At 67.1% G+C, this 57671-nt stretch carries 45 protein-coding genes (2 of these 45 cut by a window edge); 25 read left to right on the top strand and 20 right to left on the bottom strand.

The window, feature by feature from the left end:
• The 8 genes from ilvG to leuB form a co-directional block, all read left to right on the top strand.
• A protein-coding gene (gene ilvG, locus AC07UW_RS06620) for an acetolactate synthase 2 catalytic subunit (protein ID WP_495211683.1) crosses the window boundary here: on the top strand, positions 1-1525 show its 3' portion. It extends 212 nt beyond the left edge of the window; only the last 1525 of its 1737 coding nucleotides appear in the window; its start codon lies off the left edge, out of view; the stop codon is at positions 1523-1525.
• Positions 1509-1760 (top strand): ACT domain-containing protein, encoded by a 252-nt coding sequence (locus AC07UW_RS06615; protein WP_093817954.1) that lies wholly within the window; start codon positions 1509-1511, stop codon positions 1758-1760. The genes ilvG and AC07UW_RS06615 overlap by 17 nt, the downstream gene beginning before the upstream one ends.
• A 96-nt stretch (positions 1761-1856) precedes the next feature.
• Positions 1857-2948, top strand: coding sequence for a threonine dehydratase (locus AC07UW_RS06610; RefSeq protein WP_495211682.1), 1092 nt, complete (start codon positions 1857-1859; stop codon positions 2946-2948).
• On the top strand, positions 2945-4531 hold the full coding sequence (locus tag AC07UW_RS06605) for a 2-isopropylmalate synthase (RefSeq protein WP_495211681.1): 1587 nt from the start codon (positions 2945-2947) through the stop codon (positions 4529-4531). Before AC07UW_RS06610 ends, AC07UW_RS06605 begins: the two co-directional genes overlap by 4 nt.
• A 10-nt stretch (positions 4532-4541) precedes the next feature.
• A complete protein-coding gene (locus AC07UW_RS06600; protein WP_495211680.1) occupies positions 4542-5321 on the top strand; it encodes a class I SAM-dependent methyltransferase in 780 nt (259 codons plus the stop codon).
• Positions 5322-5380: 59 nt separating this feature from the next.
• On the top strand, positions 5381-6799 hold the full coding sequence (leuC, locus tag AC07UW_RS06595) for a 3-isopropylmalate dehydratase large subunit (protein WP_279208690.1): 1419 nt from the start codon (positions 5381-5383) through the stop codon (positions 6797-6799).
• The gene (leuD, locus tag AC07UW_RS06590; protein ID WP_279208691.1) at positions 6799-7377 is read left to right on the top strand and encodes a 3-isopropylmalate dehydratase small subunit; all 579 of its coding nucleotides are present in this window, start codon (positions 6799-6801) and stop codon (positions 7375-7377) included. The genes leuC and leuD overlap by 1 nt, the downstream gene beginning before the upstream one ends.
• Complete coding sequence (gene leuB, locus AC07UW_RS06585; RefSeq protein ID WP_495211679.1) at positions 7367-8428, top strand: 3-isopropylmalate dehydrogenase; 1062 nt, start codon at positions 7367-7369, stop codon at positions 8426-8428. Before leuD ends, leuB begins: the two co-directional genes overlap by 11 nt.
• Positions 8429-8490: 62 nt before the next feature.
• On the opposite strand, the gene AC07UW_RS06580 is transcribed toward leuB, so the two are convergent.
• Positions 8491-9564, bottom strand: a complete 1074-nt coding sequence (locus AC07UW_RS06580; protein WP_495211678.1) for a hypothetical protein — start codon at positions 9562-9564, stop codon at positions 8491-8493.
• A gap of 116 nt (positions 9565-9680) precedes the next feature.
• A complete protein-coding gene (locus AC07UW_RS06575; RefSeq protein WP_312787190.1) occupies positions 9681-10454 on the bottom strand; it encodes an SDR family oxidoreductase in 774 nt (257 codons plus the stop codon).
• Positions 10455-10570: 116 nt separating this feature from the next.
• Between AC07UW_RS06575 and AC07UW_RS06570 the strand changes: the two genes are divergently transcribed.
• On the top strand, positions 10571-11479 hold the full coding sequence (locus tag AC07UW_RS06570) for a LysR family transcriptional regulator (RefSeq protein ID WP_025874141.1): 909 nt from the start codon (positions 10571-10573) through the stop codon (positions 11477-11479).
• 568 nt (positions 11480-12047) lie between these two features.
• On the opposite strand, the gene AC07UW_RS06565 is transcribed toward AC07UW_RS06570, so the two are convergent.
• Positions 12048-15209 carry an efflux RND transporter permease subunit gene (locus AC07UW_RS06565; protein WP_495211677.1) on the bottom strand — a complete coding sequence of 1054 codons (3162 nt, stop codon included), beginning with the start codon at positions 15207-15209 and terminating at the stop codon, positions 12048-12050.
• Positions 15210-15212: 3 nt separating this feature from the next.
• Positions 15213-16349 carry an efflux RND transporter periplasmic adaptor subunit gene (locus AC07UW_RS06560; protein ID WP_495211676.1) on the bottom strand — a complete coding sequence of 379 codons (1137 nt, stop codon included), beginning with the start codon at positions 16347-16349 and terminating at the stop codon, positions 15213-15215.
• 123 nt (positions 16350-16472) lie between these two features.
• On the opposite strand from AC07UW_RS06560, the gene AC07UW_RS06555 reads away from it, so the two are divergent.
• The 3 genes from AC07UW_RS06555 (at position 16473) to AC07UW_RS06545 (ending at position 19312) form a co-directional block, all read left to right on the top strand.
• Positions 16473-17153 (top strand): TetR/AcrR family transcriptional regulator, encoded by a 681-nt coding sequence (locus AC07UW_RS06555; RefSeq protein ID WP_032975445.1) that lies wholly within the window; start codon positions 16473-16475, stop codon positions 17151-17153.
• 136 nt (positions 17154-17289) lie between these two features.
• Positions 17290-17937, top strand: coding sequence for a protein-L-isoaspartate O-methyltransferase family protein (locus AC07UW_RS06550; protein WP_032975442.1), 648 nt, complete (start codon positions 17290-17292; stop codon positions 17935-17937).
• Positions 17938-17953: 16 nt separating this feature from the next.
• Entirely contained in the window at positions 17954-19312 is a 1359-nt protein-coding gene (locus AC07UW_RS06545) for a TolC family outer membrane protein (RefSeq protein ID WP_025874136.1), read from the top strand.
• Positions 19313-19393: 81 nt separating this feature from the next.
• On the opposite strand, the gene AC07UW_RS06540 is transcribed toward AC07UW_RS06545, so the two are convergent.
• Both AC07UW_RS06540 and waaA read right to left on the bottom strand, forming a co-directional pair.
• Positions 19394-20716 (bottom strand): amino acid transporter, encoded by a 1323-nt coding sequence (locus AC07UW_RS06540; protein ID WP_495211675.1) that lies wholly within the window; start codon positions 20714-20716, stop codon positions 19394-19396.
• Positions 20717-20941: 225 nt separating this feature from the next.
• Positions 20942-22240 (bottom strand): lipid IV(A) 3-deoxy-D-manno-octulosonic acid transferase, encoded by a 1299-nt coding sequence (gene waaA, locus AC07UW_RS06535; protein WP_495211674.1) that lies wholly within the window; start codon positions 22238-22240, stop codon positions 20942-20944.
• A gap of 60 nt (positions 22241-22300) precedes the next feature.
• On the opposite strand from waaA, the gene AC07UW_RS06530 reads away from it, so the two are divergent.
• Positions 22301-23218, top strand: a complete 918-nt coding sequence (locus AC07UW_RS06530; RefSeq protein WP_089236760.1) for an LpxL/LpxP family Kdo(2)-lipid IV(A) lauroyl/palmitoleoyl acyltransferase — start codon at positions 22301-22303, stop codon at positions 23216-23218.
• A 164-nt stretch (positions 23219-23382) separates the two neighbouring features.
• On the opposite strand, the gene AC07UW_RS06525 is transcribed toward AC07UW_RS06530, so the two are convergent.
• From AC07UW_RS06525 to AC07UW_RS06510, 4 genes are all read right to left on the bottom strand, one after another.
• A complete protein-coding gene (locus tag AC07UW_RS06525) occupies positions 23383-23832 on the bottom strand; it encodes an REP-associated tyrosine transposase (protein WP_312111507.1) in 450 nt (149 codons plus the stop codon).
• A 319-nt stretch (positions 23833-24151) separates the two neighbouring features.
• Entirely contained in the window at positions 24152-25483 is a 1332-nt protein-coding gene (locus AC07UW_RS06520) for an O-antigen ligase family protein (protein WP_336032023.1), read from the bottom strand.
• Positions 25464-26579, bottom strand: coding sequence for a glycosyltransferase (locus tag AC07UW_RS06515; RefSeq protein ID WP_495211673.1), 1116 nt, complete (start codon positions 26577-26579; stop codon positions 25464-25466). Before AC07UW_RS06515 ends, AC07UW_RS06520 begins: the two co-directional genes overlap by 20 nt.
• A 15-nt stretch (positions 26580-26594) precedes the next feature.
• Positions 26595-26792 (bottom strand): zinc-finger domain-containing protein, encoded by a 198-nt coding sequence (locus tag AC07UW_RS06510; RefSeq protein WP_025874129.1) that lies wholly within the window; start codon positions 26790-26792, stop codon positions 26595-26597.
• A gap of 437 nt (positions 26793-27229) precedes the next feature.
• Here AC07UW_RS06510 and AC07UW_RS06505 point away from each other — a divergent pair, with 437 nt between their 5' ends.
• Both AC07UW_RS06505 and AC07UW_RS06500 read left to right on the top strand, forming a co-directional pair.
• Entirely contained in the window at positions 27230-30574 is a 3345-nt protein-coding gene (locus AC07UW_RS06505) for a GH92 family glycosyl hydrolase (protein WP_495211672.1), read from the top strand.
• Complete coding sequence (locus AC07UW_RS06500; protein ID WP_223496494.1) at positions 30571-31326, top strand: basic secretory family protein; 756 nt, start codon at positions 30571-30573, stop codon at positions 31324-31326. The genes AC07UW_RS06505 and AC07UW_RS06500 overlap by 4 nt, the downstream gene beginning before the upstream one ends.
• Positions 31327-31730: 404 nt before the next feature.
• Here the strand turns inward: AC07UW_RS06500 and AC07UW_RS06495 are convergent, their stop codons facing one another.
• A complete protein-coding gene (locus tag AC07UW_RS06495; RefSeq protein ID WP_025874126.1) occupies positions 31731-34022 on the bottom strand; it encodes an NADP-dependent malic enzyme in 2292 nt (763 codons plus the stop codon).
• Between the two features lie 229 nt (positions 34023-34251).
• Complete coding sequence (locus AC07UW_RS06490; RefSeq protein ID WP_495211671.1) at positions 34252-35607, bottom strand: dicarboxylate/amino acid:cation symporter; 1356 nt, start codon at positions 35605-35607, stop codon at positions 34252-34254.
• Between the two features lie 331 nt (positions 35608-35938).
• Here AC07UW_RS06490 and AC07UW_RS06485 point away from each other — a divergent pair, with 331 nt between their 5' ends.
• Complete coding sequence (locus AC07UW_RS06485; protein WP_033831977.1) at positions 35939-37108, top strand: OprO/OprP family phosphate-selective porin; 1170 nt, start codon at positions 35939-35941, stop codon at positions 37106-37108.
• Between the two features lie 68 nt (positions 37109-37176).
• Entirely contained in the window at positions 37177-39828 is a 2652-nt protein-coding gene (locus tag AC07UW_RS06480; RefSeq protein ID WP_495211670.1) for a hybrid sensor histidine kinase/response regulator, read from the top strand.
• Positions 39829-40040: 212 nt separating this feature from the next.
• Here AC07UW_RS06480 and AC07UW_RS06475 read toward each other — a convergent pair whose 3' ends face one another.
• From AC07UW_RS06475 to AC07UW_RS06460, 4 genes are all read right to left on the bottom strand, one after another.
• Positions 40041-40697 (bottom strand): response regulator, encoded by a 657-nt coding sequence (locus tag AC07UW_RS06475; protein ID WP_033831979.1) that lies wholly within the window; start codon positions 40695-40697, stop codon positions 40041-40043.
• 72 nt (positions 40698-40769) lie between these two features.
• On the bottom strand, positions 40770-41825 hold the full coding sequence (locus AC07UW_RS06470; protein ID WP_313250389.1) for an ABC transporter substrate-binding protein: 1056 nt from the start codon (positions 41823-41825) through the stop codon (positions 40770-40772).
• Positions 41822-43213, bottom strand: coding sequence for a sensor histidine kinase N-terminal domain-containing protein (locus AC07UW_RS06465; protein WP_495211748.1), 1392 nt, complete (start codon positions 43211-43213; stop codon positions 41822-41824). Before AC07UW_RS06465 ends, AC07UW_RS06470 begins: the two co-directional genes overlap by 4 nt.
• On the bottom strand, positions 43206-43895 hold the full coding sequence (locus tag AC07UW_RS06460) for a response regulator transcription factor (protein WP_025874118.1): 690 nt from the start codon (positions 43893-43895) through the stop codon (positions 43206-43208). The genes AC07UW_RS06465 and AC07UW_RS06460 overlap by 8 nt, the downstream gene beginning before the upstream one ends.
• A gap of 232 nt (positions 43896-44127) precedes the next feature.
• Between AC07UW_RS06460 and AC07UW_RS06455 the strand changes: the two genes are divergently transcribed.
• From AC07UW_RS06455 to AC07UW_RS06440, 4 genes are all read left to right on the top strand, one after another.
• Positions 44128-45264, top strand: a complete 1137-nt coding sequence (locus AC07UW_RS06455; protein WP_025874117.1) for an OprO/OprP family phosphate-selective porin — start codon at positions 44128-44130, stop codon at positions 45262-45264.
• A 78-nt stretch (positions 45265-45342) separates the two neighbouring features.
• Positions 45343-46671 carry a CitMHS family transporter gene (locus tag AC07UW_RS06450; RefSeq protein ID WP_025874116.1) on the top strand — a complete coding sequence of 443 codons (1329 nt, stop codon included), beginning with the start codon at positions 45343-45345 and terminating at the stop codon, positions 46669-46671.
• A 25-nt stretch (positions 46672-46696) separates the two neighbouring features.
• Positions 46697-47437, top strand: coding sequence for an acetoacetyl-CoA reductase (gene phbB, locus AC07UW_RS06445; protein WP_312108013.1), 741 nt, complete (start codon positions 46697-46699; stop codon positions 47435-47437).
• Between the two features lie 176 nt (positions 47438-47613).
• The gene (locus AC07UW_RS06440) at positions 47614-49902 is read left to right on the top strand and encodes a TonB-dependent receptor (protein WP_495211669.1); all 2289 of its coding nucleotides are present in this window, start codon (positions 47614-47616) and stop codon (positions 49900-49902) included.
• 312 nt (positions 49903-50214) lie between these two features.
• Here the strand turns inward: AC07UW_RS06440 and AC07UW_RS06435 are convergent, their stop codons facing one another.
• Positions 50215-51468 (bottom strand): flavohemoglobin expression-modulating QEGLA motif protein, encoded by a 1254-nt coding sequence (locus AC07UW_RS06435; RefSeq protein WP_495211668.1) that lies wholly within the window; start codon positions 51466-51468, stop codon positions 50215-50217.
• Between the two features lie 156 nt (positions 51469-51624).
• Positions 51625-52734 carry a ribosome small subunit-dependent GTPase A gene (gene rsgA, locus AC07UW_RS06430; RefSeq protein ID WP_495211667.1) on the bottom strand — a complete coding sequence of 370 codons (1110 nt, stop codon included), beginning with the start codon at positions 52732-52734 and terminating at the stop codon, positions 51625-51627.
• A 112-nt stretch (positions 52735-52846) separates the two neighbouring features.
• On the opposite strand from rsgA, the gene AC07UW_RS06425 reads away from it, so the two are divergent.
• Genes AC07UW_RS06425 through AC07UW_RS06415 form a run of 3 tightly spaced genes read left to right on the top strand, consistent with a single transcriptional unit; the run spans position 52847 to position 55478 of the window.
• Positions 52847-54121: a pyridoxal phosphate-dependent aminotransferase gene (locus tag AC07UW_RS06425; protein WP_025874111.1), complete on the top strand. Its 1275-nt coding sequence runs from the start codon at positions 52847-52849 to the stop codon at positions 54119-54121.
• A 3-nt stretch (positions 54122-54124) separates the two neighbouring features.
• Positions 54125-54742 carry an SGNH/GDSL hydrolase family protein gene (locus tag AC07UW_RS06420; protein ID WP_495211666.1) on the top strand — a complete coding sequence of 206 codons (618 nt, stop codon included), beginning with the start codon at positions 54125-54127 and terminating at the stop codon, positions 54740-54742.
• Between the two features lie 4 nt (positions 54743-54746).
• Positions 54747-55478: a methyltransferase domain-containing protein gene (locus AC07UW_RS06415; protein ID WP_088100925.1), complete on the top strand. Its 732-nt coding sequence runs from the start codon at positions 54747-54749 to the stop codon at positions 55476-55478.
• Positions 55479-55643: 165 nt separating this feature from the next.
• On the opposite strand, the gene AC07UW_RS06410 is transcribed toward AC07UW_RS06415, so the two are convergent.
• On the bottom strand, positions 55644-56423 hold the full coding sequence (locus AC07UW_RS06410) for a polysaccharide deacetylase family protein (RefSeq protein ID WP_495211665.1): 780 nt from the start codon (positions 56421-56423) through the stop codon (positions 55644-55646).
• A gap of 60 nt (positions 56424-56483) precedes the next feature.
• Here AC07UW_RS06410 and grxD point away from each other — a divergent pair, with 60 nt between their 5' ends.
• Positions 56484-57410 carry a Grx4 family monothiol glutaredoxin gene (gene grxD / locus AC07UW_RS06405; RefSeq protein WP_025874107.1) on the top strand — a complete coding sequence of 309 codons (927 nt, stop codon included), beginning with the start codon at positions 56484-56486 and terminating at the stop codon, positions 57408-57410.
• Positions 57411-57502: 92 nt separating this feature from the next.
• On the opposite strand, the gene AC07UW_RS06400 is transcribed toward grxD, so the two are convergent.
• Positions 57503-57671: the end of a DUF924 family protein gene (locus AC07UW_RS06400; protein WP_495211664.1), read on the bottom strand. It continues 371 nt past the right edge of the window; 169 of the gene's 540 nt are visible here — the last part of the coding sequence; its start codon lies beyond the right edge, outside the window; its stop codon occupies positions 57503-57505.

The following is a 57671-nucleotide window of genomic DNA, read 5'->3' as shown; positions in this document are numbered from 1 at the left end:
CGGCCAGGTCGGCGTCTGCGTGGCGACCTCCGGGCCGGGCGCGTCGAACCTGGTCACCGGCATCGCCGATGCGATGCTCGATTCGGTGCCGATGGTCTGCATCACCGGCCAGGTCGCCACGCCGCTGCTGGGCACCGATGCGTTCCAGGAACTGGACGTGTTCGGCCTGACGATGCCGATCGTCAAGCACAGCTGGCTGGTGCGCAGCGTCGATGACCTGCCGCGCGTGGTGGCCGATGCTTTCCGCATCGCCCGCGAAGGCCGTCCCGGCCCGGTGCTGATCGATCTGCCCAAGGACGTGCAGCTGGCCGATGCCAGCCACCTGCCGGCGCATGTGCCGGCCCATGTGGAACCGCCGCCGGCCCCCGCCGACGCGGCCATCGCCGAGGCCATCGCGGCTCTGGCGGCGGCCGAGAAGCCGGTGGTCTACGCCGGTGGTGGCATCGCCCTGGGCGATGCCGTGCAGGACCTGCGGGAATTCGTCGAAGCCAGCGCCATCCCCACCGTGATGACCCTGCGTGGGCTGGGTGCGCTGCCTCCCCAGCACCCGCAGTCGCTGGGCATGCTGGGCATGCACGGCACCCGCGCGGCGAACATGGCCGTGCAGGAAAGCGATCTGCTGCTGGTGCTGGGTGCGCGCTTCGATGATCGGGCGACCGGCAAGCTGGCCGAGTTCGCACCGTTTGCCCGCGTGGTGCACATCGATGCCGATGCGTACGAGATCTCCAAGCTGCGCAGCGCCGATGTCGCCGTGCCCGGCAACGTCGGCCACGCCATCCGCGCCCTGCGTGCGGCCTTCCCCTCCCCCAAGGCCCACCAGGACGCATGGCGCAAGCGCTGTGCACAGCATCGCGATCGCTTCGCCGCACGCTACGACGCACCCGGCCAGCACATCTACGCGCCGGCGCTGCTGAAGCGCCTGAGCGAGCTGGCGCCGGCCGATACGGTGGTGGCCTGCGACGTCGGCCAGCACCAGATGTGGGTTGCGCAGCACTGCCGCTTCACTCATCCGCGCAACCACCTGACCAGCGGTGCGCTGGGCACGATGGGCTTCGGCCTGCCGGCGGCGATGGGCGCGCAGTTCGCCTGCCCCGAGCGCACCGTGGTGCTGGTCTCCGGCGATGGCAGCTTCATGATGAACGTGCAGGAGCTGGCGACCATCGCACGCTGCCGCCTGCCGGTGAAGATCATCCTGCTGGACAACAGTTCGCTGGGCATGGTGCGGCAGTGGCAGGAACTGTTCTTTGCCGAGCGTTACAGCGAAATCGATCTGTCCGACAACCCGGACTTCGTCGCACTGGCCAAGGTGTTCGGCATCGCGGCCACGCGCATCGATGCACGTGATGACGTCGAAGGCGGCCTGGCCGCCCTGCTGGCCGAACCCGGCCCGGCCCTGCTGCACGTGGCCATCGATGCACGCGCGAACGTGTGGCCGCTGGTGCCGCCCAATACCGCCAACAGCACCATGCTGGAAAGCAACCCTGCACATGCACGCCAGGAGATCCCCAATGCAATACCGGCTTGACCTGGTGCTGCAACCGGCCGAGGGCGCGCTGCTGCGCGTGATCGGCATGGCCGAACGCCGTGGTTTCGCACCGCGCGCGATCACCGGTGCGCCGGTGGCCACCGATGATGGCCGTTGGCACCTGCAACTGGTGGTGGACAGCCAGCGCCCACCGGAAACGCTGTGCCGGCAGATGGAGAAGATCTACGACTGCGTTTCGGTGCAGATGACCGCACTGGAAGGAGCATCCGCATGAACGCCCGTACCGTATGCAACACGGTGCCGGTACGGAGGCGTCTTCTTCGCCGCCCGTGCCCGCATGCGGTGTTCCGCAACACGCCGCTGGTGGCCCATGCCGGCTACTGATGCCAGCAAGGAAAGCGATGTCGGCGACGTAACCGTTGCCGACGTACTGGCCGCGCAGGCCCGCCTGCGCCGCTTCCTGCCGCCCACGCCGCTGCATCATGCCGAGCGCTTCGGCACCTGGCTGAAGTTGGAGAACCTGCAGCGTACCGGTTCGTACAAGGTACGCGGCGCCCTGAATGCCCTGCTGGCCGCCCGCGAACGTGGCGATACCCGGCCGGTGATCTGTGCCTCCGCCGGCAATCACGCCCAGGGCGTGGCCTGGGCTGCTTATCGCCTGGATGTTCCGGCCATCGCCGTGATGCCGCATGGCGCACCGGCCACCAAGATCGCTGGCGTCGCCCACTGGGGCGCAACGGTGCGCCAGCATGGCAACAGTTATGACGAGGCCTATGCGTTCGCCGTCGAACTGGCGCAGCGTCATGGCTATCGCTTCCTGTCCGCGTTCGACGATGCCGATGTCATCGCCGGCCAGGGCACTGTCGGCATCGAGCTGGCCGCGCATGCGCCCGACGTGGTGATCGTACCGATCGGCGGTGGCGGCCTGGCATCCGGCGTCGCTTTGGCGCTGAAGTCACAGGGCGTGCGCATCGTCGGCGCGCAGGTCGAGGGGGTCGATTCGATGGCCCGCGCGATCCGCGGCGACGTGCGCGAGATCAATCCCGTGCCGTCGCTGGCCGATGGCGTGCGGGTGAAGATCCCCGGTTTCCTGACCCGTCGCCTGTGTACCTCGCTGCTGGACGACGTGGTGATCGTGCGCGAAGCCGAGCTGCGCGAGACCCTGGTGCGGCTGGCACTGGAAGAACACATCATCGCCGAAGGCGCCGGTGCGCTGGCACTGGCCGCCGGCCGTCGCGTCACCGGGCGCCGCAAGTGCGCGGTCGTCTCCGGCGGCAACATCGACGCCGGCGTGCTCGCCGGCCTGCTCACCGACATCCGCCCACGCCCGCCACGCAAGCCGCGCCGGCGCCGGGCAGAAACCCCGCGCTCGCCCGGCAAGGCGACCGCCACCGCTTTTCCCACGCCTTCCCCTTCCCCCCTGCAAGCCGTCGCACCCGCTGTCGAGGAGATTTCCCTGTGACCACCATCGAACGAATTACCACCCCGCGCATCCGCATCTTCGACACCACCCTGCGTGACGGCGAGCAGTCCCCCGGCTGCAGCATGAGCCCGCCGCAGAAGCTGGTGATGGCGCGTGCGCTGGACGAACTGGGCGTGGACATCATCGAGACCGGCTTCCCGGCCAGCTCGCAGTCCGACCGCGAAGCGATGGCCCTGATCGGCCGCGAACTGCGCCGCCCGAGCCTGAGCCTGGCGGTGCTGTCGCGCTGCCTGCAGGCCGACATCGAAACCTCGGCGCGTGCGCTGGAAGCCGCTGCCAACCCGCGCCTGCATGTATTCCTGTCGACCAGCCCGCTGCACCGTGAGCACAAGCTGCGGATGACCCGCGAGCAGGTACTGGAATCGGTACGCAGGCACGTAGCGCTGGCCCGCTCCTACATCGATGACGTGGAGTTCTCCGCCGAGGATGCCACCCGCACCGAACTGGACTACCTGATCGAGGTCTCGCGCGTGGCGATCGCTGCCGGCGCCACCACCATCAACCTGCCCGACACCGTCGGCTTCACCACGCCGGAAGAGATCCGCACGATGTTCCAGCAGGTCATCGCTGGCGTCGCCGATGTGCCGAACGCAGCCAACGTGATCTTCAGCGCCCACTGCCACAACGATCTGGGCCTGGCCGTGGCCAACTCGCTGGCCGCCATCGAAGGCGGCGCGCGCCAGGTCGAATGCACCGTCAACGGCATCGGTGAGCGCGCCGGCAACTGCTCGCTGGAAGAGATCGCGATGGTGCTGAAGGTGCGCCAGGCTTTCTACGAGCAGGACACCGCCATCGACACCCCGCGCATCGTCGGCACCTCGCAGCTGCTGCAGCGCCTGGTCGGCATGCCGGTACAGCGCAACAAGGCCATCGTGGGTGCCAATGCCTTCGCCCATGAGTCGGGCATCCATCAGCACGGCATGCTGCGCCACCGCGGCACCTACGAAATCATGCGTCCGGAAGACGTGGGCTGGGAAGATTCGCAGATGGTGCTTGGCCGCCACAGTGGCCGCGCTGCCGTCGAAGCGCGCCTGCGCGCACTGGGCTTCTGGCTGGAAGAAGACGAGCTGAAGCTGGTGTTCGAGCAGTTCAAGGGACTGTGCGAGCAGCAGCGTGTTGTCACCGATGCCGACCTGCAGACGCTGATGCAGGGCGGCTCCAATGCCCAGGGCTACCGTCTGGCCTCGATGACCATCAGCGATGTCGGCAGCCGCGCCAATGCGCTGGTGGAACTGTCCGACCCGGACGGCAACCGCGTGGCCGAGACTGCACAGGGCGACGGCCCTGTCGATGCGCTGTTCGGCGCGTTGTCGGCCGCCACGGGCGTGCAGCTGATGCTGGACAGCTACCACGTGCACAGCGTCGGTATCGGCGCCGACGCGCGTGGCGAAGCCAACCTGAGCGTGCGCCACGAGGGCGTGGAGTACGACGGCACCGGTACCAGCAAGGACATCATCGAAGCGTCCGCGCTGGCCTGGCTGGACGTGGCCAACCGCCTGCTGCGCCAGCGCCAGGCCAACGCCGGCATCAGTCCTGAATCACCTGCCACCGCCACCGCCTGAGGAATGTGAGATGAGCGCCTTCGACACCGCAACCACCGCCAGCAGCGCTGGCCAGCAGTGGAATGCCCAGGACTATGCGATCGATGCCGGCTTCGTGCCGACCCTCGGTGGCGCCGTTGCGCGCCTGCTCGATGCGCGCGCCGGTGAGCGCATTCTCGACCTGGGTTGTGGCGATGGCGTGCTCACCACCGAACTGGCCCTCAGCGGCGCACATATGCAGGGCGTCGATGCCTCGCCGGAAATGGTGATCGCCGCGCGTGCGCGGGGCGTCGATGCGAAGGTGATGGACGGCCACGCCCTGGCCTTCGACCGTGCGTTCGATGCAGTGTTCAGCAACGCAGCCCTGCATTGGATGCCCGACCCGGATCGCGTGCTGGAGGGCGTGCGCCGCGCCCTGCGCCCCGGCGGGCGCTTCGTCGCCGAGTTCGGCGGCCATGGCAACGTGGCCACGATCATTGCTGCCGTGCAGGCCGCGCGCGTCGCCCATGGCCATGGTGCCAGCGCATTCCACTGGTACTTCCCCACCGCCGATGCCTACGCAGACCGCCTGCGCCAGCATGGCTTCCAGGTGCAGCTGATCGAATGCCTGCCGCGACCGACCGCGCTGCCGACCGGCGTTGCCGGCTGGCTGCGGGTATTCGCCGCTCCACTGCTGGACGACCTGCCGGCCGAGGCGCGCGCCACGGTGCGCGATGCCGCCACTGCCCTGCTGGCCGACCTGCCGCGCAATGCCGGCGGCCAGCCGCTGGCCGACTACGTGCGCCTGCGCGTGCTCGCGCGGCGCCGCTGACCTGCTCCTGTTACTTTCTCTTCGATGCCCGTTACTCCGTACTCCTGCCAGGCAAACGCATGACTTCCGCACCCCGCACCCTGTACGACAAACTGTGGGACGCCCACGTGGTGGTTCCAGAAACCGACAGCGCGCCCGCCGTGCTGTATATCGACCTGCACCTGATCCATGAAGTGACCTCGCCGCAGGCTTTCACCGAGCTGCGCGAGCGTGGCCTGAAGCCGCGCCGTCCGGATCGGACCAAGGCCACGATGGACCATTCCACGCCGACCCTGCCGGCCGCTGCCGACGGCACGCTGCCCTACGCCAGTGCCGCCTCCGAAGCACAGGTCGCGATGCTGGCGCGCAACTGCGCCGAGCACGGCATCGAACTGTTCGACATGGCCTCGGACAACCGCGGCATCGTCCACGTGATCGCACCGGAACAGGGCTTCACCCAGCCGGGCATGACCATCGTCTGCGGCGACAGCCACACCTCCACCCACGGCGCATTCGGGTCGCTGGCCTTCGGCATCGGCACCAGCGAAGTCGGCCATGTACTGGCCACGCAGTGCCTGCTGCAGCGCAAGGCGAAGACGCTGGCGATCACCGTCGATGGCAAGGTCGCGCCGGGTATCGGCGCCAAGGACGTGGTCCTGCACATCATCGGCGTGATCGGCGTCAATGGTGGCACCGGGCACGTGATCGAGTTCCGCGGCAGCACCATCGAAGCGATGGACATGGAACAGCGCATGACCCTGTGCAACATGTCGATCGAAGCCGGTGCACGCGCCGGCATGGTCGCGCCCGACCAGGTGACGTTCGACTTCGTCGCCAATACGCCGCGTGGCCCCAAGGGCGCCGACTTCGACGCTGCCGTTGCCCGCTGGACGCAGCTGCGCAGCGATGAAGGCGCGCGCTTCGACAGCGAGGTGCACATCGATGCCGCCGATATCCGCCCGACCCTGACCTGGGGCACCCACCCCGGCACCGCCATCGCGGTGGATGCGCCGATCCCAGCGGCCAACGATGCCGCCGCGCAGAAGGGCCTGGATTACATGCACTTCCAGGCGGGACAGACGCTGGCCGGCACGCCGGTGGACGTGGTGTTCGTCGGCTCCTGCACCAATGGCCGGCTGAGCGACATGCGCGAAGTGGCACAGGTGCTGCGCGGCCGTCGCGTCGCCGAGCGCGTGCGCATGCTGGTGGTGCCTGGTTCTGAGATCGTCAAGCGCCAGGCCGAGGCCGAAGGCATCCATGAGATCGTGCGCGCGGCCGGTGCCGAATGGCGCGAGCCGGGCTGTTCGATGTGCATCGCCATGAATGGCGACCTGGTCGCCCCCGGCCAACTGGCGGTCAGCACCAGCAACCGCAACTTCGAAGGCCGCCAGGGCCCGGGCTCGCGCACGCTACTGGCCTCGCCGATGAGTGCTGCCTGGGCCGCGGTGCAGGGCCACGTCGCCGATGCCCGTGAGCTGTTCGCCCAGGAGGTGGCCTGATGAGCGGCTTCCGCACCCTGAGCTCGGCCAGCGTGGTGCTGCGCCAGACCAACATCGACACCGACCAGATCATTCCGGCGCGGTTCCTGTCCACCACCGAACGTGCTGGCCTGGGCCGCAATGCGTTCAACGATTGGCGCTGGCAGGCCGATGGCTCGCCCGTGGCGGACTTCGCCTTCAACCAACCGCACAACGCCGGTCGCAGCATCCTGCTGGCCGGGCGCAATTTCGGCTGCGGCTCATCGCGCGAACATGCGCCGTGGGCACTGACCGATCTCGGCCTGCGTGCCATCGTCAGCAGCGAGATCGCCGACATCTTCCGCGGCAATTCGCTGAAGAACGGCCTGCTGCCGATCGTGCTGGACGAGGCCGACGTGCAGCTGCTGATGCAGCGCCCTGACGATGAGCTGACCATCGACGTTGCGGCGCGCGAGCTGCGCACGCCCGATGGCCGCATCTACTCCTTCCCGTTGGACGGCTTCTCGCAGACCTGCCTGCTGGAAGGCGTCGATCAACTGGGTTATCTGTTGGGCCGTGTCCCTGAAATCGAACGTTACGAGAGTGAGCATGCACGCTGAAATTGTTGTCCTGCCCGGTGATGGCATCGGCCCGGAAGTGGCCGCCGCCGCGGTCGCCGTTCTGAACGCCGTCGCCAAGCGCTTCAATCACACCTTCACCTTCAGCGAGCACGACATCGGTGGCATCGCCATCAACCGCCATGGCGAGCCGCTGCCGGCATCGACCCTGGCCGCCTGCCAGGCCGCCAACGCTGTGCTGCTGGGAGCCGTGGGCGGGCCGAAGTGGTCCGACCCGAACGCCAAGGTGCGCCCGGAACAGGGCCTGCTGGCGATCCGCAAGGCGCTGGGCCTGTATGCCAACCTGCGCCCGGTGCGCACCCATGAAGCCGCACTGCACGCCTCGCCGATCAAGGCCGAGCTGCTGCAGGGCGTGGACTTCGTGGTGGTGCGCGAGCTGACCGGGGGCATCTACTTCGGCGACAAGACCCGCGATGCCGACAGCGCCAGCGATCTGTGCCGCTATACCGTGACCGAGATCGAGCGTGTGCTGCGCAGTGCCTTCCGGCTGGCGCAGCAGCGTCGCGGCAAGGTCACGTCGGTGGACAAGGCCAACGTGCTGGAAACCTCGCGCCTGTGGCGTGACGTGGCCGCGCGCGTCGGTCGCGAGGAATTCCCGGACGTGGCGCTGGAACACCAGCTGGTCGATTCCATGGCGATGCATCTGCTGGCCAAGCCGCGCGAGTACGACGTGATCGTGACCGAGAACATGTTCGGCGACATCCTCACCGATGAGGCCTCGATGCTGGCCGGTTCGCTGGGCCTGCTGCCATCGGCATCACTGGGCGAGCCGGGTGCGGTGGGCATCTACGAGCCGATCCACGGCTCGGCACCGGACATCGCCGGCAAGGGCATCGCCAACCCGTACGCGACGATCTTCAGCGCGGCGATGCTGCTGCGCCATTCGCTGGGGCTGGAAGACGAAGCAGCAGCGGTGGAGGCGGCGGTGCACGCGGTGCTGGACGATGGCGTTTTCACCGCGGACCTGGCCGCCAAGGGCCACGCGGTGAGCACGGCGACGGCCACCGACGCGGTGCTGGCCAAACTGGGATGAGTGATCGGGGTACCGGACGGCGTCCGGTACCCGTTCTCTCTGCGCATCCCGCACTGACTCACTCAGTGCGGGATGTTCGCGCTCTGCGGATCGCTCGCGGCCGCGCGCATCTGCGAGCTGCTGCATCCGGTCAGGATAGTGCCGTCGTCAGCTCTGGCCACCACGCGTTCATGGATTCGGATGCTGCCTGAAGGCAAGCCGCTGCGCGACGCTTCGCGTTGCCAGACCTGCACGCCGGCCTGCTGGTGAGCAGTTGTCAGACCGGCATCGAGCAACACGCTTGCGACGTTGATTCTGCCAAGGTCTGCAGCGAACAGGCCGGCCGGTGCGGCCAGCACCTTGTCGGTGGCGATGCCCTGGATCTGCAGCGGCGTCTGCAGTTCGATCTGGAAGACGGGAAGCACCGTGCCGTTGATCGCATGCGTGGGTGCCGACACTGCGTGCACCTCTGCCGGCCATTCGCCCTGCGGCTGTTCCATCACCTGCTGCAGCAAGCGCCCGACGCGGCGCAGGGCCGCATCGTCGGCACGGCACTCGATGGCCGCTGTGAGGTCATCGGCATCTGCACGCTGCTGCCGATCCAGTGGCAACGTTCCCTGCGTGCTGGCAGCTGGGGCAGTACATCCCAACCGATAGCCGTCGCCATCGCTGCTCACCATGATCGACGGGGCCGACGTGTTGCCATCAACCGATCGTGCGGACCACACCCGGAAGGGTTCACGCAGCGTGCTCGACTGCAGCTGAAGGCCGTGGCGTGCAACGATACGATCACGCGCTGCAGCGTCGATGGCAATGAACAACCCCTGCGCGTCTGCGAAAACGCGCTGGGTCCGGACGCCTTGCGCGGTCAACGGCACCGGCATATCGATGACCGTCACCGAAGCAGCGTCGGCGTCTCCGGCCTGCTCGAAATGCCAATCACGCAGATGCAACGGGCGAACGGCCGGATCGCCGTAGCGTGCCGCACGCAGGGTGCTGGCGACGGTCTGCCGGGTATCTGCACTGGCACGGCATTCGAGCACGGCAAGCAGGTTCTGCTGGAAGCGCAGGGCCTCGGTCTGCGCTGGCTCTGCATCGGCATGACCGCAGCAGGCAACCAGCATCAGCACGCAAGCGCGGATCGTGCGAGGGAACATGCAGGCTCTCCGGCCCCGGGACAGCCCGCTATTGTGCCCGTGAACGCCCTGATTGGAAGCCAGCAGCATCCACGCATGGCGTGGATCTACTGCGCGAACTCAAGCCTCGCGTGTCTCTACTTGGTGGTGTAGCCGCCGTTGACCAGGATGGTCTGCCCGGTCATCCACCAACCGTCGGTCACCAGGAAGCGGATCCACGGCACGATGTCGGCGATGTCGGTCAGGCCGGTACGGGTGAACGCCGACAGCGCCGCGGCGGTCTTGTGATACGCCTGCGCATCGGCACTCTCGGCCGGATAGAAGAACGGCGTATCCATCGGCCCGGGGCCGATCGCGGTCACCGAGATCCCACGCTCGCCAAACTCCTTCGATGCTGCACGGGTGAAGTGTTCCACCGGCGCCTTGGTGCCCGCGTAGCTGGAATAGAACGGCGTGAACGCGCCCAGCAGCGACGTGACCAGCGTGCAGATGCGGCCGCCGTCGTTGACATGGCGTCCGGCCTCCTTGAGAAAGAAGAACGCAGTCTTCGCGTTGACCGCGCTCATCTGGTCGTACTCCGCTTCGCTGATCTCCAGCATCGGCTTCTTCAGCACTTTGCCGACGGTGTTGATGGCGATGTCCGGGCGACCGACAGCGGCAACCGCGTCGGCGAACAGGCGCTCCATCGCAGCGGCCGAGGTCAGATCGGCCTGCAGGGCCACGGCCTTGCTGCCAGCGGCCTGCACCGCAGCGACGGTGGCTTCCGCATCGGCCTGGGTAGCAGCGCTGTTGTAGTGGATGACGATGGCCTTGGCGCCCTGCTCGGCGAAGTCGCGGGCGATCAGCCCGCCGAGGTTCTTGGCACCGCCGGCGATCAGCACGGTCTTGCCCTGGATACGGTGGTCGGTCATGGCATCGGTCTCGGGAAGAGGCTGCCGGGCTGGCAACCCTGTGCCGACGACGATATCGTGCAGAAATTGCGGATAAAGACCGCAACATTGACTTAACTTTCCAAAGCGGGCGAACAATGGACCGGATCGAGCGTTTCCGCATCTTTGCCCGGGTGGTGGAGTGCACCAGCTTCACCCGCGCCGCCGACCAGCTCGGCCTGCCCCGCTCCACCGTCTCGGCGGCCGTGGCGGAACTCGAGCAGCGCCTGGGCACGCGCCTGCTGCAGCGCTCCACCCGCAGGGTCTCCACCACCCACGACGGCGACACGTTCTATGTTCGCTGCCTGCGCCTGATTGCCGAGGTGGAAGACGCCGAGTCGCTGTTCCGCCAGGACGACGCACAGCCGAGTGGCCTGTTGAAGATCGATGTACCCAGCCGGATCGGCCGCCGCATCATCGCCCCGGCCCTGCCGGACTTCTTCGCACGGCACCCCCAGGTCGAGCTGGACCTGGGCATGACCGATCGCGCGGTGAATCTGATCGAGGACGGTTGCGATGCGGTGCTGAGGGTGGGCCAGCTGGGTGACTCCAGCCTGGTGGCCCGCACGCTGGGCCAGCTGGACTTCGTCAACGTTGCCGCGCCGGCGTACCTGCACGCGCACGGCGTACCGCAGCACCCCACCGACCTGCAGCAGCACCGCGCGGTGAACTATGCGTCGCCGACCACGGCGCGGGTGGAGCCGTGGGAATGGCAGGACGGCGCGCAGCTGCGCACGCTGCCGATGCCCGGCTGGGTGCGGGTGAACAGCGCCGAGGCGTCGATTGCCTGCTGCGTCGCAGGGCTGGGACTGCTGCAGATTCCGCGTTACGACGTACAGGCCGAACTGCAAACCGGTGCGCTGGTGGAAGTGATGCCCCAGTACGCGGCGCAGCCGCTGCCGGTGACCCTGTTGCTGCCGCACCGGCAGCATCGCGCGCAACGTGTGCAGGTGTTCCTGGATTGGCTGGTGCCGCTGCTGCGTGAGCGGCTGCAGTTGCAGGGGTGATCGGCCGGGCGGCTGCCCGGCGCCCGCCGAGGCGACCGCAACTGCAAATGCAACGGCAACTGCAAAAGCCGGAGCGGCTCTGGGTTGTTGCTGGGTTGGCGGGGAGGGGGCAGCTGGCGGGACACGCCGCAAGTACGTCCCTGTAGGCTCGGCCACGGCATCCATGCCGTGGACGGTCCCGCCACCTGCCCCCTCCCCGCCTCCGATCATTTCCCGATGACGGTTGGTGGATCCACGCCATGCGTGGATGAGGTGCATCGGAAAACACAAAGGGGTCGGATCCGTTTTCCAATGGAAAACGGATCCGACCCCAACCATCAGCACGCGGCTGTTGCTGTTGCTTTTCGCTCTTCTTCTTTCTCTTCCTGCGGTGCAGGCCGCAGGAAGCTGTCCGTGGCCGGGTGGGCAGGTGGGCTGGGGGCGCAAGCGCCATGGATGGCGCGCCCGAGCCTACAGGGACGTACTTGCGGCGTCCCCCAGCCCACCTGCCCACCCGGCCCAACAAGCGATCCCGCTTCTGAACCCACCGCAGAGGGGGCTCAGCCCGGTGGCCGGGAAACCCGGGGCATCACGCCCCGGATTCGTCCGGCTTGACCCGGAACCACGCCGCATACAGCGCCGGCAGGAACACCAGCGTCAGTACCGTGCCCACGATCAAACCGCCCATGATCGAAATCGCCATCGAGCCATAGAAAGCGCTGCGCGACAGCGGGATCATCGCCAGCACCGCCGCCAGCGCAGTCAGCACGATTGGGCGGAAACGCCGCACCGTCGCATCGATGATCGAATGCCAGCGGTCATGCCCGGCATCGATGTCCTGCTGGATCTGGTCGATCAGGATCACCGAGTTGCGCATGATCATGCCCGCCAGCGCGATGGTGCCCAGCAGCGCCACGAAGCCGAACGGCGCGCGGAACAGCAACAGGAACAGCGTCGCGCCGATGATGCCCAGCGGTGCGGTCACCAGCACCATCGCCGCACGCGAGAAGCTGCGCAGCTGCAGCATCAGCAACGTGGCCACCACGATCAGGAACAGCGGCATGCCGGCCTTGATCGAGTTCTGCCCGCGAGCCGAATCCTCCACCGAGCCGCCGGTCTCCAGCAGGTAGCCGCTGGGCAGGTCGGCACGGATGCCATCCAGGGTCGGCACGATCTGCTGCACCACGTCCAGCGGCTGCATGCCATCGCTGATGTCGGCACGCACGGTCACCGTCGGCAGACGGTTGCGGTGCCAGATGATGCCGTCCTCGAAGGCGTATTCCAGCCGCGCGACCTGCGACAGCGTCACCGCGGTACCACTGCTGGTCGGGATCGCCAGGCTGCCGAGCAGGTCCAGCTGCGCGCGCTCGTTGTCCGGGCCACGCAGCAGCATCTCGATCTGGCGGTTGCCTTCGCGATAGGTGCTCACGCTCATGCCCGACAACGAGCTGCTGAGGAACTGGCTGACCTGCGCACTGCTGACGCCCAGCGCGCGGGCGCGGTCCTGGTCGATCACCAGCCGCACCACCTTGCTCGGCTCGCTCCAGTCCAGGTTCACGTTCATCACGTGCGGGTTCTCGCGCACCTTGGCCTCGACTTGGCGCGCGATCGCCTGCACCTGCGCGATGTGCTCGCCGGACACGCGCATCTGCACCGGATAACCGACCGGCGGCCCGTTCTCCAGGCGCGTCACCCGCATCTGCACATCCGGGAACTGATTGATCACGTCCTTCAGCATCCAATCGCGGGTCGATTCGCGGGCCTTGGCGTCTTCGGTGAGCACCACGAACTGGGCGAAGTTGGTGGCCGGCAGCTGCTGGTCCAGCGGCAGGTAGAAGCGCGGCGAACCGGTGCCGACGTAGGCCACGTAGTTGCTGATGCCTTCGCGCCCCTTCAGCAGCTTCTCCAGCTTGTCGGCCTGTGCCTGGGTCGCGGCCAGCGACGCACCTTCGGCCAGCTCGATGTCCACCATCAGTTCCGGGCGGGTCGAGTCGGGGAAGAACTGCTGTGGCACGAAGCGGAACAACATCAACGAACCGATGAACAGGGCGATGGTCGCAGCGATCACCCACCAGCGATGGCGCAGGCAGGTATCCAGGAACGCCCGGAAGCGCGTGTAGAACGGCCGCTGGTACGGATCATGATCGTGCGCATGCTCCTTCGGTGCGATCCAGCGCGCGAGTGACGGATGCCGGTCGGCCCACTGCAGGCGCTTGGCGCGCCAGCGGCCGGCCAGGCTGTCCGGCTTCGGCAGCTGCGGGTTGAACAGGTCCGGCAGCATCTTGTCGCCCAGGTACGGGATGAACAGCACTGCCGCGATCCACGACACCACCAGCGCGATGGTCACCACCTGGAACAGCGAACGGGTGTACTCACCCGTGCTGGATGCCGCCGTGGCGATGGGCAGGAAGCCAGCGGCAGTGATCAGGGTACCGGTCAGCATCGGGAAGGCGGTGGATTCCCAGGCGAAACTGGCCGCGCGCAGGCGGTCGTAGCCCTGCTCCATCTTGGTGGCCATCATCTCCACCGCGATGATCGCATCATCCACCAGCAGGCCCAGGGCCAGCACCAGTGCACCCAGCGAGATCTTGTGCAGGCCGATGTCGAAGTAGTGCATGACGAAGAAGGTCATCGCCAGCACCAACGGGATGGTCACGCCCACCACCAGGCCGGTACGCAGGCCCAGCGAGAAGAAGCTGACCAGCAGCACGATCACCACCGCTTCGGTGAGCACCTGCACGAACTCGCCCACCGACTCTTCCACCGCATGCGGCTGGTCGGACACCTTGCGCAGCTGCATGCCGGCCGGCAGGGTCTTCTGCAGGCGTTCGAACTCGGCATCCAGGGTGGCACCGAGCTTGAGGATGTCTCCGCCGTCCTTCATCGCCACCGCCAGGCCGATCGCATCCTGGCCCATGAAGCGCATCTTCGGCGAGGCCGGATCGGCAAAACCGCGCTTGACCTCGGCGATGTCGCCCAGATGCAGCGTGCGTTGGCCGGCCTGGATCGGGAATTTGCGGATGTCCTCGATCGAATCGAACTGACCGGTCACGCGCAGCTGCACGCGGTCGGTCGGGGTTTCGAAGAAGCTGGTGGCGCTGACCGCGTTCTGGTCGGCCAGCGCCTGCTGCACCTGTTGCAGCGATACGCCCAGCGTGGCCAGCTTGGTGTTGGACAGCTCGATCCACACCTTCTCGTCCTGCAGGCCGACCAGGTCGATCTTGCCGACGTCGGGCACGCGCTGCAGCTCCAGCTGGATGCGGTCGGCATAGTCGCGCATCACCGCGTAGTCGAAGCCTTCGCCGGTCAACGCGTAGATGTTGCCGAACGTGTCGCCAAACTCATCGTTGTAGAAGGGTCCGACGATTTCCCTCGGAAGCGTCGCGCGGATATCGCCCACGCGCTTGCGCACCTGGTACCACAGGTCCGGAATCTGCTTGGAGCGCAGGCTGTCGCGCGCCATGAAGATCACCTGCGATTCGCCCGGCCGCGAGTACGAACGGATGAATTCGTACTCGCCGGTGTTCATCAGCGCTTTTTCGATCGGCTCGGTCACCTGCCGCGAGACCTGCTCGGCGGTGGCGCCCGGCCACATCGTGCGTACCACCATCGCCTTGAAGGTGAAGGGCGGATCTTCAGACTGGCCCAGGTGCTTGTACGACCAGGCACCGATGACGGCAAACGCCAGCATCGCGAACAACACCAGCGCACGGTTGCCCAGCGCCCATTCGGAGAGATTGAAGCGGCGCACGGGTCAGTGCCCCTTGCCTGCGGCCGGCGCCGGCTTGGCAGCCGACGGTGCCAGCACCGGGCGGTTCTGGCGGTCGACCGGCGTCACCACCTGGCCTTCGCGCAGCAGATGGCCGCCGGCAGCGACCACCCAGTCCGACGCGCCCACGCCGGACACGACCGGCACGGCCTGCGCGCCGTAGGCACCCACCTGCACCGGCGTTGCCTTCAATGCACCATTGGACGGATTGACCACCCACACGCTGGCCTTGCCATCACTGCCGCGCAGCACGGCCGCCAGCGGCAGCTGCAACGCACCACTGCGCCCGGCGGTGGCGAACACCCGCGCACTCTGGCCCAGTTCCACTTCGCTCAGTGCTTCCGGCGCCAGGCTGACCCGCGTGGCATAGGTGCGCGCCTGTGCATCGGCGGCCGGGGCGATCTCGCGCAGGGTGCCCGGCAGCAGCTGGCCCGGGCGGTTCCACAGTTCCACCTGCACCGACTGGCCGACCTTGTAGTCACGGATGCTGCTTTCCGGCAGCGCGATCAGCACCTCACGGCCACCATCGGCGGCCAGGGTGAACACCGTCTGCCCAGCGCTCACGACCTGCCCGGCTTCGGCCTGGCGGCTGGCAATCACGCCATCGGCGGGCGCGCGCAACTGCGCGTACTCGGCCTGGTTGCGGGCCACGGCGAGGTTTGCCCGGGCGGCGTTGGCCTGGCCCTGTGCAGCCTTGAATGCCGCCGTCTGCTGGTCCAGTGCCGATCGGCTCACCAACTGGTCCTCAGCCAGCTTGGCATAGCGCTTCTGGTCATCGCGCGCGCGCACCAGGTCTGCTTCCGCCGCCGCCAGCTGCGCCTGCGACGCCGCCGCCTGCGAGGCGTAGTCGGCCGCATCCAGCTCGGCCAGCAGCTGGCCCTTCTTCACCCGCTCGCCAGCGTCGACGTGGCGCCTGACCAGGTTGCCGCCAACCCGGAACGACAGTGGGCTTTCCTGGCGGGCACGCACCTCGCCGGGGTAGGCGGCCGCGGCCTGTCCATCCTGCGTGGTGGGATGCACCACCAGCACCGGGATGGCCGCCGCCGGCTCGGCGGCCTGCTTGCCGCACGCTGCCAACACCACGACCAGTACGCCTACGCCCAACCAACGCATGTTTTTCATGAGGTACAGGACCTGAAAAGAAATCCGGGGGGAACGCGCCGGCAACATACTGTTGCAACGCGGACATTAGTGAACCAGTCGGTATAGTATAAATATCGAACCGCTTGGTCTAGTATTAGCGGAATGAGTTCTCCCACTTCCCGAAAGCCGACGGCCAAGCCCGCTGCCAAGGCTGCCGGTCCCGGGCGCCCCAAGGATCTGGGCAAGCGCGCGGCAATACTCGAGGCAGCCAAGACACTGTTCATCGAACAGGGCTACAGCGGCGTGAGCATGGACAGCATTGCTGCCCAGGCCGGCGTCTCGAAGCTGACCGTTTACAGCCATTTCGGCGACAAAGAGACCCTGTTCTCCGAAGCTGTGCAGTCCAAGTGCATCGAGATGCTGCCCGACGCGCTGTTCGTGGCCGACGTCGAAGGCCCCCTGCGTGACCAGTTGCTGGGCATCGGCATGGCGTTCTTCGAGATGATCACCTCCGACGCGGCCCTGTCGATCCAGCGGATGATGATGGCGCCGGAGACCGACGAGCGCCTGCGCGAACTGTTCTGGCAGGCGGGCCCGCAACGCACCTGCGAGGCACTGGCCGACTTCATGCGTTCGCGTGCCGAGCGCGGCGAACTGGATATCCCCGACTGCTACATCGCCGGCCAGCAGTTCCTGACCCTGGTGAAGGGCGAAGTGCACATGCATATGATGTGCGGCATGCCACTGTCCCCCGTCGAGACCGATGCTGCGATCCATGTGGCCGCCAGTGTGGATTTCTTCCTGCGCGCCTACGCGCCGCGGGGGGCTGGGAATGCTGGATAACCAAAACTGAACGAACCGGAGGTCGCGATGACTTCCGGCACTGCGACCCCGGCCACCCCGCAGCTGATGCTCTGGGCGCGCCGCCGGCCTCCGGCACCGGTAAAATGGCCGGCCCACTGCGCTGGATTTGAACCTCATGACGATTGATTACGCCCACGCCCGCGAACTGATGGTGGAACAGCAGATCCGTCCCTGGGACGTGCTGGACATCAAGGTGCTCGACGTCCTGGCCCGCCTGCCGCGCGAGGCCTTCGTCGCCGACGCGCACCGGGCGCTGGCCTATGCCGATGTCGAACTGCCGATCGGCAACGGCCAGAAGATGATGAAGCCGGTCATCGAGGGCCGTACCCTGCAGGCACTGGATCTGCAGCCGGGTGACGAAGTGCTGGAAATCGGCACCGGCAGCGGCTTCCTGTCGGCCTGCATCGGCGCGCTGGCGCGCGACGTGCTGAGCCTGGAAATCGATCCGGAACTGGCCGCCGCTGCGCGCGCCCGCCTGGATGCCACCGGCCTGGGCACCAACGTGCGCGTGGAAGTGGCCGATGGCCTGGCCTGGCAGACCGAACGCCGCTTCGACGTGATCTGTGTCACTGGCGCCGTCGACGTGGTGCCGTCACAGTTTGCTTCGTGGTTGCGTCCGGGTGGTCGCCTGTATGTCATCCAGGGCCGTTCGCCGGCAATGGAAGCGCTGCTGGTGAAGGCCGATGGCAGCACCGAGTCGCTGTTCGAGACCGATATCGATTACCTGCGTGGTGCCGCCCCGGCCCCCCAGTTCCACCTCTGAGTCCAAGGAAGCCGCAATGATCCGCCGATCCCTCGCTGTTGCGCTGGCCACTGCCCTGCTGCCGTTGTCCGCCCATGCCGCCGACCTGCTGCAGGTCTATGAAATGGCGCGCAATGGTGACCCGCAGCTGTCCGCCGCCGAATCCACCCGGCTGTACGACAAGGAAGGCGCCGTGCAGGCGCGTGCTGCCCTGCTGCCGCAGATCAATGGCCAGGCCCAGTTGAGCCGCACCCGCACCGAAGCCGACCATGACGCCAACTCCGGCACGGTCACCAGCAAGCGCCGCAACTACACGATCGACGGTTCGCAGACGCTGTTCAACTGGACCCAGATCAACAACCTGCGTTCGCAGCGCGAGCTGAGCAAGGCGGCTGATTTCACCCTCGACTCGGCCAACGACAACCTGATCGTGCGCACCTCGGCGGCCTACTTCAACGTGCTGGTGGCGATCGAATCGCTGAACGCCGCACAGACCAATGAAGCGGCCGCGAAGAAGCAGTTCGACTTCGCCGACAAGCGCCTGGAAGTGGGCCTGGCGCCGATCACCGACGTGCATGAAGCACGCGCCCAGTACGACCAGGCGCGCGCCAACACCATCGTTGCGCAGAACACCCTGGCCGATAACTACCAGGCCCTGACCGAACTGACCGGCCAGCCGGTGGTCAACCTGAAGGGCCTGCCGGCCGATTTCCGTCCGGAAGTGCCGGCCAACCGCGGCAATCTGGACCAGCTGGTGCAGCAGGCAACCACGCAGAACCCGGCGCTGAAGGCGCAGGAGCTGAAGGTCGGTGCCGCCGAAGCCGGCGTGCAGGCCGCCCGTGGTGGCCACTACCCGACCCTGTCGCTGGGCGGCAGCTGGGGCAAGAGCGCGACCTGGGGCGACAGCGTCGGTGCCGGTTCGCTCTCCCCCGATGCACGCACCAACAGCATCGGCCTGACCCTGAGCGTGCCGATCTTCTCTGGCGGCGCCACCCAGTCCGGCGTGCGCCAGGCCTTGGCCCAGCGTGACATCGCCCAGGATGGTTTCGAGCAGCAGAAGCGCGCGCTGGACCGCAATACCCGCAATGCCTACCAGACCCTGGTGCAGGGCATCAGCGAAGTGGAAGCCCGCCGCCTGGCCGTGGTTTCCGCACAGAGCGCCTACGATGCCTCGCAGGTCGGCCTGGAAGTGGGTACCCGCACGGTGCTGGACGTGATCCAGAACCAGCGCATCCTGTTCTCAGCCCAGCTGGATTACGCACAGGCCCGTTACAACTTCCTGCAGAACCGCCTGCTGCTGAGCCAGGCCGTGGGTGGCCTGGATGTCGCCGAACTGCAGGACATCAACCGCCTGCTGACCCAGGACGCGGGCAACCCGTCGACGACCACGAACTGAGTCGACGCACCGGCCTGATCAGAAAGCCACCCGTGAGGGTGGCTTTTTTTATTGATCGCAGAGGACTGGCAGCGCGTGGCGCTAGCGCGAACACCCCGACTGTCGACGCATAAGTACGCCTGCCGAAACGGCCGCCAGCACCACCAGCAGCGGTAACAACAACCGGGACGTCACAGCCGGCAACAGGCACAGGACGGTCGCCACAGGTGCGAGCAACATCGGGATGAGCCGCCATTCGCTGGCCACCGCGCGCGCCTGCCATTGGCTGCGGGCAACACCCAGGCACACGGCGGCGAGGACCAGCGGCCCTGCCGGCCCCGGCAACTGCGGAAGCCAACCGTCCGGCAGCGACAACGCCAAGGCAGCTGCCAACACGGTCAGCGCAAGCGTCACCAGCAAACGCGCATGGGGGCCCGCATCACCCGAAGCGGGCCCCGATACCTCCAGCCCCAACCGCGCGGCCAACAGCAGCGACACTATCTGCAGAGCGGCCAGCCCCACGCTGCCAGCCAACGGCAACAGTGGCAGAAACCATTGCAGCTGCGGCACGCCCTGCAATGCCACCGACAGCGGCCGCGTGCTGGCCAGTGCCGCAAACTCGACCAGGCCCGATTGCAGCGCAGCCACTACCATCAGCCACAACATCGCCATCAGCACCGCCGCGCCGGCGGCTTTGGAGACCTGCGGACGAGGACGCGGCAGCCTGCCGGCAAACCCTGCCAGCAGACCTGCACCGAGCAGGACACCGAGCAAGGCCACGCCAGCTGCAAGCACACCGCCCAGCCCGAAGCGGTAGGGCGCGGTCGCTGTTGGCAGCCAGGGAATCCAGTATGCGTAGTGCACGTGCCGTGCCGCCAGCAATAGCAGCAGCAGACCCACGCCCAGCTTCACCGTCAGCAGTGCACTGGCCAACAGCAACGCACACGGCGTCCGCAGCACTGCAGTGGCACCCCCCAGCAGCAACAACAGGATCGACGCCGTCAACGGCAATGGCATCCACTGCGAGGGAGCGACATCGACGGCCCCAGCGGCTGCATACAGATGGTTCGCCATCGATTGCGCCAGGCCTGCGGTGGTCGCCGTCAGTTCCAGCAGCAGGGCGATCACCAGTACATCCGCAAGCGGCTTGCCCCACGCGGCACGGAGCAGACCGTGCAGACCGGAAGGATTCGGTACGCGCCGCATCGCCACACGCAGGCAATACAGCATCGGCAGCGTGCCCAACGCCGCCAGCAACAGGCTGAGGACGATGGCGGGCCCGGCCTGTGCCGCCGTGTGCTGGCCGACCAGCGCGACAACGCTGCCGCCCATCAGCAGGGTCAGCGCCACCACCAGCAGATGGTCGGTGCCCAGCCCTCCGGTCTTCGCACTGCCCCGCAGCGCGCCTCCGTTGTCGGCAATCATTCAAAGCTCCCTTGATGTCGTCCAAGCGTGGTCGACAGCAGGCTGGCAGCCTGATGGGGAAAAGCGGAATCGGAATCGGCGCCGTAGGCACCATGATGTGACAGCCTGCACGCAGCCGACGGCACAAGCGGTCCGGCTACGACAGATTCAACACCGTCAAGCAGACTTAATGCAGGCGATCACGACAGAGCCACCTGGGAAGACGCCTGGCGGCAACACGCGGGCTCAGGCCAGCGGCGGCGGCAGGTGTGGAGCCACCAGCTGCAGGGTCCGCTGCAGCGCGCCGCGGCCATTGCTGACCAGCGTGCAACCGGCGCGGGCCATGTCTTCGCGCGCCTGCACGTCGTCGAGCAGGTGCAGCAGCAGATCACCCACCGCCTGCACGTCTTCGCCGATCAGCAGTGCACCGGCCTCGCGCATGCGCCGCGAGATCTCGGCGAAGTTGTGCAGATGCGGGCCGGTCACCGCTGCGGTACCCATCGCTGCCGGTTCCAGCAGGTTGTGGCCGCCGATGGCCTGCAGGCTGCCACCGACGAAGGCGACCTGGGCACAGCCGTAGAACGGCATCAGTTCGCCCAGCGTGTCGATGACGAAGACATCGCTACGCGCGTCCGGCCACTGCTGTGCGCGCCGTGTCGACACGTTCCAGCCCTGCTCGCGGGCCAGCGCCTCCACCTTGGGGAAGCGCTCCGGATGCCGCGGCGCCCACAGCAGCAGCAGGTCCGGATGCTGCTGGCGCAGGCGGCGGTGCAGGTCGATCACTGCCTGCTCTTCACCATCATGCGTGCTGGCCGCGATCCACACCGGGCGCGTGGCCGGCACATGGGCATGGAACTGTTCGATGAAGGGCTGCACGTCCGGCGTGGCGATGTCGAACTTCAGGTTGCCCAGTGCCTGCACCTGTTCCGGCGCCGCGCCCAGCTGCACGAACCGCGCAGCGTCATCCTGCGACTGTGCGGCCACGCAGGTGACCGTGCGCAGCGCACGCCGGATCAACGCCGCCAGCACGCGGTAGCCGCGCAGCGATCGGGCCGACAGGCGCGCATTGAGGATGTACACCGGAATGCGACGGTCGCGGCAGCCGAACAGCATGTTCGGCCACAGCTCGGTTTCGAGGATCAGCGCCAGGCTGGGCTGGAAGTGCCCCAGGAAGCGGTTGACGCTGCCCGGCACGTCGTACGGCAGGTACACATGGTCCAGCGCATCGCCCCACAGCGCGCGCACCCGTTCCGAGCCGGTCGGGGTGATGGTGGTGATGACCCAGCGGATATCCGGCCGCTGCTCGCGCAGCGCATTGACCAGCGGTGCAGCGGCGTTGACCTCGCCCACCGAGACCGCATGCAGCCAGACCCGCGGCTGGCCGCTCGGCTGCGGATAGGACGCATACCGTTCATCCCAGCGCCGGAAGTATTCACGGACCCGGAAGCCGCGCCAGACCAGGTGGTACACGGTGATCGGCAGCAGGAGGTACAGCACGGCCGAGTACAGGCCACGCAGGATCCATTCGACAGGGTCTTTACGCATGCGGCAAGGATACGGGAGCCCCCCGGGAAAGACACGCGGCCGGGTTGGTAGAATGGCGGCATGTCCGATGCCACCACCGCCGTCCGTCCGTCGCTGCGTGATCCACGCAACTGGCCGATGTTTGCCGTCATGTTCACTGCCTTCGGGATCGCCCGGCTGCCGTGGATGCTGCAGCGCGCGCTCGGCCGCGGGGTCGGCTCGATCGCCTGGCGCCTGGCCGGCAGCCGCCGCCATGCCGCCGAGGTCAACCTCAAGCTGTGCTTCCCCGAGAAGGACGAGGCCTGGCGCAAGCGCCTGGTGCGCGACAGCTTCGATGCGCTGGGCGTCGGCATCTTCGAATGCGCGCGCTCCTGGTGGGGCAGCATCGACAGCATCCGCCCGCAGGTCCACATCGAAGGGCTGGAACACCTCAAGCAGATGCAGGCCGAAGGCCGCGGCGTGCTGCTGGTTTCGGGCCACTTCATGACCCTGGAGATGTGCGGCCGCCTGCTGTGCGACCACGTCGACCTGTCGGGCATGTACCGCAAGCACAAGAACCCGGTGTACGAGTGGGCGGTGAAGTTCGGCCGCCTGCGCTACGCCAAGGCGATGTACGCCAACGAGGACATCCGCGCGACGGTGCGCCACCTGAAGAAGGGCGGCTTCCTCTGGTACGCGCCCGACCAGGACATGCGCGGCAAGGACACCGTGTTCGTGCCGTTCTTTGGCCACACCGCATCAACCATCACCGCAACCCACCAGCTGGCGCGGATGACCGGTTGTGCGGTCATCCCCTACTTCCATCGCCGCGAAGGCGGGAAATACTTCCTGAAGATTGGTGCGCCGCTGGAGAATTTCCCCAGCGAAGACGTCGAGGCCGATACCGCGCGGGTCAACCAGGCCATCGAACAGATGGTGCGCGAGGCACCGGACCAGTACCTGTGGATCCATCGCCGTTTCAAACGCCAGCCCGGTGGGCGCAGCGATTTCTACAAGTGACGGGTGGTAGGGAAGGAACGTCCCATCCACGCATGGCGTGGATCTACTCGGCGGCTGGTTTCATCCACGCATGGCGTGGATCTACCGGGAATGCCGATCGGCAGCCAGCCGCCGATCAGTAGATCCACGCCATGCGTGGATGTTCTCTCTTCCGATGCCGGAATCTACAACGGCCAACGACACCAGGCGTGAGGGTAGTCCCCCACCCCACCAGCCAATCCGGCCCGCACCGGATTGCCCAGGATGTACATCGCCTTGTCATGAAGGGATTCATCGGTACGCACCGCATGGTCCTGATAGCCGTGCTGCCAGAGCGGCCCTTTTCGTCCCGATATCCGGTTCAGCTGCCGGCTGCTGCGTGATTTCAGCAACGCCATGCACTGGGCCAGCGTTCCCTTCTGCAGCTCCATCAACCAGTGCAGGTGGTCGGGCATCACCACCCAGGCGAGGCTGTGGCTGATGCCGCTGCGTTCGACGAAGCGCAGCGCGTCCACCAGCACAGCGACATTGCCTGCGTCGGAGAAGAATGGCTCCCGGCCGTGTGTTGTCGTGGTCAGGGAATAGACATTCCCTGTGCGGGAGTAGCGACCGTAGCGAAGTCTGGGGCTTGCCATGGGGATAGACTGCGGCTTGCCCGGTCATCCCGGCATTGGCGGACCACCCTGCGGCCAGTCGGGAAAAGCCGCGACACCGGCCAATGTTCACGAGAATGCCCATCCACGCATGGCGTGGATCTACTGCTCCCCCGCCAGACACGTCCCCGTAGATCCACGCCATGCGTGGATACGACCAGCCACCCCACACAATCCAGTAGATCCACGCCATGCGTGGATAGGCCTCAACCCGCACACGCAAGTAGATCCACGCCATGCGTGGATACGCCCAACCACCCCGAGCAATCCAGTAGATCCACGCCATGCGTGGATGCGGAGATTACCCGGCGCCCGGCTGATCATCCGGTTCACGCGCCAGCAACGTGCCGACGAACAGCGCGGCGAGCAGGACGGTCAAGCCGCCCCAGAACGCGGAATAGAACGCCAGGTGCGTATTGAGCGGGAACACGGTGACCGCCAATGCCAGCATCGCCGGGCGTGCACGTTCGCGCGCCGGGGCCGGGGCGAAACGCCATGCCCGCCATGCCTGTGCCACCGCCGCCAGCCACAGCAACAGACCCAGCACGCCGGTCTCGGCAAGAATCTCCAGCACGATCTGGTGGGCGTGCAGCGCCGGCATCGTGCCCCACACGGCCGGCCCTTCATCCGCAACGCAATGGGGATAGGCATCGCGGAAGCCACGAGCGCCGACACCATTGATCGGATGCGCTTCGATCATGCAGGCCGCCGCGCTCCAGATGCGGGTACGGCCGGACAGCGCCTGTTCGACCCCGTCATCGCCACCTTCCCAGGCCATTGCCGTGCGCGCCACACGCTCTCGCAACTGCGGCACGCTGGCGGTCAGTACGCCCGCCGAGAGAACACCCACCAGCGCCAGCAGGCCCAGCCGCTTCCATCCCAGTTGGCGCACACCGCTGTAGACAACCACCAGGCCGAAGGTGATCCATGACGCTCGCGAGCCGGCCAGCAGCAGCACCACGCCCACCGCAGCGACGGCCAGCAGCCAGCCCGCATTGCCGAAACGGCGCGCCACTGGCAACAACAGGAACGGCGAAAGACTGGCCAGCACCTGGCCGAACTTCAGGTTGCACGGTCCCAGCGCTCCGCTGAGACGATCAGCCAACGCGGCTTCTTCAGCCGGGCACAATGCGTGGCCGCTGATGGCCAGCTTGATCTGCTGCAGCGACCAGAACCAGGGGCTGGTGCCTGCCAGTGCCTGCACGAGCGCGTCGAGCGTCCACAGGCCGGTGATCACCGCCAACCCACCCAGGGTCAGGCGCCGCCGCTGCGGGGTGGCCACGGCGATCGCCACCAGCCACATGAAAGGCAGATAGCGAAGTCCCGCCGCAGCCTTGGTCCACGACGCCGACGGGTCCACGGCATCGAAGGCCGAGAACGCCTGCGGCAACCAGTAGCCGAGGAAAAGAATCGATGTCAGTGCCCACGCTGCCGGGCTCAGCAGATGAGGGCGATGCTGCACCCTGCGGATGACCATGCGTGCGGCGGCGTACAACGCCCCCAGGCCCAGCACTGTTTCGGCGATACCCGGCAGCGGCCACAACGCGACGTAGGCCAGCACCCACCAGGGTGCCCAGCGGCCGGCGCGCTCATCGCGCAGGGGCGGCGTGGCGTCAGCCAGCGAGGTCGGCATAAAGACGGAGGGTATCGCGCTGCATGGCCTGCAGGGTAAACGGGATACGGCCCGGCAGCGACGGCGGCTGTGCCAGCAGGGCCAGCGCACGTTCACCCAGCAGCTGCACATTGCCCAGCGGCACGGCGCCACTGGGCTGCAGCTGCTGCAGCAGTTCGCCGACCCCACCATGGTTCCAACCCAGCACCGGGCGGCCGACCGACAACGCTTCGACCACGGTGCGACCAAAGGCTTCCGGTTTATCCGACAGCTGCAGCACCAGATCGCTTGCGGCGTAAGCCTGGGCGATGCGCGCGGTCGGTGTGCTGATGTGCACGGCACCGGTCACGCCAAGCACATTGGCCTGCTTGCGCAGCTCTGCCACATAGGCTTCCCGGCCAGGCTCGTCGGTGCCCAGCATCCACAGCTGCGCCGGCACCCCGGCTTTGCGGACATCGGCCAGCAAACGCAGTGCGTGGGCGTGGCCTTTCAACCGGGTGCCGCGCCCCGGCAACAGCAACAGCGGTCCGTCGACCTGGGCCAGCCACGGGTAGTCGGCCGCCAGCGCCAGCCGGGGGCGCCGATCAGCGCGTGCCACGCGAGGGAACTGGCTGACATCCACCCCGCGCGGGATCACCTGCAGCCTGTCGTGCGGCACCGTCGGATAATGCGTGTGTACGTAGTCGCGCACGCTGTTGGACACACAGATCACGCGTTCGCCGCTGGTCATCACCGCGCTGTAGCGGCTGGGCGAATTCAGCCCATGCACGGTAGTCACCCAATGCGGCCGCTGTGCCGGCTGCATCGCACGGATGGCGTACAGCCCCAGCCACGCCGGCAGGCGCGAACGGGCGTGGACGATGTCGGCGCCCACTTCGGTGAACAGACGACGCAGGGTAGGCAGATGGCGCAGCGTCAGCAGCGACTTGCGGCCGATATCCAGGGTCAGGTGCTCGGCACCGCTGTCGAGCAGCGGCTGCACCAGGCGACCACCAGCGGACACCACCAGCGCGCGATGGCCGGCAGCGACCAGGGCCGCGGCGATTTCAAGGGTCGAGCGCTCGACACCGCCGGAGTGCAGCGCCGGCAGCAACTGCACCACGGTCAATCGGCGCATCGAGGGGGCAGCCGTTTAGTCGGCCAGCACGAACACGGCGCCACAGTAAGCACACTGCGCTTGCCCGTTGGGTTCGTCTTCGATCGGCAGGTACACCCGCGGATGCGAGTTCCACAGCGCCATTTCCGGGGTCGGGCAGCTCAGCGGCAGATCGCTGCGGTGCACGGTGTAGCGCTTTTCGGCGTTGGCGGGCGCGGTGGCGGTATGGCTCATGGCGGATGTCGATGAACGGATTGCGAGGCCTGCGATTCTAGCATCTGGGCCCGGCAAACACCGTGCGCTGCGTGGCCGCTGCGCGCGGCGGCCCGCTTGCAGCCTTCGCCGGTGCAGCCACGTGCGACCGCCCTGCCCCTCCCGCGCCGCCGTCGCCCTGCCCCCATCGGCGGGAAATCCCAGGTAGGCCAATCAGTTCCGCGCGGATTCGGTCGTCGTTCGAATTTCCCGCATTTGGATCGAACTAAATGGCACTTGTCAGGGCGCTGCCGGCTGTTGCAGCATCGGCAGCGATCCATTCCTGACCCGATCGCATGGCCCGCCCCCCACCGGACCTGCATCGCCTCCCGACTGCCCTGCGGCGGACGGGGCGATGCTGTCCGTGGTGTTCGCCGATGCGGGTTCTGCCTGCCGCCTGCCCTACCGGGAGACCCTGCATGACCCTGTCCGATCCGCGCCGCGCCCTGCTTCCGCTCGCCCTGGCCCTGGCCTGTGCGACCACTGCGACGCCGGTGCTGGCGCAAGGGCTGCAGACCTCCTTCGAGCCGGGCGAACCGGCACCGGCCAGGTCCGCTGACGCGCTGTCCGTCGAGGTCGGCAGTGGTCCTGCCGCGCCGTACGCGGCCAAGCGCAACGTCGGCTACAGCGGCCTGCATGCGTTGCACTACAGCACCAGTGGCGGCCAGGCACGCCGCGAACTGTTCAAGACCGATCTGCCCATCGACACCGACACCACGCTGTCCTGGCTGGTATTGCCGGAGATCGTCGGCAAGGACACCGTGGCCTCCACCTATGTCTCGCTGGACCTGCTGCTGGACGATGGCAGCCGCGTCTCCGCCAGCGGCGCGCGCGACCAGCACGGCGTAGCGCTGGGCGCACGGGCACAGGGCGATTCGAAGACGTTGTACCCGCAGCAGTGGGCGCGCAAGGCGGTCAGGCTGGGCGACATGCCGGCGCTGAAGGGCCGCCGCGTGCTGGCCATCGAGCTCGAGGTGGCCAGCGCCAATGGCGCGCCTGTGTCGGGCTGGATCGACGACGTGCGCCTGGACGTGCAGCCACGGCAGGCGCCGCAGCGGGTCTCCGACTGGGTACTGACCACGCGCGGAACCCAGGCCAACGGCACCTTCTCGCGCGGCAACAACTTCCCGGCCACTGCGGTACCGCACGGTTTCAACTTCTGGACGCCGGTGACCGATGCCGGCGCACTGAACTGGCTGTACCGCTGGAACGAGCAGAACGATGCGAAGAACCGGCCGCAGCTGCAGGCGTTGGCGCTGAGCCACCAGCCCAGCCCGTGGATGGGCGACCGCCAGACCTTCCAGGTGATGCCCTCCGCCACGCGCGGCACGCCCGAAGCGGACCGCAGCAAGCGGGCGCTGTCCTTCGACCGCACGCAGGAAAACGCGCGACCGTATCGCTACGACGTGCGCTTCGACAACGGCATCGCCGCGTCCATCGCTCCCACCGACCATGCCGCGCTGTTCCGCTTCGAGTTTCCCGAAGGTGGCGACGCCAACCTGCTGTTCGACAACGTCGATGCCCGCGGCGCACTCACCCTCGATGCCGCCACGCAGACGTTGACCGGCTACACCGATACCCGCAGCGGCCTGTCCAACGGCGCCACCCGCATGTACGTGGTGGCCAGCTTCGACAGGCCGTGGCGCAGCAGCGGCAAGATCGGCACCGGCCGCCCGACCGGCTACATCAAGTTCGACCCAGGCAGCGAGCGCCGGGTGACGATGCGCGTCGCCACCTCGTTGATCTCCGTCGAGCAGGCGCGGCACAACCTGGCACTGGAAATCGCCGCCGCCGATACGCTGGAAAGCGTGGCCGGACGTGCACAGGATGCGTGGGATGCGCGCTTGGCCCGTTTCGACATCGGCAATGCCAGTGACGACCAGAAGACCACGCTGTACTCCAGCCTGTACCGGCTGTACCTGTACCCCAATTCCGGCCACGAGAATGCGGGCACCGCCGCCGCGCCCGAGTGGCGCTATGCCAGCCAGGCCAGCGCCGCCGATGACAACACCCACGGCAGCGCGACGCGCAGTTTCGCACCGGTGCGCGACGGCAAGGTCTTCGTCAACAACGGCTTCTGGGACACGTTCCGCACCACCTGGCCGGCGTATGCGCTGTTCACCCCGGATGATGCCGGGCAGCTGGTACAGGGTTTCATCGAGCAGTACCGCGCCGGTGGCTGGGTCGCGCGCTGGTCCTCGCCGGGCTACGCGGACCTGATGGTCGGCACCAGCTCGGACGTCGCCTTCGCCGATGCGTGGCTGAAGGGCATCGGTGGCTTCGATCCGGAAGAGGCCTACGCCGCAGCGCTGAAGAACGCCACCGTGGTGCCACCGGACCGCCACGTCGGCCGCAAGGGCATGGATCGTTCGACGTTCCGCGGCTACGCCAGCGCCGATGTGCATGAAGGCATGTCGTGGACGATGGAAGGTGCGCTCAATGATTTCGGCATCGCCAACATGGCCGATGCCCTGGCCAAGCGCGCGACGACACCGTCCGCACGCGAACGCTACGCCACCGAGGCCGACTACTTCCGTCACCGCGCCGGCAGCTACGCGACGTTGTTCGATCCGGCCGCCGGCTTCTTCCAGGGCCGCAGGCCCGATGGCAGCTGGCGCCTGCAGGCCAAGGACTACGACCCGCGCGTGTGGGGCCACGACTACACCGAATCCAATGGCTGGACGTTCGCCTTCACCGCCGCGCATGACGGCGAAGGCCTGGCCGCGCTGTACGGTGGCCGTGACAAGCTGGCCGCCAAGCTCGATACCTTCTTCGCCACGCCGGAAACCGCCGACGCCGCATTCGCCGGCTCCTACGGCGGCACCATCCATGAGATGACCGAAGCGCGCGACGTGCGCATGGGCATGTACGCGCACAGCAACCAGCCGGCACACCACATCCCGTGGATGTACCTGTATGCCGGGCAGCCGTGGAAGACCCAGCAGCATGTGCGCGAGATCCTGTCGCGGCTGTATGTCGGCAGCGAGATCGGCCAGGGCTATCCGGGCGACGAGGACAACGGCGAGACCTCGGCGTGGTACGTGCTGGCCTCGCTGGGCCTGTATCCGCTGCGCATGGGTGCGCCGGAGTACGTGATTGGTTCGCCGGCGTTCCAGCATGCGCGCGTCGAGCTGCAGGGCGGCGCGGTGTTGACCGTCAATGCACCGCAGAATTCGCCGGAGAACGTGTACGTGCAGTCGCTGAAGATCAACGGCAAGCCGTGGACCAAGACCTGGGTGCCGCACGAAGTGATCGCCAAGGGTGCAACCCTGGACTTCGTGATGGGCCCGCAGCCATCACGCTGGGGCAGCGGCGTCGATGATGTACCTCGCTCGCTGACCGCCCGCGGCCAGCGCCCGCAGTTGCTGCACGATCTGCTCGGCAACGGCGCGCAGGCGGCACTGGCTGATGGCCGCGCTCTGCCCGCGCTGATCGACGACGATGCCAACACGGCCGTGCCGCTGGGCGGTGGCGTGACCATCGCACTGAGCCACGTGGGCGATGGCGTACCGACGATGTACACGCTGACCAGCGGTGACGGCACGATCCGTGGCGGTGAGTGGACGCTGGAAGCGCGTGCCGGCAACGGGCGCTGGGTAACGCTGGACCAGCGACGCGGCGAAGATTTCACCTCGGCGCGGCAGACCCGCCCGTTCCGTATCGCCTCGCCCTCACGCTACGCAGAGTACCGTCTGCGCCTGGCTGCGCCGGGGCGCCTGCAGCTGGCCGAGATCGAACTGTTGGCGCCCTCCCCCCTACAATGACGTCCATGCGCCTACGTTTGCTCCCCCTCGCTCTTGCCGCCCTTGTACTTCCCAGCCTCAGCCACGCACAACCGCAGACCCAGGCCTTCGATGGGCAGGTCAGCCGTGACGGGGTGACCCTGTACTACCAGGATGCCACCGGCGCGCTGGCCGCGCCGGTGCGCAAGCGCATCATCGATACCTTCTACTTTGCTTACCTGCGCGAGCGTGCGGACTTCCGCCCGGCCGCGCCGAACGAAGTGCGCATCGTGATCGATCCGGCGTACAACGGCGTCGCCTTCGTCGGCGACAAGGACAAGGCCAGCACCATCACCATCAATCCGGGCTGGCTGGTCCAGCACCCGGATGACATCGATCTGGTCACCCACGAAGCGATGCACATCGTGCAGGGCTACCCCAGCTATGGCGACAAGCGCGTGCCGGGCTGGCTGGTGGAGGGCATTGCCGACTACGCCCGCGATCGCTACGGCATGAACAACGCCGCTGCCGGCTGGGCGTTGCCGGACAAGCTGAGCCAGGGCCAGACGGTGGAAAGCGGCTACCGGGTGACCGGTGCCTTCCTGAAGTGGGCCGAAGCGGCGCACCCGGGACTGGTGCTGGCACTGGACAAGGATCTGCGCGACGGGCGCTATGCGCCGGCGCTATGGCAGAAGCACACTGGCAAGACCCTGCCGGCGCTGTGGGCGGAGTATGCCAAGCCGCGCTCCCCGGCCCCTGCGCCGCCGCCCGCGCGGCGCGCGAAGCGGCGGTAAGCTCGACGTTGCCGGGGCGATGCCCCGGCCTTCAACGCGACTGCACGAAGCCGGCGTACAGCGCGAACAGCTGCTGGAAATACCGCTTGCTCACTCGACTGCGCATGACACTGCTCCGCCCATGGAAAGTTGGTCGGGCCCAGGGTGGGAAGGCCGGTCCGGTCCCTTCCCACGGCCAGGCCGCGTGGGCGTATTGGGCCGCAGCGAGGTTGCAGGGCGATTACCGGGCGGCGTAGCGGGTGTGGCAGGCGCCTGCGGGTAGAGCCGGCCGCTGGCTGGCTGTCGCGGTGTACCTGGACATGATGGCGGTTGCCGGCCAGCGGCCGGCACTACCGTTTCCGCGTTGCGAAAACAGAAACGCGCCCCGTGGGGCGCGTTTCTGCAGATCGCATCGGAACGAAGGCTTATGCCTTCTTTTCCGCTTCGATCTGCTTGCGGATCTGCGCATCGACCGCGGCGATGGCGGTCATGTTCAGGATCCGGCGCGAGGTCGCGCTGGTGGTCAGGATGTGCACCGGCTTGTTGACGCCCATCAGGATCGGACCAATCGCCACGCCATCGGTGAACACGCGCACCAGGTTGTAGGCGATGTTGGCCGCTTCCAGGTTCGGCAGCACGAACAGGTTGGCACGGCCCTGCAGGGTCGAGCCCGGCAGCAGCTTCTGGCGCAGGGCTTCATCCCATGCGGTGTCGCCCTGCATTTCGCCGTCCACGTTCAGACGCGGGTTGCGCTTGAGCAGCAGCTCGCGCACCTGGCGCATCTTCAGCGCATCCTTCGAATCGTGGCTGCCGAAGTTGGAGTGCGACAGCAGTGCCACCTTCGGTTCGACGCCGAACAGCTTCATGCGATACGCGGCCTGCAGGGTCGCTTCGCACAGCTGTTCTGCGGTCGGGTCTTCCTGCACGTGGGTATCGACGAAGAAGAACACACCCTGCTGGTTGATCACGCCGGTCATCGCCGAGGTCGAGGTGACCTTCGATTCCAGCGGCAGCACGCTGCGCACGTAGCCCAGCTTCTTGTGGAAGCGGCCGACGATGCCGGTCAGCATCGCATCGGCTTCGCCACGGGCCACCATCACCGCAGCGATCAGGGTCGGGCGCGAACGCATCAGGTTCTTGGCGGCGGCCACGGTGACGCCACGACGGCCGGTCAGGCCGTGGTAGTACTGCCAGTATTCGTTGAAGCGCGGGTCGTCATTGATGTTGGTGACTTCAATGTTCTCGCCGATCTTCAGGCGCAGGCCGAGGCGTTCGATGCGCGATTCGATCACTTCCGGGCGGCCGATCAGGATCGGATGTGCCAGGCCGTCGTCGACCACGTTCTGCACCGCCTGCAGCACCACTTCTTCTTCGCCTTCGGCATACACCACGCGCTGCTTGTCGCTGCGCGCGCGATCGTAGACCGGCTTCATCATCAGGCTGGTGCGGTAGACGAACTGCGACAGCTTCTGCCGGTAGGCTTCCATGTCGGCGATCGGACGGGCGGCCACGCCCGAATCCATCGCGGCCTGGGCCACGGCGGCCGACAGCTCCACCAGCAGGCGGCGGTCGAACGGACGCGGGATCAGGTATTCGCGGCCGAAGCTGGGGGTCTCACCGCCATAGGCAGAGCCCATGTCGGTGGCGGCGCGGCGGGCCAGCGCGGCGATCGCGCGCACGCAGGCGATCTTCATTTCCTCGTTGATCGCGGTCGCACCGACGTCCAGCGCACCGCGGAACAGGTACGGGAAGCACAGCACGTTGTTGACCTGGTTCGGGTAGTCCGAACGGCCGGTACCGATGATCGCGTCCGGACGCGCGGCGCGCACCAGTTCCGGCATGATTTCCGGGGTCGGGTTGGCCAGGGCGAAGATCACCGGGTCCGGCGCCATCGTCTTGACCATCTCGGCGGTCAGGATGCCCGGCGCCGACAGGCCCAGGAAGATGTCCGCGCCATCGACGATCTCGGCCAGGGTGCGCTTGTCGGTGTCGCGCGCATAGCGCAGCTTTTCCGGGTCCAGGTCGGTACGGCCGGTGTGGATCACGCCTTCGCGGTCGAAGGCCAGGATGTTCTCCGGCTTCAGGCCCAGCTGCACCAGCATGTTCACGCAGGAAATGCCGGCCGCGCCCATACCCGTGGTCGCCAGCTTCACTTCTTCGATCTTCTTGCCGGTGATCGCCATGGCGTTCAGCACCGCAGCACCGACGATGATCGCCGTGCCGTGCTGGTCGTCATGGAACACCGGGATCTTCATGCGCTCGCGCAGCTTGCGCTCGACGATGAAGCACTCCGGTGCCTTGATGTCTTCCAGGTTGATGCCGCCGAAGGTCGGCTCCAGCGAGGCGATGATGTCGACCAGCTTGTCCGGGTCGTTCTCGTCCACTTCGATGTCGAACACATCGATGCCGGCGAACTTCTGGAACAGCACGCCCTTGCCTTCCATCACCGGCTTGCCGGCCAGCGCGCCGATGTTGCCCAGGCCCAGCACCGCGGTGCCGTTGGAGATCACCGCCACCAGGTTGCCGCGGGCGGTCAGCTCGCTGGCCTGCTGCGGATCGGCCTTGATCGCTTCACAGGCGTACGCCACGCCCGGCGAATACGCCAGCGACAGGTCGCGCTGGGTCAGCATGGGCTTGGTAGCGGAAACCTTGATCTTGCCGGGCGGAGACATCCGGTGGTAATCGAGGGCGGCCTGTTTGAAATCTTCGTTGGACATCGATGTGGGTTACATGAATGGGCAGAAGGGACAGGGGATCATACCCCCGTTGGAGCGGTCGGACCTGTCGCTATGCTGTCGCAGTGATGCTGCGACCGCACAATTCCATGGCGTATGCGACGTTACCAGAGCACAGCTTCGGCGCTGGCGATGACAGCCGTGGGACGCCTTGAAACGCTGCGGGGCCGTGCCACTGTCGTGACCGGCCCCGCAGTACCACACACCCGGATCAGCCCTTGGCGGGCAGCGCCTCGGCCATTGCCAGCGGCACGGCATCGACCGGCGGCGGCAGTTCGCTTTCGCGACCATCCAGCGCCAGCTTCAGGCGGTCGCGGTCCAGCGCACCTTCCCAGCGCGAGACCACCACCGTGGCCACCGCATTGCCGATGAAGTTGGTCAGCGAGCGGCACTCGCTCATGAAGCGGTCCACGCCCAGGATCAGCGCCATGCCGGCCACCGGCACTTCCGGCACCACCGCCAGGGTGGCGGCCAGGGTGATGAAGCCGGCACCGGTGACGCCGGCAGCGCCCTTGGAGCTGAGCATCGCCACCAGCAGCAGCGCGATCTGGTGGCCCAGGGTCAGCTCGGTGTTGGTGGCCTGGGCGATGAACAGCGCGGCCAGGGTCATGTAGATGTTGGTGCCGTCCAGGTTGAACGAGTAACCGGTGGGGACCACCAGGCCGACCACCGACTTGCTGCAGCCGGCACGTTCCATCTTCTCCATCAGCGACGGCAGCGCCGACTCCGACGACGAGGTGCCCAGCACCAGCAGCAGCTCGGCCTTCAGGTAACGGGCCAGCTTGAACACCGAGAAGCCACACAGACGGCAGACCACGCCCAGGATCACCGCAACGAACAGGAACGCGGTGAGGTAGAACGAGCCGACCAGCCAGGCCAGGTTGACCAGCGAGCCGACGCCGTACTTGCCGATGGTGAAGGCGATGGCACCGAAGGCACCGATCGGCGCAGCCTTCATCAGGATGTGCACCAGCTTGAACACCGGCGCGACCAGCGCTTCCAGGAAGTTCTGGATCGGCTTGCCCTTCTCGCCCACCGAGGCCAGCGCGATGCCGAACAGCACCGCCACGAACAGCACCTGCAGGATGTTGCCGTCAACGAAGGCGCTGATCAGCGTCTTCGGGATGATGTCCATCAGGAAGCCGACCAGGGTCAGGTCGTGCGACTTCTCGACATAGCTGTGCACCGCGGTCTGGTCCAGCTCGGCCGGGTTGATGTTCATGCCGGCGCCGGGCTGCACCACGTGCGCCACGATCATGCCGACGATCAGCGCCAGCGTGGAGAAGAACAGGAAATACGCCATCGCCTTGGCGAACACCCGGCCCACCGTGCGCAGGTGGGTCATGCCGGCGATGCCGGTGACGATGGTCAGGAAGATCACCGGGGCGATGATCATCTTCACCAGGTTGATGAAGGCATCGCCGAGCGGCTTCATCTTCTCGCCGATCAGCGGCTCGTAATGGCCGAGGACAGCACCCAGGACGATCGCCACGATCACCTGGAAGTACAGCTGGCGGTAGAGCGGCAACGGCTTGCTGGGCATCGGCGCAGCGGTCGGGATGTGCATGGCGGACTCCGGAAGGGGCGTTTTCAGGCACGTACGGCCCCGGAAGTGCACGGGAACCGTTACCGTGGAAACTGACCGCACGCCCCGTGACTGCAAGCGCAGGGGTGCGACCAATGGACGCCTTTGTACGCGCCGGGCACGCCGGCGCAGATAACCTATTGGTACTAGCCCCCCGGTTCAGGTGGCTGCGCTGCCTACACTGGCGCCGCACCCCTGATCGCGGGGACGCCGGTGGCCCGACCTGAACGGCCGGGCGCGTCATTGCGAAAGTTCCGGCCATCGCGGCCGTTGTTGTCCTGTCCACACGCAATCCGAGAGAGCCGCACCACCCATGCGCCCGATTCCCACCTTGCTGGCCCTTTCCCTGGCCGCCCTCCCCGCCTTCGCATCCGCTGCGGATTTCGACAACTGGCCGACCAAGTACGCCTTCGGCGACGGCACCGAGCTGGCCGCCACCGCCAACATCGCCTACGACTACAACGACTTCTCGTCCGCCAGCGGCATCGAGGATGACGATGCGGTGCGTCGCAAGGAGTTCGGCGCGACCCTGAAAAAGAAGGGTGTGTACGACGCAATGGTCTACTACGACTTCCAGGCCGATACCTGGCTGGACGTGTTCGTGCGCTTCGAGAGCAAGGCGTTCTTCGGCCGCGATGTCGGCCGCTTCCGCTTCGGCTACATGAAGACCCCGGTCGGCCTGGATGCCAACACCTCCTCGCGCGCCGGCAGCTTCCTGGAAACCGCGCTGCCCGTGCAGGCGTTCTACGCAGGCCGCCGCACCGGCGTGGAATGGGTGCTGGAGCGTCCGCAATACCTGCTGCAGGCCGGCGCCTATGGCGGCAAGGACCTGCAGGGCGACAACCCCGGCACCACCCAGGCGGTGCGTGCGGTGTGGACGCCGGTGAAGGCACCGGGTGACGTGATCCACCTGGGCCTGGCCTATTCGCAGGAAAATCCGCGCGGTTACCACGATGGCCGCGACGTGCACCACGAAGCCAGCGCGCGCCTGCGGGCCCGTCCGGAAGCCGGCCTGACCGACATCCGCCTGGTCGATTCGGGGGCCTTGGTCACCGCCGACCAGATCCGCCGCACCGGCCTGGAAGGTATCTGGATCCGCGGTCCGTTCTCGCTGCAGGCCGAAGCGCTGCAGGCCACCGTCACCCGCAATGATGGCAAGCCCGACTACACCGGCCACGGCCAGTACGCGATGGCCAGCTGGGTGCTGACCGGCGAATCGCGCCCGTACAACGCCGGCGCCGTTGCCAACATCAAGCCGGCGCACGACTACGGTGCGGTGGAACTGGTGGCCCGCTACAGCCGCCTGGACCTGGACGACGGCAGCATCCTCGGTGGCCGCCAGCACGACCTGACCCTGGGCGCCAACTGGTACCTGACCAGCCATTTCAAGTTCCAGGCCAACTACGTGAAGGTCGACGCCAGCCGTCGCGGTGTGCACAGCACTCCGGAGATCTTCGAACTTCGCGCGCAGATGCACTTCTGATCCCTTCCACGTGTCAGATCCCGGCGGGCGTGCATGCCACGCCCGCCGGCCCTGCGTAGACTGCCGCCATGTACTGGCTCAGCCGCCACCGCCTGCAGTTGCTGACCGTTCTGGTGATGGTGGCCGGCACCGTGCTGTGCGCGGCCGCCGCAGGCCACTATGCCTGGCGTCGCGCGCTGGGCACCGAAAGCGCGCAGGTGCAGCGCCAGCTGCAGCTGTATGGCCAGGGACTGCAACAGCGCATCGACCGGTTCGGCACCCTGCCGCAGGTGATGGCGCTGGATCCGGACCTGCTGCAAGCACTGCAGGTGCCGCCCTCGCCCGCCGAGCGGCAACGCCTGAACCTCAAACTGCAGCGCGCCAACCAGGTCACCCGCACCTCGACACTGACCCTGGTCGGCCGCGATGGCGTGGCCGTGGCCGCCAGCAACTGGGACCAGCCGACCAGCAACGTCGGCGAGGATTACAGCTACCGCCCCTACTACCAGCAAGCACTGGCCCATGGCCGTGGTCGCTTCTACGGCATCGGCATGACCACCGGCGTGCCCGGCTACTTCATGTCCGAGGCCATCCTCGATGCCGACAGCAAGCGCATCGGCGTGATCGTGATCAAGATCGAGCTGTCGGCGCTGGAACAGGAATGGTTGAACAGCCCGGACGTGGTGCTGACCAGCGACAACCACGACGTGGTGTTCCTGGCCAACCGCGATGCCTGGCGCTACCGCCTGCTGCGCCCGCTCGGCACGGAGGAACGCAACGAGATGCGCGCGGCGCGGCAGTATGCCGACCGCTCGCTGCAGCCGCTGCGCGTGCGCACCGAAGATGTGCTGGCCGATGGCGGCCGCATGGTGCGCCTGCTCGACCCGGCACTGCCGCAGGCGATGCTGTGGCAGACCCTGGCGCTGCCCGACGAAGACTGGAGCCTGCACCTGCTGCACGACGCCAGCGCGGCCACCAGCGCCGGCCGCGGCGCGGCAGTGGCCGGCGCCGCCGCTTGGCTGGCGCTGGGTTTCCTGCTGCTGTTCGTGCAGCAACGGCGTCGCCTGTCCAAGCACCGCCAGCGCAGCCGGCGTGAACTGGAAACCCTGCTCAAGCAGCATGCACAGGAACTGCGGACCGCCCAGGACGGCCTGCTGGAAGCCGCGACCGATGCCGACGTTGGCTTGAGCCGCAGCCTCGAACATCTGCCGCAAGGCGTGGTGGTGATCGACAAGGAACAGCGTCTGGTCGCGTGGAATTCGCGCTATCTGGAGCTGTTCCGCTTCCCGGCGGGGCTGGTGCGGGTGGGCCGCCCGATCGAGGAACTGTTCCGCTTCAACGCACGTCGCGGCCTGTTGGGGCCCGGCCCGATCGACGAGGCCATCGAACGCCGCCTGACCCACCTGCGCAGTGGCCGCCCGCACATGCGCGAGAGCGAGAAGGACGACGGCACGGTGCTGGAGATCCGCGGCAACCCGTTGCCCGATGGCGGCTTCGTCACCAGCTATGCCGACATCACCAGCTACAAGAACGCTGCACGCGAGCTGCGTTCGCTGGCCGATGCGCTGGAACACCGCGTGGCCGAACGCACCCAGGATCTGGACGAAGCCCGCCGCGAAGCCGAGCAGGCCAACCGTTACAAGACCCGCTTCGTCGCCTCGGCCGTGCACGACCTGCTGCAGCCGCTGAATGCCGCGCGCATGTTCGTGTCGGTGCTGCGCGGCAAGCTCACCGACCCCGAACAGCAACAGACCAGCGACCATATCGACGCCGCACTGGCCGCGCAGGACGCCATCCTCAACAGCCTGCTGGACATTTCACGGCTGGAGTCGGGGTCGTTGCAGGTACGGGTGCGCGCATTCGCGCTTTCTCCTTTGCTGGAAACGCTGGCGCGAGAGTTCGGCATCGCCGCACAGAGCCGCGGCCTGCAGCTGGACTGGGTGGACACCCGTGCGGTGATCGTCAGCGACGAAGCACTGCTGCGGCGCATCCTGCAGAATTTCCTGTCCAATGCGCTGCGCTATACGCCACGTGGCCGCGTGCTGATCGGCTGCCGGCGTGCAGGCGACCAGCTGCGCATCGAGGTGCATGACCAGGGACCAGGTATTCCGGAAAGCCTGCAGGGCGAGATCTTCGAAGAGTTTCGGCGCCTCAACGACGGCGTGGAGCAGGAACGGGGCGCCGGCCTGGGCCTGGCCATCGTTGAACGCATCGGTCGACTGCTCGGACACCGCATCAGCCTGCGTTCCACGCTGGGCAGGGGCAGCGTATTCGCGGTGAGCGTGGCACTCGGGCGCGCCGACGAGGTGATTGCGCCGCCGGCGGCGCCGGTCGTCGCGACCGAACCGTCCGATGACAGCCCGCTGCGCGAATGTCGGGTCTGGAGCATCGATGATGACCCCCACGTCTGTGCGGCAACCCGTGCTCTGCTGGAACGCTGGGGCTGCCATGTGGAACTTGCCGATGGCCCCCAGGGGGCACTGGAAATCGCCAGTGCGCTGAACGTGCCGCAACTGTTGCTGCTGGACGTACGCATGGGGCAATGGCACGGACCGGACCTGTATGAAGCGCTGTGCACGCTGTGGAAGGCGCGGCCACCGGTGATCCTGGTGACCGCTGAGCGCGATGATGCGCTGAAAGTGCATGCTGCGGAGAACGGCTGGGGCTTCCTCCTCAAGCCCGTGCGGCCGCCGGCGCTGCGGGCGTTGATGACGCAGCTGCTGTTGCGGCATCGCGGGTAAGCCAGTCGCACCTGAGCGAGGGCCAGCGGTGGGCGTCAGAGCGATCGTCTCCCACATACAGCTACGCCGAAGCATCTGAAGCTCGGCGCGGGATACGAGAACAGATTCATGTTCTCTACCGATCCCGAACTGAATTCGATCAGCGGGAACTGATCAGGAAAGCGGAACTGCATCCGCAACGACGCAGTACATGCGCCAACGTCCCGTCTCTGTCAGCCATCCAATCCAACGCGCGCATCACCCTCCGGCTCCAGCGCCTTCACCAGCACTGCTGCCTGCGTGCGGCTGTGGCATTCGAGCTTCTTCAGGATGGCGGTCACGTGCACCTTCACCGTGTTTTCGGCCAAGCCCAGTTCATAGGCGATCTGCTTGTTGAGCAGCCCGTCGGCCAGGCACAGCAGCACCCGGAACTGCTGCGGCGTCAGCTGCGCCAGGCGGCTGGCCAGCAACGCGTCGGCCTCGGAACGCTCGGCCGCCATCGCCGGAAACCACAGGCCACCATCGAGCACCGCTGCCACCGCTTCACCGATGGTTTCGGCAGGCGCGGACTTGGGAATGAAACCAGCCGCGCCGAACTGTTGCGCGCGACGGATCACCCGCGGGTGGTCGTTGGAGGACAGAATCACCACCGGAATGTCCGGGTGCGAACCGCGCACGTGCAGTAGCGCGGAGAATCCATGTGCGCCCGGCATGGTCAGGTCCAGCAGCACCAGATCCACATCGGGCTGTGCGTCCAGCGAAGTGGCCAGTGCTTCGGCGCTGGCGACCTCGCGCACCTGCGCCAGCGGCAGACTCTGCCGCAACGACTGCACCACTGCCGAACGCAGCAGCGGATGGTCATCGGCGATCAGGATGGTGTATTCGCTCATGGGGCCATTGTACGGGCAGCGAACTGCCTCCGCCGGGCATGGCCCGGCGCTACCGGAGCACCAGTACGGGCGCTACCGCCCCGCCGGCTCCACGCTGCTGCGCCATGCATCCAGGAACTGGCGGCGCTTGAGTGCATCCAGGTAGACCAGCAGGCCGGGGCCGAGCTGGATCGGGCGACGGCTGCGGCCAGGGGCATCCCCGCCGCCTGCATCGCTGCGCACGATCGGCATCAGCCGCGCTTCCCGCGCGAGCACCTGCTGGCCGCGCGGCGACAGCAGGTAGTCGAGGAAACGCCGCGCTTCCTGCGGGTGCGCGCCGGTACGCGGAATCACCGCCGTACGCAGTACCACCAGCGTGTAGTCTTCCGGCTCGACGATGGCCAGCGGTGCGCCCGCATCGATACGCGCCTGCGCATACGAGCCCAGCACGTTGTAGACCAGCGACAACTGGCCGCTGGCCACCTGGTCCAGCAGCACCCCGGTACGCTCCTCGCGCACCACCGCGTTGTCGCCCAGCGCACCGAGCAACGCGCCGGCGATGCTGCCGCGCTGGGCGTCCTGGGTCGCCAGCAGGTAGCCCACGCTGCTGCGTTCGATATCGTAGGTGCCAACCTTGCCGCGCAACGGCGCCCCCTCCGCGCGCAGCAGGTCCAGCAGCTGTCGACGCGTGTGCGGCGCTTTCGCCGCCGGCAGCCTGCGGGTGTTGTAGACCATCACCACCGGTTCGTAGCTGATGCCGAATGCCTCGCCACGCCATTGCGCCCACGCTGGCAGCGCCTGGGTCTGCAGCGAGCGGTGTGGCAACGCGTGGCCGTCGTTGACCAGCTTGGTCTGCAGGTCCATGCCGCTGGAGATCAGCAGGTCCGGCGACGCAGGCCCGCTGCGGTCGCGCAGGTAACGCGCGTACAGGTCCTGGGTGATGATGTCTTCGTACACCACCTCGCTGCCCGGATGCAGCCGCTGGTAGTCGGCGATGACCTCGGCGAAGACCTCGATATCGGTAGTGCCGTGGATGCGCAGCTGTGCGGTGGCGGCGCCCTGGGCGGGGAAGCGGCGTACATCGCCCGGTGCAGCGAGTGCCGGCACGGCCAGCAACAGGGCAACAACAACGACGAACAGGCGGATCATGTGCTGCTCCGGGGCAGGCAGATGGTGGCGACCAGGCCGCCCTGCGGTCGATTGCTGAGATCGATCTGGCCGCCATGGCTGTCGACCACCCGCTTGACGATGGCCAGGCCAAGGCCAGCACCGCCGGAGGGTGCGCCCTCGCCGCGCGCGAAACGCTCGAACACGCGTTCGGCATCGGCGGCGGCGATGCCGGTGCCGTGGTCGGCGATGGTCAGCACGGCCTGCCCGCCTTCAGCGGTCAGCGCGATCTGCAAGGGGCCTTCACCGCCGTACTTCAGCGCGTTGTCGACCAGGTTCTTGATGGCTTCGCGCAGCAGCAGCGCGTCGCCATGCACCTGCACCGGCTCGGCCGTCATCGCCAGCTGCACGCGCGGGGCGGGCACTGCCTGCGGCAGCGCTTCATGCAGGGCCTGGTGCACGGTCTCGGCCAGGTCCACGGTGGCGAAGCGCTGCAGATGTGACCGATGGATCACGCTGGCATCGCTGAGCAGCTGGTTGAGCAGCCGGCTCATGTGGGTGGCGTTGCGCTCGATCGCCTGCAGGCTGCGCCGCATGTCTTCCGGATCGTCGTCATCCAGCGCCAGCTGTGCCTGCGCGCGCAGCGCGGCCAAGGGCGTGCGCATCTGGTGCGCGGCCTCGGCCATGAACGCACGCAGGGTTTCATTGCTGCTGGACAGGCGCTCCATGAAGCGGTTCAGCGCGGCCACCATCTGGTCCATCTCGCGTGGCACGCGCGCATCCAGCGGTTTCAGGTCGGACGGCTCGCGGCGTGACAGCTCGCGCTCGACCCGCACCAGCGGCCGAAACGCGCGGTGCACGCCGAACGCCACCAGTGCCAGCAGCAATCCCGAGAGCACGACGATGGCCAACAGCGCGCGGGTGACCAGTTCCTGCGCCACCGCTTCGCGTGCACGCCGGGTCTGCCCCACCTGCACCTGCACCTCGCCCTGCGCGGAGGCCGCGGCAAAGCTGCGGCCGACCACCACGAAACGCACGATCTCGCCGCTGTAAAGCGCATCGAACAACTGCGGTTGCGTGCCCGGCCGCCGCGGCGACGCAGGCAGGTCACCGTAGCCGGTGATCAGGTTGCCGCGGCTGTCGGCGATCCGGTAGAACACGCGGTCTTCCGGCGCCATCGCCAGCAGGTCCAGCGCGGCATACGGAAGGTCCACCTGCCACTGGCCATCGACCAATGCCACCGAATCGGCGATCGACAGGGCCGAAGACACCAGCAGATGGTCGTAGGAGCGGTTGGCGGCGCGTTGGCCGTAGTCGCGTGCAGCGAACAGCAGCGCCACCGCGAACACCGCCAGCAACGCGCCCAGGTACAGCAGCAGGGTGCGCCGCAGCGACCCGGGGGCGGCACTTGCGCTGCGCGCGTCAACCATCGGCATCGGCCGGGCCGTCGCTGGCTTCAAGCAGATAGCCGACACCACGCACCGTGGTGATGCGCAGTGGTGCGCCCGCCAGCTTTCTGCGCAGGCGACCGATGTACAGCTCGATGGCATTCGGCCCTGCTTCGTCATCGAAGCCGAACAGGCCATTGCCGATCTCATCCTTGCCCACCACCTGGCCCAAGCGCCCGACCAGGATCTCCAGCAGGCGATATTCGCGGTTGGGCAGCTCGATCGGCTCGCCATCCAGGGTCACCCGGTGCGCAGCGTTGTCGAACTGGAAGCCACCGATCTGCACTACTTCACTGGCCTGACCGCGCGCACGCCGCAGCAGCACGCGGCAGCGCGCTTCGAATTCACGGAAGTCGAATGGCTTGCCGAGGTAGTCGTCAGCACCGACATCGAGTGCCTGCACGCGATCTTCGATGCCATCGCGCGCGGTCAGCATCAGCACCGGTGTGCTGTCACCACGCTCGCGCATGCCGGCCAGCACCCGCAGCCCATCCAGTTTCGGCAGGCCGATATCCAGCACCACCAGATCAAAACTCTGGTAACGCAGCACGCTGGCGGCGGCCAGGCCGTCGGCCTGCCAGTCCACCGCGTGACCACTGCGGCGCATGCGACGGATGATCGCATCGGCCAGGTCCGGGTTGTCTTCGACCAGCAGCAGGCGCATGGGCACAACAGTGGGAGGGGAAGCGAATGCTACCGCATGGCGCCGGACCTGCCCGTCGGGCTCATGCCCGGCGGCCTTTACGCTGCACCGCACAAACCGCTGACAGGACGATGACAGCTTGCGCGACACAGACTGCGGCCGCGCACCGTCCGGTGCCCACGATTGCCGCGCGCCTGGCGTGCACCTGGGAGGGTTTGTGGAATTGAGCATTGCCTGGCGGCGTCCTGCCGCCATGATGGCCCTGGCTGCGCTGGCCGCGCCGGCCTTCGCCGAAGACGAACGTCCAGTGACCGCCACTGTGGGCGGCCGCCTGCACCTGGACTTCGCCACCTTCGACAACGACAACCGGGGTACGCCGAACAAGGACGACACCGAGATCCGCCGCGCCTGGGTTGACGTTTCCGGCAAGTTCTTCGTGGTCGACTACAAGCTGGAAGCCGATTTCTCCGGCGACCGTGTCGAGGCCAAAGACGTCTACCTGAGCCGCAGCTTCGGCGATGCCGGCCGCCTCACCGTGGGCCAGTTCAAGCAGTATTTCTCGCTGGACGACCGCACCGGTTCCAACTACGGCAGCTTCCTGGAGCGCGGCAACGCCGGCACCACGCTGGCGCCGCTGTACCGGCTGGGCGCCTCGTGGCAGGCCAATCCGGGCGATTTCACCTGGGCGGCCAGCGTGTACAGCCTGGAGAGCATCGATGCCTGGCAGGTCAAGGGCCGCGCTGCGGGTGGACGCGTCACCTGGGCGCCGTCACCCAGCGAGGGCGACGTGCTGCACCTGGGCCTGTCGCTGGCCCGCGAGGCCTATGACAACCCGGGCGGCAACGGCACCCCGGGCCTGAAGATCCGTCCGCGTCCGGCCGGCCATCTGTCCGACGAAAGCCGCCTGACCCTGGTCGACTTCTCCGCTGGCCGCGATACCGACGTCAACAAGTGGTCGCTGGAATATGCGCAGGTGCGCGGCCCGCTGTCATGGCAGGGCGAGTTCAGCGGCGCCACCTTCGATGATGGCGCCCAGCGCGGCGACGTGATGGCGGCCTACGGCATGCTCAGCTGGTTCGTTACCGGCGAAAGCCGCGCCTACGACCGCAAGACCGGCCGCTTCGCCCGGGTCAAGAACATCCGCCACAAGGCCGGTGCCTTCGAAGTGGCCCTGCGCTACGACCAGATGTGGGGCGCGCAGCACCTCGATGGTGCGCCGGACCTGCGCCGTGGCAGTACCGAAGGCTGGACGCTGGGCGGCAACTGGTACCTGCGCGACAACCTGCGCTTCATGCTCAACGTGATCGAAAGCCGCAACCGCGACCGCCTGGCCGGCACCACGGTGGACCGCACGCGCGCGGTCACCGGGCGCCTGCAGTTTGACTTCTAAACGCGTTTCCCCCGGGCGCGCACGCTCCCGGGCCCCTTCCACGTTCCACGCCCTGTTTCCTCTAGGAGTCCGCAGATGATGCTGAGCATCCTCGGCTTTGGCATGGTCATTACGTTCATGTACTTGATCATGAGCAAACGACTGTCGCCGCTCGTTGCCCTGATCACCATTCCCATCATCTTCGCCCTGATCGGTGGCTTCGCCGCCGGCATCGACGAGATGATGCTGGAAGGCATCAAGAAGATCGCGCCGACCGGCGTGATGCTGATGTTCGCCATCCTCTACTTCGGCGTGATGATCGATGCGGGCCTGTTCGATCCGCTGGTGCGGATCATCCTGCGCTTCGTCAAGGGCGACCCGATGAAGATCGTGCTTGGCACCGCCGTGCTGGCGATGCTGATCTCGCTCGACGGCGATGGCTCAACCACCTACATGATCACCGTCTCGGCGATGCTGCCGCTGTACCAGCGGCTGGGCATGAACGCGCTGAACATGACCTGCGTGACCATTCTCGCCGGTGGCGTGATGAACCTGACCCCGTGGGGTGGCCCGACCGCACGCGCGGCCACCGCACTGCACGTGGATCCGGCCGATGTGTTCGTGCCGCTGATTCCGTCGATGGTGATCGCCTGCGCCGGCGTGCTGCTGCTGGCCTGGTACCTGGGCCTGAAGGAGCGTCGTCGCCTGGGCGTGGTGACCCTGCCCAAGGGCGGCAGCTGGATGGACAACAGCGTGTCCGACGACGGCAACACGCTGCCGACCGTGGAAGACGCCGAAGACACCAAGCGCCCCAAGCTGCTGTGGGTGAACCTGGTGCTGACCCTGGCGCTGATGAGCGCCCTCATCATCGGTGTGCTGCCGATGCCGGTGCTGTTCATGATCGGCTTCGCCATCGCACTGGTGATCAACTACCCGAACCTGGCCGAACAGCGCCGCCGCGTGGTCAGCCATGCCGGCAGCGTGCTGTCGGTGGTGGCGCTGATCTTCGCCGCAGGCATCTTCACCGGCATCCTCAACAACACCGGCATGGTCGAGGCGATGTCGCACAGCTTCCTGGCGATCATCCCCGACAGCTGGGGCCCGTACCTGGCGGTGATCACCGCCGTGGCCTCGATGCCGTTCACCTTCTTCATGTCCAACGACGCGTTCTACTTCGGCGTGCTGCCGATCCTGTCCGAGGCGGCCGGCAACTACGGCATCACCCCGGTGGAAATGGCCCGCGCGTCGCTGGCCGGGCAGCCGGTGCACCTGCTCAGCCCGCTGGTGCCTTCCACCTATCTGCTGGTGGGGCTGGCCAAGGTTGAATTCGCCGACCACCAGAAATTCACCCTGAAGTGGGCGATCGCCATTTCGCTGCTGCTGATGATCGGCGGCCTGTTGTTCGGGCTCTATCCCTTCACGGCCTGATTTCCTTACCAAGGAGCGTTCTGCAATGACTCTTCGCATCGCCTACGTCACCAGCGGAATGGGCAGTGTCGGCACTGCCATCTGCCAGAGCCTGGCCCGTTCCGGCCATACCGTGGTTGCCGGCTGCGCGCCCAACTCGCCGCGCAAGGCCAACTGGCTGCGCGAGCAGCGCGAACAGGGCTTTGATTTCATCGCCTCCGAAGGCAACGCCACCGATTGGGCGTCGACCACGGCGGCCTTCGCCAAGGTACGCGCCGAGGTTGGCGAGGTGGACGTACTGGTCAACAACTCCGGCGGCAGCCGCGACCTGCTGTTCCGGCAGATGACGGTGGAGGACTGGAATGCAGTGATCGCCTCCAATCTCAATTCGCTGTTCAACCTGACCAAGCAGGTGGTCGATGGCATGGCCACGCGTGGCTGGGGCCGCATCATCAACATCGGTTCGGTCAGCGCGCACAAGGGCCAGATCGGCCAGGTGAACTACGCTACGGCAAAAGCCGCGATGCACGGTTTCAGCCGTGCGCTGGCCGCTGAAGTCGCCTCGCGCGGGGTCACCGTCAACACGCTGTCGCCGGGCTACATCGCCAGCCAGGCGATCAGCAGCTTCCCGCCGGACGTGCTGGATCGACTGGCCGCCTCGATACCGGTGCGGCGCCTGGGTCGCCCGGAAGAAGTGGCCGGCCTGTGTGCCTGGCTGGCTTCGGATGAAGCCTCCTACGTGACCGGTGCCGACTATCCGGTCAACGGTGGCCTGTACATGGGCTAGCCCTCTCCGCGCAGGGCGTGGGTCTGCTTCCCTCCCCCGATGGATTCACGCCCTGCGCGGCTTCCCCCACGACGCCGTTCGTTGGTTTTCCGTAAACAAGGTTTCATGTTCCGTTCGCATAGTGGCCGTGCGCCGCGCCCCCGGGCCGGTGACCATCCCCCATGCAATGGACCATCATGCAGACCCGATACCTGACGATCGCCGTGGCGATCGCGCTTTCCGCCGCCAGCGCCCACGCCGCTGAAGCCACCGACGCCACCGCCGATACCGCGCTGAGCGCGCAGACGCTGGATACGGTCTCGGTCATCGGCCAGGGCGAGACCCGCCAGGTGCAGCGCATCACCACCGTCGACAAGCAGGTGCTGCCGCCGGGTACCAGCGGCCAGAAGATCCTCGACCGCCTGCCGGGCGTGTCGGTGCAGTCCAACGATGCCTTCGGTGCGAATGAAGAATCGCAGACCATCAGCCTGCGCGGCTTCGACAAGAGCCGCCTGGGTTACACGCTGGACGGCATCCCGCTGGGCGACAACAGCTACGGCAACTACAACGGCCTGAGCATCGCCCGTGCGCTGATTGCCGAAAACCTGGCCGGTGCCGAGCTGTCACAGGGCATCGGCTCGCTGGGCGTGGCCTCGACCAGCAACCTTGGCGGCACCATCCAGTACTTCTCGATGGATCCGTCAACCGAATTCGGCGGCCGCGCCAGCATCACCGTTGGCGATGACAACCAGCGCCGCGGCTACCTGCGGGTAGACACCGGCGACATCAACGGCTTCTCGGCCTACGTGTCCGGCGTGCACCAGGACCAGGACATGTGGGCCGCGCCGTACCAGAACCAGACCACCCGCCAGTTCAATGCCAAGGCGGTATGGAACGTGGGCGACAACCGCTTCGGTGCCTTCGTCGCCACCTCGCGCGCCAGCCAGGCCAACTACGCCTACCTGTCCAAGGACATGCTGGCGCGCGGCCTGGGTTATGACTGGAACATCTATGCACCGGACTGGGATCGCGCCGTCGCGGCTGCATACTGCGCACCTGGCACCTACAACAAGGCACGCTGTGCATTCAGCGGCGGCGTCAACAGCATCGACGATGCCTACTACCAGAGCCGTGCGCTGCGCGACGACAACCTGTATTCGATCGACGCCGACATCCGCCTGGGTGAGCAGGGCCGCCTGAAGCTGCTGGGCTACCACCACGAAAACCGTGGCCAGGGTCACTGGTGGGCACCGGGCCAGCCGTCCTACCCGGGCACCGACAAGATGCTGCCGATCTCGATCCGCAGCACCAACTACACCATCAACCGCGACGGCGTGACCGCTGCGTTGTCATGGACGCTGGGCATCCACGAACTGGAAGCCGGTGTGTGGTACGAACAGAACGACCACAACGTCTCGCGCAACTTCTACTACATCAGCGGCCCGTTCCTGGACGACCTGTACCTGCAGAACCCGGACCGTCGCCTGTTCAACCAGGACTTCGACATCCGTACCCGCCAGTTCTATGTGCAGGACCGGATGCGCTTCCTCGACCAGCGCCTGACCGTGGACGTGGGCATCAAGAGCCCCAACACGCGCATGACTGCCAAGGCCCAGCCGGGCGTGGAAACCAGCATCGCCTCGGGTACGCTGACCGCCAAGGAATCGGTGCTGCCGCAGCTGGGCGTGGGCTTCAAGCTCAACGCCAATAATGAAGTGTTCGCCTCGTACGCCGAGAACATCGCAGCCTTCGTTGGCGGCGGCAGCGGTGGTCCGCTGCAGGTGTCGCCGGAATCGTTCGCGGCCAGCGCCGGCCTGGAGCCGGAGAAGTCCAAGAGCCTGGAAGCTGGTTTCCGTACCTTCGGCGAGAAATACCAGGCGTCGATCGCGGCCTACAACGTGAAGTTCGACAACCGTCTGCTGTCGTTGAACCCGTGCTCGAGCATCGAGGTAGGCACGCGTCCGGAGTGCGTGACGCGCTTCATCAACGTCGGTTCGGTGAAGAGCCATGGTGCCGAGCTGACCTTCATCCTCAAGCCGGTCGATGGCCTGCAGTGGTACAACGCGCTGTCCTGGAACAAGACCACCTACGAGGATGACTACACCTCGGGCGGTGCGATCGTACCGGTGGCCGGCAAGATCACCGTGGATACGCCACAGCGCATGGCGTCCAGCGAGATCAGCTGGAATCGCGATGGCTTCTTCGCCAGCCTGCGCGCCAAGTACACCGGCAAGCGGTACTACACCTACACCAACGACCAGTCGGTGCCGGGCGTGACCACCTTCGATGCCGGCGCCGGCTACGACTTCGGCCCGGGCATGGGCTTGCGCAACGTGCGGGTGTCGTTGAACGCGACCAACCTGACCAACAAGCGCTATGCGGGCCAGCTGAGTTCGTTCGCACCGACTGATCCGAAGGGCACGCGGTATGCAATCCATGCGAGTGCGCCGCGACAGATCTTCATGACGGTGGCGGCGGAGTTCTAAGTCGAAAGCGGGCGCTGCGGCGCGGGGATGCCGCAGCGGGGCGAGGTGGCAATGGAAAGCAGAGCAGAAACAAAGCGCAGGGCATTGCGCGGCGCTTTGCTTTTCAAGCTCTTCAAGCGCAATCCCTTCGGCGAGACTGCTACCGCGCTCGCAGGACACTGTCTGGAGGAGGCGGGGCACCCTGGCCAGGACCGTTGGCGCCATGGATGGCGCCATCGAGCACCATGGAGGGGCTTTTGCGTGTCCTGGCCAGGGTGCCCCGCCTCCTCCCAGCCGATAGCAGGCAGGCGCTGGAGGATCCGCCAACGCATTTCATTCCGGCGCCAGCTGGTCCATCCGGATGCGGTTGGCGAACAGCGAGAACGCCAGCATGCCGGCCAGGCCATTGGCCCGGCTCATCCAGTGCGGCAGCCAGCGCGGGGGCTTCAGCACGCCCGATTCGAACAACGGGGCGAACGCGATCGCATCGGTCAGGCTCATCTTGCCGGCGAACAACCAGCGGCAGACCTGCAGGCGATCCTCGGCCAGCATGTGGCGGAAGAAGGTATGCACCGACACCAGCCCGCGCAGATACACCGTGTCCTTGGTGAAAGCCAGGCCCCCATTCGGCGGCACACCGCGGAATACCCGCTGCGCCGAGGCGAAGCTCTCTTCCGGGTTCTGCCCGGCATCGCAGAAGTAGCGGAACACCTCGATGAAGTCCGCACCTTCGCGCGCCATCGCGATCGCCTCGGTTCGCAGGCTGATGCGCTTCAGGCGCTCGATGTCGATGCTGCCGGTGATCTGCTCGGCAAACGTCGCCAGTCCTTCCTGGGTGGCCGTCACCCGTGGCGAGGACAGCGCCAGGCTCGGCAGCACCGGCTGCGCGCGACCGTTCAACGCCGTCAACGAATGCACCAGCGCTTCGTGGTGGAACAGCTGCGCGCGATCGTAAGCGCTGAAACGCGCACTGGTGCGGAGGCGGATGCGGGTCGGCCCGGCAGCCGCCTTCGAGACCAGCTCCGGGTCCAGCTGCACCTGGATGATGCGTGATTCAAAGAACGCATCGAGATCATTCTGCAGCTGCAGCTGCAGGGCGATGGCCGAGACCGGCACCTGCTCTTCCGGTGCCAGCAGTTCGTGATCCAGTTCGGCAGCAATCTGGATGAAGTGGCGCGCCGCATCGCGCGTGCTCGGTCCGTTGCCCGGCAAAGGCTGCTCGGGCGAACCGAACAACTGCATCGAACAGGCATCGACGGCTGCGGTGCCGAGGCCTTCCAGCAGCTGCGCTGCCAGATCCCAGCTCTGCGCGGACTGCTGCACGTAATGGCCCAGCGGATGGCTTTCGTCACACTCGGCAGCGAGCGCGGCCAGCGCGCGACGCTCTGTGCTGAAATCCAGCTTCGGGTAGTCGACCACCGGCAGCGTCGGCTGGCCACGGGCCACGCTGTCCAGGAAGGGTGCCTGCAGTGTCGCCGGCCAGCTGGTCAGGCCCAGCAGGCGGATGCCTCCTACGGCCTCGACCAGGCGCGCATCGAGCGCTGCATGGTGGGCCACGTCACGGTCCAGCGTCGCGGTCGGTTCCATGGGCGGACTATAACGCCCTGCCCGCGCGTTGGTAGGTGCCAACCTTGGTTGGCACAGATATGCATGCGCGGAAAGCATCCACGCATGGCGTGGATCTACTGGGCTGCCCCTGCCGTGACAGTGCCAACCAAGGTTGGCAGCCACCATTCTCCAGCCTTAGCGCCGGCGCGGTTTGCCCGCAGGGCGGAACTGCTGGCTCTTGCCCTTCCTGCCACCGCGTTCCTGCGCGGTCTCGGCCTGGCGCACGGCCAGCTTGGCGGCGGCGGCGGCCACTTCTTCCTTCAACTTGAAGTAGTTCAGCAGCCGGCTCTCTTCGATCTCGCCAGCATCGATCGCCGCACGCACGGCACAGCCGGGTTCCTGCTGGTGCATGCAGTCGCGGAAGCGGCACTGCGCGGCCAGCGCTTCGATATCGGCGAAGCCACCTTCGGCCAGCGTCTCTTCGCCGGTCGGCTTCAGTTCGCGCATGCCCGGCGTATCGATCAGGCAGGCGCCCATCGGCAACGGCATCAGTGCGCGGTGGGTGGTGGTATGGCGGCCGCGCGAATCGTTGGCGCGCACCGTATTGGTCTTCATCCGCTGCTCGCCCAGCAGCGTGTTGGTCAGCGTCGACTTGCCCGCACCCGACGAGCCCACCAGCACCACCGTCCGGCCGGGACCCAGCCACGGCTCCAGCACTGCAACACTGTCGGCATCCAGGCCATTGATCGCATGCAGGGCGATGCCCTGCATCTCCAGTTCTTCCAGCACCGCCAGCGCGTCGTCGCTGTACTCGGTCTGGTCGGCCTTGGTCAGCACCACCACCGGTTCGGCACCGCCACCGCCCACCAGCAGCAGGTAGCGTTCAATACGGCGCGGATTGAAGTCCGCGTCCAGGCCACAGACGATGAAGACGGTATCGATGTTGGCCGCGATCACCTGCTGGTGGTAATGCTCACCGGCGGCGCCACGCTTGATCGCGGTACGTCGCGGCAACAGGACGACGATGCGGATGCCATCCAGCAGCACCCAGTCACCCACCGCCGGCCGTTCGTGGCTGGGGAAGCGCGGGCGCTGCCATTCCGGCAGTGATTCGGCCTTGATCGACGCCTCCGGGCCATCAGCCACCACATAGTGGGTGCGATGCTGCTCGATCACCCGCGCCGGGTGGGCCTGCGGGTGTGCGGCCATCACAGCCTGCCAGTCGGCCTGCTGCGGCGGGCCCGGCCAGGGCCAGCCAATGGTCTGCAGAGCGGTGAAATCGGGGGTCTGGGTCATCGCCGCCATTCTACCTGTGTGGTGCCGCCCAGCCCAATGTTGGCGGGCCCTGCGGCCCTTGCCATGCGCTGCAGCAATTCCGCTACCATGGAAGCCCCATGCCTTTTGCGGCCCACCGCCCATGTCCACTCCCTCGCCCAAACCCCTGGTCATCCGCGAGCGCCTTTCCGAAGTGCGCTACGAAATCCGCGGAGAACTGGCACGGCGAGCCCGGGAGCTGGAAGCGCAGGGCCACAAGCTGATCAAGCTCAACATCGGCAATCCCGGCGCTTTCGGCTTCCGTGCACCGGAACACCTGCAGCGCGCGATCGCCGATGACATGGGCCGCACCGATCCCTACACCCATCAGCAGGGCCTGCCGGTCGCCCGCGAAGCCATCGCCGCCGCGTACGCCCGCCGTGGCGCACCGGATGCCCACCCGGACCGCGTGTTCGTCGGCAACGGCGTCAGCGAGCTGATCGACCTGTCGCTGCGTGCGCTGCTCAACCCGGGCGACGAAGTGCTGGTGCCCTCGCCGGACTATCCGCTGTGGTCGGCCTCGACCATCCTCAACGACGGCCGCCCGGTCTACTACCGCTGCGCCGCCGAGAACGGCTTCCAGCCGGACCCGAGCGAGATCGAGACGCTGGTGTCCTCGCGCACGCGCGCCATCGTGCTGATCAACCCGAACAATCCCAGCGGCGCCAGCTACCCGCGCGAGCTGCTGGAGCAGGTGGTCGAGATCGCGCGCCGCCACAACCTGCTGCTGCTGGTCGATGAGATCTACGACCAGATCCTGTACGACGACGCGGTGTTCCAGCCGGTCGCACCGCTGGCCGGTGACCATCCCTGCCTGACCTTCGGCGGCCTGAGCAAGGTGCACCGCGCCTGCGGCTGGCGGGTGGGCTGGGCACACCTCAGCGGCGACGACGCGCGGCTGGGCGACTTCCGCGCCGCGCTGGACCTGCTGGGCGCGCTGCGCCTGTGCGCCAACGTGCCGGGCCAGTACGCCATCGACGCCGCAGTGAACGGTCCGGACACCATTTCGGAGCTGTGCGCACCGGGTGGCCGCCTGTATGAAACCCGTCGTGCAGTGATTGAAGCCTGCGAGGCCAGCGAACACCTGTCACTGGTTGCCCCCGCCGGCGCGCTGTACGCGTTCCCGGCCGTGGTCGGTGCCGCTGCCAAGGGCTTTGACGATCATAATTTCGCGCTGGACCTGATGAACAACGACGGCGTGCTGGTGGTGCCGGGCTCAAGCTTCAACGTGCCTTACCGCCACCACTTCCGCGTGACCCTGCTGCCGGAGGCGTCGGTGATGCGCGACGTGTTCGCCCGTATCGACCGCGCCCTCGCCCGCCGTGCCGAAGATGCCACCAAGGTGGTGCCGCTGAAGCCCCGCCGGTCGGTGGCTTGATCGATGGGCTTGACGTATCTGGCCCTGGGCGATTCCTACACCATCGGTGAAGCGGTCGCGGTCGACGGCCGCTGGCCGCATCAGCTCGCCGCCGCCCTGCGCGCGCAGGGCGTCGCGCTGGGCGATCCGCAGACCATCGCCACCACCGGCTGGACCACCGACGAGCTCGACGCCGGCATCGACGAAGTTGCGCCGCAAGGGCCGTTCGACTTCGTCAGCCTGCTGATCGGCGTCAACAACCAGTATCGCGGGCGTCCGCTGGACGAGTACCAGGTGCAGTTCCAGGCCCTGCTGCAGCGCGCGATTGGTTTTGCCGGCGGCCGTGCGGACCGGGTCCTGGTGCTGTCCTTCCCGGACTGGGGCACTACGCCGTACGGTGCAGGCAGCGGTCGCGACCTGGGCCAGATCGAACTGGAAACCGACGAGTTCAACGCTGCCGCCGAGGTGATCAGCACCCAGCAGGGCGTGGCCTTCGTCGACATCACCGATATCAGCCGCGACACCGGCGCTGACCCGGCAATGATTGCCGAGGATGGCCTGCACCCGTCCGCACGGATGTACGCGCTGTGGAGCGCGCGTGCGCTGCCGGTGGCCGCACACCTGCTGGGCAGGACGGACTGAGACGATGGACGGCACGCCACGGAACGGCACGCCCCTGCCCTGTTCGCCGCTTGATGCCGGGCAGGCGCGCCTGATCGCCGAGTCCTTCCGGCCGATGCAGGCCTGGGGCAGCCGCCGCGATTACTACTACACACGCGGCAAGCTGGGCAGCGACCCGCTGTATGACGGCGTGCTGCAGCACCTTCCCGATGACGGCCAGCCGGTGCTCGACCTGGGCTGCGGGCTGGGCCTGTTCGCGCACGTGCTGCGCCAGCGTGGCCGCCAGCAGGGGTACCTCGGGGTGGACGTGGACAGCGACAAGATCGCCCGTGCGCAGCGCGCCGGCAGCGGCCTGGCCAACGTACGGTTCGACTGTCTGGATGTGCAGGCGCCGTTGCCGGTACATGGTGGGCATGTGCTGCTGCTGGATGTGCTGCAGTACCTGGACGAAGCACCGCAACTGGAGCTGCTGCGCGCGGTGAGCGCGCGGGTCGCGCCCGGTGGCCGCCTGCTGCTGCGCACGCCGCTGGCGACCGGCGACCGCCGCGACCGCACCACGCGGGTGGCTGACCGATTGGCCTGGCTGGTCGGCTGGATGGGCACGCGACCGCGTCACTACCCGGATCCGCAGCGGCTGCAGGCCACGCTGGCGGCTGCCGGCATGCAGGTGGCTCCGTTGCGTCCGCTGCATGGGCGCACGCCGTTCAACAGCTGGTTGCTGGTGGCCGAGCGGCCGGGAACTGCGGCCAACGGCTGAGCCGCTCGTGGTGGGCGGCTGTCTACGGGGGCTGCCCGGGCGGATGGGCACGGACGGTTTACGGGCGCGTCCACCACGGAAGACAGGAGAAAAGCGAAGAGCAAACGCGGGTCGCTTCGCTCTTGCTGCGTCTGGCGCTCGCCGGGTGTGGCCCGGCGCTACCGGTCAGCCGGCCGGCAGTTCGGCTTTCAGGCCGCGCTCGTCCAGCACCTGCAGCACCCGTTCGATGATGGCCAGGTTGTGGCCATGTGCGGCACCTTCGTGCAGCAGCACGATCGCGCCCGGGCGCAGGTCCGGGAGCAGACGCGCCAGCACGCCATCCGGGGTACAGCCGACGCCGTCGTAACCGCGGGCGCTCCAGCCCACGCGCACCAGGCCCAGCTTGCGCAGTACCGGCGCCACGAACGGGTTGGTCATGCCCACCACCGAGCGGTACCAGCGCACCGGTCGCCCACTCACTGCCTGCAGCGCCTGCTGGCAGCCCTCGATCTCCGCCGCCATCGTGCCCGGGCCCAGCCGCCAGAAGCGCGCCTGTGGATGGCTGTGGCTGTGGTTGCCGAGGTCGTGTCCGCGACGCAGGATCTCCTCCACCAGGGCCGGATGCGCCAATACGCGCTCGCCGACCAGGAAAAAGGTCGCCTTCGCCTGGTGCCGGTCCAGCAGATCCAGCACCGCCGGGGTCTGTTCACTGGGGCCGTCGTCGATGGTCAGCCAGACGCTGTTGCCGGCCGCGGGCAGTCGGCTCAGCACCGGCGCGTAGAAGCGGCTGTTGGGCAGGAACACCGGCACCATGAACAACGCGTGGCTTGCCACCATCAGGGCCAGGCCCCAGTGCCAGCCGGCCAGCACCCAGACCAGGATCACGGCCAGCTGCGACAGCACCAGCCAGGGCACCCAGCGCCAGGGGCGGGTCGGGATGCGATGCAATGTTCCTGCGTTGGTCATGCCCCATGATGCCATGGGGGGTAGAATTGATGATTCGAATTTTTCGGACCCATGACTGCCATGTCCCTCGATCCCGCCCTGCGTTCGCGCATCGAAACCATCCTCAACGACAACCGCGTCGTGCTGTTCATGAAGGGCCAGCCGTCGATGCCGCAGTGCGGCTTCTCGGCCAAGGCCGTGGGTGCCCTGCAGGACCTGGGCGTGGAGTTCGCCCACGTCAACGTGCTGGCTGACGCGGAGATCCGTGAAGGCATCAAGGCCTATGGCGACTGGCCGACCATCCCGCAGCTGTACATCGACGGCGAACTGGTCGGCGGCAGCGACATCGTGCTGCAGATGGCCGCCAGCGGTGAGCTGAGCAGCGTGCTGGGCCTGGCTGCACCGGACCGCACCCCGCCGCGCATCACCGTCACCCCGGCCGCGGTGGAAATGCTGAAGGGCGCGCTGGCCGATTCGCCGGGTGCGTCGCTGCAATTGGGCATCGATGCCCGCTTCCAGCCGAACTTCCAGCTGGCCCCGTACGATGAAGGCGCGATCGCCGCCGAGTCCAATGGCCTGCGCGTGCAGTTCGACCTGGCCAGCGCCCGCCGCGCCGATGGCATCACCATCGACTGGGTCGACGATATCCGTGGCAAGGGCCTGGCAATCGACAACCCGAACGCGCCCAAGCCGGTGCAGGAAATCAGCGTGCGTGATGCCGACGACCTGGTGCGTGCCGGCAACGTGATGCTGGTGGACGTGCGCCCGGCCGAAGAACGCGCCATCGCCGCTGTCGGCGTGCCGTTCAAGAGCTTCGATGGCAACGGCCGCGCCGAGCTGGAAGCCCTGCCCAAGGACACCGCCCTGGCCTTCCTGTGCCACCACGGTGGCCGCAGCGCGCAGGCAGCAGAGCAGTTCCGTGCGCTGGGCTTCAGCAAGGTGTTCAACGTCACCGGCGGCATCGATGCCTGGTCGGACGAAGTGGACAACGGCGTGCCGAAGTACTGATCGGCTGCAGTTGAAACCCACAAAAACGCCGGCGAAAGCCGGCGCTTTCCGTTGAATCCATCCACGCATGGCGTGGATCTACTCCTTCCGGGTTATCCGGCGAACCCGCCTTCGGCCAGGTAATCCAGTTCTTCCGGCGACGGAATGCGGCCAAGCACAGCATTGCGGTGCGGGAACCGGCCGAAGCGGCGGATGATGTCGCGGTGCAGTTCGGCGTACTGCAGGTATTCCTTGTCACCCAGCACGTCGAACATCGCGACC

The organism is Stenotrophomonas sp. GW821-FHT02D01 (assembly GCF_059421765.1).
The sequence above is the reverse complement of the archived record's forward strand: the minus strand, read 5'-3'. Positions and strand labels throughout refer to the sequence as shown.

Coding starts and splice junctions, on each gene's coding strand:
- AC07UW_RS06615 (WP_093817954.1), top strand. CDS start 1,509: ATGCAATACCGGCTTGACCTGGTGCTGCAACCGGCCGAGGGCGCGCTG.
- AC07UW_RS06610 (WP_495211682.1), top strand. CDS start 1,857: ATGCCGGCTACTGATGCCAGCAAGGAAAGCGATGTCGGCGACGTAACC.
- AC07UW_RS06600 (WP_495211680.1), top strand. CDS start 4,542: ATGAGCGCCTTCGACACCGCAACCACCGCCAGCAGCGCTGGCCAGCAG.
- leuC (WP_279208690.1), top strand. CDS start 5,381: ATGACTTCCGCACCCCGCACCCTGTACGACAAACTGTGGGACGCCCAC.
- leuD (WP_279208691.1), top strand. CDS start 6,799: ATGAGCGGCTTCCGCACCCTGAGCTCGGCCAGCGTGGTGCTGCGCCAG.
- leuB (WP_495211679.1), top strand. CDS start 7,367: ATGCACGCTGAAATTGTTGTCCTGCCCGGTGATGGCATCGGCCCGGAA.
- AC07UW_RS06580 (WP_495211678.1), bottom strand. CDS start 9,564: ATGTTCCCTCGCACGATCCGCGCTTGCGTGCTGATGCTGGTTGCCTGC.
- AC07UW_RS06575 (WP_312787190.1), bottom strand. CDS start 10,454: ATGACCGACCACCGTATCCAGGGCAAGACCGTGCTGATCGCCGGCGGT.
- AC07UW_RS06570 (WP_025874141.1), top strand. CDS start 10,571: ATGGACCGGATCGAGCGTTTCCGCATCTTTGCCCGGGTGGTGGAGTGC.
- AC07UW_RS06560 (WP_495211676.1), bottom strand. CDS start 16,349: ATGAAAAACATGCGTTGGTTGGGCGTAGGCGTACTGGTCGTGGTGTTG.
- AC07UW_RS06555 (WP_032975445.1), top strand. CDS start 16,473: ATGAGTTCTCCCACTTCCCGAAAGCCGACGGCCAAGCCCGCTGCCAAG.
- AC07UW_RS06550 (WP_032975442.1), top strand. CDS start 17,290: ATGACGATTGATTACGCCCACGCCCGCGAACTGATGGTGGAACAGCAG.
- AC07UW_RS06545 (WP_025874136.1), top strand. CDS start 17,954: ATGATCCGCCGATCCCTCGCTGTTGCGCTGGCCACTGCCCTGCTGCCG.
- AC07UW_RS06540 (WP_495211675.1), bottom strand. CDS start 20,716: ATGATTGCCGACAACGGAGGCGCGCTGCGGGGCAGTGCGAAGACCGGA.
- waaA (WP_495211674.1), bottom strand. CDS start 22,240: ATGCGTAAAGACCCTGTCGAATGGATCCTGCGTGGCCTGTACTCGGCC.
- AC07UW_RS06530 (WP_089236760.1), top strand. CDS start 22,301: ATGTCCGATGCCACCACCGCCGTCCGTCCGTCGCTGCGTGATCCACGC.
- AC07UW_RS06525 (WP_312111507.1), bottom strand. CDS start 23,832: ATGGCAAGCCCCAGACTTCGCTACGGTCGCTACTCCCGCACAGGGAAT.
- AC07UW_RS06520 (WP_336032023.1), bottom strand. CDS start 25,483: ATGCCGACCTCGCTGGCTGACGCCACGCCGCCCCTGCGCGATGAGCGC.
- AC07UW_RS06515 (WP_495211673.1), bottom strand. CDS start 26,579: ATGCGCCGATTGACCGTGGTGCAGTTGCTGCCGGCGCTGCACTCCGGC.
- AC07UW_RS06510 (WP_025874129.1), bottom strand. CDS start 26,792: ATGAGCCATACCGCCACCGCGCCCGCCAACGCCGAAAAGCGCTACACC.
- AC07UW_RS06505 (WP_495211672.1), top strand. CDS start 27,230: ATGACCCTGTCCGATCCGCGCCGCGCCCTGCTTCCGCTCGCCCTGGCC.
- AC07UW_RS06500 (WP_223496494.1), top strand. CDS start 30,571: ATGACGTCCATGCGCCTACGTTTGCTCCCCCTCGCTCTTGCCGCCCTT.
- AC07UW_RS06495 (WP_025874126.1), bottom strand. CDS start 34,022: ATGTCCAACGAAGATTTCAAACAGGCCGCCCTCGATTACCACCGGATG.
- AC07UW_RS06490 (WP_495211671.1), bottom strand. CDS start 35,607: ATGCACATCCCGACCGCTGCGCCGATGCCCAGCAAGCCGTTGCCGCTC.
- AC07UW_RS06485 (WP_033831977.1), top strand. CDS start 35,939: ATGCGCCCGATTCCCACCTTGCTGGCCCTTTCCCTGGCCGCCCTCCCC.
- AC07UW_RS06480 (WP_495211670.1), top strand. CDS start 37,177: ATGTACTGGCTCAGCCGCCACCGCCTGCAGTTGCTGACCGTTCTGGTG.
- AC07UW_RS06475 (WP_033831979.1), bottom strand. CDS start 40,697: ATGAGCGAATACACCATCCTGATCGCCGATGACCATCCGCTGCTGCGT.
- AC07UW_RS06470 (WP_313250389.1), bottom strand. CDS start 41,825: ATGATCCGCCTGTTCGTCGTTGTTGTTGCCCTGTTGCTGGCCGTGCCG.
- AC07UW_RS06465 (WP_495211748.1), bottom strand. CDS start 43,213: ATGGTTGACGCGCGCAGCGCAAGTGCCGCCCCCGGGTCGCTGCGGCGC.
- AC07UW_RS06460 (WP_025874118.1), bottom strand. CDS start 43,895: ATGCGCCTGCTGCTGGTCGAAGACAACCCGGACCTGGCCGATGCGATC.
- AC07UW_RS06455 (WP_025874117.1), top strand. CDS start 44,128: ATGATGGCCCTGGCTGCGCTGGCCGCGCCGGCCTTCGCCGAAGACGAA.
- AC07UW_RS06450 (WP_025874116.1), top strand. CDS start 45,343: ATGCTGAGCATCCTCGGCTTTGGCATGGTCATTACGTTCATGTACTTG.
- phbB (WP_312108013.1), top strand. CDS start 46,697: ATGACTCTTCGCATCGCCTACGTCACCAGCGGAATGGGCAGTGTCGGC.
- AC07UW_RS06440 (WP_495211669.1), top strand. CDS start 47,614: ATGCAGACCCGATACCTGACGATCGCCGTGGCGATCGCGCTTTCCGCC.
- AC07UW_RS06435 (WP_495211668.1), bottom strand. CDS start 51,468: ATGGAACCGACCGCGACGCTGGACCGTGACGTGGCCCACCATGCAGCG.
- rsgA (WP_495211667.1), bottom strand. CDS start 52,734: ATGGCGGCGATGACCCAGACCCCCGATTTCACCGCTCTGCAGACCATT.
- AC07UW_RS06425 (WP_025874111.1), top strand. CDS start 52,847: ATGTCCACTCCCTCGCCCAAACCCCTGGTCATCCGCGAGCGCCTTTCC.
- AC07UW_RS06420 (WP_495211666.1), top strand. CDS start 54,125: ATGGGCTTGACGTATCTGGCCCTGGGCGATTCCTACACCATCGGTGAA.
- AC07UW_RS06415 (WP_088100925.1), top strand. CDS start 54,747: ATGGACGGCACGCCACGGAACGGCACGCCCCTGCCCTGTTCGCCGCTT.
- AC07UW_RS06410 (WP_495211665.1), bottom strand. CDS start 56,423: ATGACCAACGCAGGAACATTGCATCGCATCCCGACCCGCCCCTGGCGC.
- grxD (WP_025874107.1), top strand. CDS start 56,484: ATGTCCCTCGATCCCGCCCTGCGTTCGCGCATCGAAACCATCCTCAAC.